Annotated in this window: 41 protein-coding genes (2 of these 41 cut by a window edge); 21 read left to right on the forward strand and 20 right to left on the reverse strand. The window is 72.2% G+C overall.

Annotated elements, in window-relative coordinates; all coding sequences use genetic code 11:
• Positions 1–742, forward strand: partial view of a ComEC/Rec2 family competence protein gene (locus tag ACGFYU_RS03865; RefSeq protein WP_393825619.1) — the 3' portion only. It extends 299 nt beyond the left edge of the window; only the last 742 of its 1,041 coding nucleotides appear in the window; its start codon lies beyond the left edge, outside the window; the stop codon is at positions 740–742.
• Between the two features lie 55 nt (positions 743–797).
• The gene (locus ACGFYU_RS03870; RefSeq protein ID WP_393825620.1) at positions 798–2,876 is read left to right on the forward strand and encodes an FUSC family protein; all 2,079 of its coding nucleotides are present in this window, start codon (positions 798–800) and stop codon (positions 2,874–2,876) included.
• On the opposite strand, the gene ACGFYU_RS03875 is transcribed toward ACGFYU_RS03870, so the two are convergent.
• On the reverse strand, positions 2,873–3,835 hold the full coding sequence (locus ACGFYU_RS03875; RefSeq protein WP_393825621.1) for an FAD binding domain-containing protein: 963 nt from the start codon (positions 3,833–3,835) through the stop codon (positions 2,873–2,875). The genes ACGFYU_RS03870 and ACGFYU_RS03875 overlap by 4 nt on opposite strands.
• Positions 3,832–6,408: a molybdopterin-dependent oxidoreductase gene (locus ACGFYU_RS03880; RefSeq protein WP_393825622.1), complete on the reverse strand. Its 2,577-nt coding sequence runs from the start codon at positions 6,406–6,408 to the stop codon at positions 3,832–3,834. The genes ACGFYU_RS03875 and ACGFYU_RS03880 overlap by 4 nt, the downstream gene beginning before the upstream one ends.
• Positions 6,409–6,615: 207 nt before the next feature.
• Here ACGFYU_RS03880 and ACGFYU_RS03885 point away from each other — a divergent pair, with 207 nt between their 5' ends.
• Both ACGFYU_RS03885 and ACGFYU_RS03890 read left to right on the forward strand, forming a co-directional pair.
• Positions 6,616–10,521, forward strand: a complete 3,906-nt coding sequence (locus ACGFYU_RS03885; RefSeq protein ID WP_393825623.1) for a Pls/PosA family non-ribosomal peptide synthetase — start codon at positions 6,616–6,618, stop codon at positions 10,519–10,521.
• A 22-nt stretch (positions 10,522–10,543) separates the two neighbouring features.
• The gene (locus tag ACGFYU_RS03890; RefSeq protein WP_393825624.1) at positions 10,544–11,869 is read left to right on the forward strand and encodes a M1 family metallopeptidase; all 1,326 of its coding nucleotides are present in this window, start codon (positions 10,544–10,546) and stop codon (positions 11,867–11,869) included.
• Between the two features lie 48 nt (positions 11,870–11,917).
• On the opposite strand, the gene ACGFYU_RS03895 is transcribed toward ACGFYU_RS03890, so the two are convergent.
• The 3 genes from ACGFYU_RS03895 to katG (ACGFYU_RS03905) form a co-directional block, all read right to left on the reverse strand.
• On the reverse strand, positions 11,918–13,102 hold the full coding sequence (locus ACGFYU_RS03895) for a cytochrome P450 (RefSeq protein WP_393825625.1): 1,185 nt from the start codon (positions 13,100–13,102) through the stop codon (positions 11,918–11,920).
• Complete coding sequence (locus tag ACGFYU_RS03900; protein ID WP_393825626.1) at positions 13,092–13,799, reverse strand: tRNA-dependent cyclodipeptide synthase; 708 nt, start codon at positions 13,797–13,799, stop codon at positions 13,092–13,094. Before ACGFYU_RS03900 ends, ACGFYU_RS03895 begins: the two co-directional genes overlap by 11 nt.
• A 205-nt stretch (positions 13,800–14,004) precedes the next feature.
• Complete coding sequence (gene katG, locus ACGFYU_RS03905) at positions 14,005–16,230, reverse strand: catalase/peroxidase HPI (protein WP_393825627.1); 2,226 nt, start codon at positions 16,228–16,230, stop codon at positions 14,005–14,007.
• 197 nt (positions 16,231–16,427) lie between these two features.
• Between katG (ACGFYU_RS03905) and ACGFYU_RS03910 the strand changes: the two genes are divergently transcribed.
• From ACGFYU_RS03910 to ACGFYU_RS03935, 6 genes are all read left to right on the forward strand, one after another.
• Positions 16,428–16,838, forward strand: coding sequence for a Fur family transcriptional regulator (locus ACGFYU_RS03910; RefSeq protein ID WP_393825628.1), 411 nt, complete (start codon positions 16,428–16,430; stop codon positions 16,836–16,838).
• 407 nt (positions 16,839–17,245) lie between these two features.
• Positions 17,246–18,727: a globin domain-containing protein gene (locus tag ACGFYU_RS03915; protein WP_393825629.1), complete on the forward strand. Its 1,482-nt coding sequence runs from the start codon at positions 17,246–17,248 to the stop codon at positions 18,725–18,727.
• A complete protein-coding gene (locus ACGFYU_RS03920) occupies positions 18,724–19,539 on the forward strand; it encodes a pyridoxamine 5'-phosphate oxidase family protein (protein ID WP_393825630.1) in 816 nt (271 codons plus the stop codon). The genes ACGFYU_RS03915 and ACGFYU_RS03920 overlap by 4 nt, the downstream gene beginning before the upstream one ends.
• A 166-nt stretch (positions 19,540–19,705) precedes the next feature.
• Positions 19,706–21,703 (forward strand): DNA helicase RecQ, encoded by a 1,998-nt coding sequence (gene recQ / locus ACGFYU_RS03925; protein WP_393825631.1) that lies wholly within the window; start codon positions 19,706–19,708, stop codon positions 21,701–21,703.
• Positions 21,704–21,841: 138 nt separating this feature from the next.
• Positions 21,842–22,783, forward strand: coding sequence for an NAD-dependent epimerase/dehydratase family protein (locus ACGFYU_RS03930; protein ID WP_393825632.1), 942 nt, complete (start codon positions 21,842–21,844; stop codon positions 22,781–22,783).
• A 71-nt stretch (positions 22,784–22,854) separates the two neighbouring features.
• A complete protein-coding gene (locus ACGFYU_RS03935; RefSeq protein WP_393825977.1) occupies positions 22,855–26,139 on the forward strand; it encodes an aminotransferase class I/II-fold pyridoxal phosphate-dependent enzyme in 3,285 nt (1,094 codons plus the stop codon).
• 10 nt (positions 26,140–26,149) lie between these two features.
• Here ACGFYU_RS03935 and ACGFYU_RS03940 read toward each other — a convergent pair whose 3' ends face one another.
• From ACGFYU_RS03940 to ACGFYU_RS03955, 4 genes are all read right to left on the reverse strand, one after another.
• Positions 26,150–26,728, reverse strand: a complete 579-nt coding sequence (locus tag ACGFYU_RS03940) for an ImmA/IrrE family metallo-endopeptidase (protein ID WP_393825633.1) — start codon at positions 26,726–26,728, stop codon at positions 26,150–26,152.
• A complete protein-coding gene (locus ACGFYU_RS03945; RefSeq protein ID WP_393825634.1) occupies positions 26,725–27,177 on the reverse strand; it encodes a helix-turn-helix domain-containing protein in 453 nt (150 codons plus the stop codon). Before ACGFYU_RS03945 ends, ACGFYU_RS03940 begins: the two co-directional genes overlap by 4 nt.
• Before the next feature lie 297 nt (positions 27,178–27,474).
• Positions 27,475–28,632 carry an MAB_1171c family putative transporter gene (locus ACGFYU_RS03950; protein ID WP_393825635.1) on the reverse strand — a complete coding sequence of 386 codons (1,158 nt, stop codon included), beginning with the start codon at positions 28,630–28,632 and terminating at the stop codon, positions 27,475–27,477.
• A 1-nt stretch (position 28,633) separates the two neighbouring features.
• Complete coding sequence (locus ACGFYU_RS03955; RefSeq protein WP_393825636.1) at positions 28,634–29,359, reverse strand: TetR-like C-terminal domain-containing protein; 726 nt, start codon at positions 29,357–29,359, stop codon at positions 28,634–28,636.
• A gap of 281 nt (positions 29,360–29,640) precedes the next feature.
• Here ACGFYU_RS03955 and ACGFYU_RS03960 point away from each other — a divergent pair, with 281 nt between their 5' ends.
• The 4 genes from ACGFYU_RS03960 (at position 29,641) to ACGFYU_RS03975 (ending at position 32,670) form a co-directional block, all read left to right on the forward strand.
• Positions 29,641–30,222 (forward strand): hypothetical protein, encoded by a 582-nt coding sequence (locus ACGFYU_RS03960; protein WP_393825637.1) that lies wholly within the window; start codon positions 29,641–29,643, stop codon positions 30,220–30,222.
• A 120-nt stretch (positions 30,223–30,342) separates the two neighbouring features.
• Positions 30,343–30,816, forward strand: coding sequence for a hypothetical protein (locus ACGFYU_RS03965; RefSeq protein WP_393825638.1), 474 nt, complete (start codon positions 30,343–30,345; stop codon positions 30,814–30,816).
• A gap of 116 nt (positions 30,817–30,932) precedes the next feature.
• Complete coding sequence (locus tag ACGFYU_RS03970) at positions 30,933–31,529, forward strand: hypothetical protein (protein ID WP_393825639.1); 597 nt, start codon at positions 30,933–30,935, stop codon at positions 31,527–31,529.
• A gap of 127 nt (positions 31,530–31,656) precedes the next feature.
• Positions 31,657–32,670, forward strand: coding sequence for a serine/threonine-protein kinase (locus ACGFYU_RS03975; RefSeq protein ID WP_393825640.1), 1,014 nt, complete (start codon positions 31,657–31,659; stop codon positions 32,668–32,670).
• A gap of 13 nt (positions 32,671–32,683) precedes the next feature.
• Here ACGFYU_RS03975 and ACGFYU_RS03980 read toward each other — a convergent pair whose 3' ends face one another.
• From ACGFYU_RS03980 to ACGFYU_RS04000, 5 genes are all read right to left on the reverse strand, one after another.
• Positions 32,684–32,914, reverse strand: coding sequence for a response regulator transcription factor (locus ACGFYU_RS03980; RefSeq protein WP_393825641.1), 231 nt, complete (start codon positions 32,912–32,914; stop codon positions 32,684–32,686).
• A 169-nt stretch (positions 32,915–33,083) separates the two neighbouring features.
• Positions 33,084–34,721, reverse strand: a complete 1,638-nt coding sequence (locus tag ACGFYU_RS03985) for a SpoIIE family protein phosphatase (RefSeq protein ID WP_393825642.1) — start codon at positions 34,719–34,721, stop codon at positions 33,084–33,086.
• Complete coding sequence (locus ACGFYU_RS03990; RefSeq protein WP_393825643.1) at positions 34,693–35,484, reverse strand: 4'-phosphopantetheinyl transferase family protein; 792 nt, start codon at positions 35,482–35,484, stop codon at positions 34,693–34,695. The genes ACGFYU_RS03985 and ACGFYU_RS03990 overlap by 29 nt, the downstream gene beginning before the upstream one ends.
• Before the next feature lie 11 nt (positions 35,485–35,495).
• Positions 35,496–40,310 carry an aminotransferase class I/II-fold pyridoxal phosphate-dependent enzyme gene (locus ACGFYU_RS03995; RefSeq protein ID WP_393825644.1) on the reverse strand — a complete coding sequence of 1,605 codons (4,815 nt, stop codon included), beginning with the start codon at positions 40,308–40,310 and terminating at the stop codon, positions 35,496–35,498.
• A 74-nt stretch (positions 40,311–40,384) separates the two neighbouring features.
• The gene (locus ACGFYU_RS04000; protein ID WP_393825645.1) at positions 40,385–42,679 is read right to left on the reverse strand and encodes an MMPL family transporter; all 2,295 of its coding nucleotides are present in this window, start codon (positions 42,677–42,679) and stop codon (positions 40,385–40,387) included.
• 707 nt (positions 42,680–43,386) lie between these two features.
• Between ACGFYU_RS04000 and ACGFYU_RS04005 the strand changes: the two genes are divergently transcribed.
• The 6 genes from ACGFYU_RS04005 (at position 43,387) to ACGFYU_RS04030 (ending at position 48,708) form a co-directional block, all read left to right on the forward strand.
• Complete coding sequence (locus tag ACGFYU_RS04005) at positions 43,387–44,616, forward strand: ATP-binding protein (RefSeq protein WP_393825646.1); 1,230 nt, start codon at positions 43,387–43,389, stop codon at positions 44,614–44,616.
• Positions 44,613–45,014, forward strand: coding sequence for a roadblock/LC7 domain-containing protein (locus tag ACGFYU_RS04010; protein WP_393825647.1), 402 nt, complete (start codon positions 44,613–44,615; stop codon positions 45,012–45,014). Before ACGFYU_RS04005 ends, ACGFYU_RS04010 begins: the two co-directional genes overlap by 4 nt.
• On the forward strand, positions 45,011–45,388 hold the full coding sequence (locus tag ACGFYU_RS04015) for a DUF742 domain-containing protein (RefSeq protein WP_393825648.1): 378 nt from the start codon (positions 45,011–45,013) through the stop codon (positions 45,386–45,388). The genes ACGFYU_RS04010 and ACGFYU_RS04015 overlap by 4 nt, the downstream gene beginning before the upstream one ends.
• Complete coding sequence (locus tag ACGFYU_RS04020; protein ID WP_393825649.1) at positions 45,363–45,956, forward strand: ATP/GTP-binding protein; 594 nt, start codon at positions 45,363–45,365, stop codon at positions 45,954–45,956. The genes ACGFYU_RS04015 and ACGFYU_RS04020 overlap by 26 nt, the downstream gene beginning before the upstream one ends.
• Before the next feature lie 8 nt (positions 45,957–45,964).
• On the forward strand, positions 45,965–47,314 hold the full coding sequence (locus ACGFYU_RS04025; protein WP_393825650.1) for a cytochrome P450: 1,350 nt from the start codon (positions 45,965–45,967) through the stop codon (positions 47,312–47,314).
• A 281-nt stretch (positions 47,315–47,595) separates the two neighbouring features.
• Complete coding sequence (locus ACGFYU_RS04030; RefSeq protein ID WP_393825651.1) at positions 47,596–48,708, forward strand: tryptophan dimethylallyltransferase family protein; 1,113 nt, start codon at positions 47,596–47,598, stop codon at positions 48,706–48,708.
• Positions 48,709–48,723: 15 nt separating this feature from the next.
• On the opposite strand, the gene ACGFYU_RS04035 is transcribed toward ACGFYU_RS04030, so the two are convergent.
• Together ACGFYU_RS04035 and katG (ACGFYU_RS04040) are read right to left on the reverse strand one after the other, a co-directional pair.
• Positions 48,724–50,010: a flavin-containing monooxygenase gene (locus ACGFYU_RS04035; RefSeq protein WP_393825978.1), complete on the reverse strand. Its 1,287-nt coding sequence runs from the start codon at positions 50,008–50,010 to the stop codon at positions 48,724–48,726.
• A gap of 171 nt (positions 50,011–50,181) precedes the next feature.
• A complete protein-coding gene (katG, locus tag ACGFYU_RS04040; RefSeq protein ID WP_393825652.1) occupies positions 50,182–52,371 on the reverse strand; it encodes a catalase/peroxidase HPI in 2,190 nt (729 codons plus the stop codon).
• A 198-nt stretch (positions 52,372–52,569) separates the two neighbouring features.
• Between katG (ACGFYU_RS04040) and ACGFYU_RS04045 the strand changes: the two genes are divergently transcribed.
• Positions 52,570–53,019 carry a Fur family transcriptional regulator gene (locus ACGFYU_RS04045; protein WP_393825653.1) on the forward strand — a complete coding sequence of 150 codons (450 nt, stop codon included), beginning with the start codon at positions 52,570–52,572 and terminating at the stop codon, positions 53,017–53,019.
• On the opposite strand, the gene ACGFYU_RS04050 is transcribed toward ACGFYU_RS04045, so the two are convergent.
• The 4 genes from ACGFYU_RS04050 to ACGFYU_RS04065 all read right to left on the reverse strand — a co-directional run.
• Entirely contained in the window at positions 52,980–54,542 is a 1,563-nt protein-coding gene (locus ACGFYU_RS04050; RefSeq protein WP_393825654.1) for a mucoidy inhibitor MuiA family protein, read from the reverse strand. The two genes, ACGFYU_RS04045 and ACGFYU_RS04050, sit on opposite strands and share 40 nt — an antisense overlap.
• A 7-nt stretch (positions 54,543–54,549) precedes the next feature.
• Positions 54,550–56,586, reverse strand: a complete 2,037-nt coding sequence (locus ACGFYU_RS04055) for a DUF4139 domain-containing protein (RefSeq protein ID WP_393825979.1) — start codon at positions 56,584–56,586, stop codon at positions 54,550–54,552.
• 70 nt (positions 56,587–56,656) lie between these two features.
• Positions 56,657–57,310 carry a DUF4389 domain-containing protein gene (locus tag ACGFYU_RS04060; RefSeq protein WP_393825655.1) on the reverse strand — a complete coding sequence of 218 codons (654 nt, stop codon included), beginning with the start codon at positions 57,308–57,310 and terminating at the stop codon, positions 56,657–56,659.
• Positions 57,311–57,407: 97 nt separating this feature from the next.
• On the reverse strand, positions 57,408–57,671 hold the 3' end of the coding sequence (locus ACGFYU_RS04065; RefSeq protein ID WP_393825656.1) for a DUF72 domain-containing protein. Its footprint extends 534 nt past the window's final position; only the last 264 of its 798 coding nucleotides appear in the window; the start codon falls outside the window, past its right edge — the gene reads right to left on this strand; it ends in the stop codon at positions 57,408–57,410.

Consider the following 57,671-nt stretch of genomic DNA (forward strand, 5'->3'; position numbering starts at 1 on the left):
CGTGGAGGGGGAGAAGGTCACCACCGCCCTGCTGACCCAGCACATCCCCTGGAACAAGGCCTTCGAGGGCCGCAGCATCGAAGTGGGGCACGAACTGACCTGGTTCGACGACGGATCCACGATGGACGTGCTCGCGCCGGACCGCCGTCTGCTGGAGGGGCTGATCCCCACCTGGAAGGCGAAGTGCGAGCAGGCCGGGCTGATCCCCGGAGTGGACCCCATGGAGCGGGAACTCGCGCCCGGCATCGAACACTTCGGCGCGATCGACATCGACGGGCTGGCCGCCACCCCGTTCAAACGGGACGGCTCCCCGACGAACCCGACCAGCATCGGCCTCCTCTTCGAGTTCGAGGGGACCCGGATCGTCTTCACCGGCGACGCGGACGATCCGCGCCTGGTGGCGTCGATCCGGCCGCGCGCCGAGGACGAAGGCGGGCGGCTGAGGATCGCCGCCCTGAAGGTCGCCCACCACGGCAGCTCCAAGAACATCTCGAACGACCTCCTCGGACTCCTCGACTGCGGCCGCTACCTGATCTCCACCAACGGAAAGATCCACGGCCACCCGGACGACGTAGCCATCGCCCGGATCCTCAAGAACGGCGGAGCCGACAAGGACCTCGTCTTCAACTACCGGGAGCGCGCGGAGCAGTGGGACCTCGGCGGACTGAAGCAGGAGTTCGGCTACCGCGTGCTGAAGCCCGAGTCGGCCGCCGAGGACGGCTTTGTCACCGTGGAGTTCTGACCGCCGGCCCCGGCGCCGGATTCCCGCGGCCTACATCGCCACGGGGCGCCGCGCGGTGCGGGTGACGCTGGTCGCCGCCGGCGGGTTCTACCTGTTCCTCTACGGATTCGGCTCGGCCACCGGCGCGACGTACGCGCTGTTCTCCTCCGTGGCCCTGGCCGGACTCTCGCGGATCCCCGGCACGGGACCGCAGCGGGCCGCGCTGGTGCTGCGGCTGCTGCCGGTGTGCTGGCTGCTGGTCGTCATCGGCACCTACCTGTCCGTCCGGACCTGGAGCGCGGTGGCGGGCATGCTGGTCGTCGGCTTCGCCCTGGCCTTCGCCGCCGTGGGCGGGCCCCGACCGGCGGGCGCCGGACCGGGGCTGCAACTGCTGTACATCCTGCCGTCCTTCCCGCCGTACGATCCGGGCTCCCTCGGCGAGCGCCTGACCGGCACGACCGTCGGGCTCGCGCTGCTCGTCCTGGCCGAGCGGTACCTCTTCCCCGAACCGCCCACCACCCCCTACCGGGAACTCGCCGCGCGCGCCGCGCAGACCGCCGCGCGCTGCGCCCGGGAGCTGGCCGGGCCGCCGTACGCACCCTCGCCGGACACGCTCCGGGAGGCGCGCGAGGCGGCGACGAACCTGCGCTTCCTGAAGGTGCCCGAGGCGGACCGCCCGGCCGGTCCGGGCCTGCGCGACCGGGCGCTGGCGCACACGGGCCTGGCCGCCCGCACTCTGCTGAACCGCCTGTCGCAGGTGCCCGGCGCCGCATCCGGGGGCGCCGGTCCGGACGTGCCGCGCGGCGTGGAACGGCTCTCGGAGCGGACGGCCGAACGGCTGCGGCAGCTGACCGGCCCGCTTCCCGGTCCCGGGGAGGAGTACGAGGACCTCGTCGCGGCCCGCGCCCGGCTGGCCGGGGCGGACCCGGAGCAGGCGGCTCCGGCGGTGCTGCGGTGGCAGGCGGCGGCCCTGGAGGTGGCGGACGCCGCTCTGGCGATGGCGACCGCCGCCGACGTGGCCGTACGGGGGCGGGCCGCGGGGACGGGCGTGGCGCCGGGACGGTTCTGGTACGCGCGGATGCGGGCGCCGCGACTGTGGTGGCACCGGATCCAGGGGCACGCGGGACAGAGGTCGGTGCTCTTCCAGAACGCGGTGCGGATCGGACTCGCGCTGACGGCGGTCCGGTTGGTCGCCGGGCTGGACACCCTGCCGCACGGGTTCTGGGCGATGCTGGCGACCCTGAGCCTGACGCGGACGACCGTCGGCGCGACCTGGAGCACGATCCGGGTGGCGCTGGCCGGCACGTTCGTCGGCGCGCTGGTGACCGCGGGGCTGCTGACCCTGGGTGGCTCCGACACCGTGGTGTACGCCGTCGTGCTGCCGGTGTGGATGCTCGTCTCCTTCACGGTCGGGCCGGTACGGGGGGTCGGGTGGGCCCAGGGGCTGTTCACGGTGCTGGTGGCGCTGGTGTTCGCGCAGCTGGCGCCGGCGGACTGGCGGCTGGCCGGGCTCCGGATGCTGGACGTGCTGATCGGCAGTGCGATCGGCGCCGTGTTCGGGCTCCTGGCCTGGCCCCGGGGCGCACACGACGAGCTGGGCCGCGCCACGGCGGGGCTGCTGCGCAGGGCGGCGGAGATCGTGGTCGCGACGAGCGCCTCGGTGGCGGCGGGCGGGGTACGGGACGAGGCCGTCGGCGCGGTGGGCCACCGGTCGCTGCGGCACGCGCTGATCCTCGCGGAGTCGGCGTACGCGCAGTTCCAGAGCGAGCCGACCCGCTTCGGGGACGACGGCCGGCCACGGCCCGGCACCGACTGGCAGGCGGCTCTGATGACCGGTCACCACACGCTGTGGGGCGCGGACCGGCTGCTCGCGCCGCCCGCACCCGGGCGGGTCGTCGTACCGCCCCTGGGCCGGGAGGCGGCCGCCCTGATGACGCGCCTCGGGGACCGGGTGGCCGGGCGCCTGCTCCTGGTGTCGGCGCGCCTCGACCTGGTGGGGGACACCCCGGCGGCCCCCCTGCCGCCGCGCGATCCGGCGTCCGACGGGTTCACCGCGGAGCCGCCCGGAGCCTCGCGCGGGTACTACGCGACCGTGTCCTGGCTGCACTCGCTGATGACCGACCTGGAGCGGATCACGGCCGCGGACACCCGCTAGCGCCCGCCGGGCCGGCCGACGGCCTGTTCCAGCACTTCGAGGACGGTGTGGTGGAACAGGGTGGTCTTGTAGCCGGTCTGCGGCAGGGGGCGGCAGCGGTCCAGGACGGTCGCGGCCGCCTCGGCGAGGAGCTCGGGGGTGGCCTCGCGGCCGATCAGGACGGCCTCCACCTCCGTCAGCCGCACCGGGACGCGCGCCACCCCGCCCGCGGCCACGGCGGCGTGGGTGACGGTGGCGCCGTCGAGCGCGAGCCGGGCGGTGGCCTCCACCAGGGGCCATTCGGCGTGAGCCCTGCTGGTGGCCCGGTGGCAGGCCGCGCGTTCGCCGGGCAGGGGAGCGGGCAGCCGGACCGAGGTGAGGATGCGGTCGGGCGGCAGCAGGTGGTCGGCGTGGTGGAGTCGGTCGCCGTCGCCGTACAAGGCGGCGACGCTGCGCGGCGATTCGCCGTGGATCTCGGCCTCGGCGTCGTAGGTCAGCAGGGCCATGGCGAGGGTGGACGGGTGCGGGGTGATGCACGGGCCGTTCCCGCTGACCACGCCGAAGTGGTGGTCGCCCGCGCGCGCCGGGCAGTCGGTGCCGCCCTTCTGGAGGCAGCCGATGTGCGGATTGCGGTAGTACCAACAGCGGTTGCGCTGCAGCAGGTTGCCGCCCAGGGTGCCGGCCGCGCGGATCTGCGGGGTGGCCGCGGCCCGGGCCGACACCGCCAGGGCCGGCCAGCCGTCCCGTACCTGCGGGTCGGAGGCCAGCGTGGCGAGGGAGGTCAGCGCGCCGATCCGCAGTCCGCCGCCCGGCAGCGGGCTGCAGCCGCGCAGGTGGCCGACGCCCCCCAGGTCGGTGAACGGTCCCGGGGAGATGCCGCTGCGCTGCCGGGCTGTGGTGTCGGTGCCACCGGCGCGCAGTTCCCCGCCACGGGCCAGGACGGCGGCCGACAGGTCGGTGAGGGCGGGCTCGGTGCTCAACGGCGCAGTCCTTCCAGGAGCCGGTCGGGGCGGATGGGCATGTCGTACGGGCGCCAGCCGGTGGCATCGTGCACCGCGTTGGCGAGAGCGGCCGCAGTGGGCAGGGTGGCGACCTCACCGAGGCCGACACCGCCGCCGGGGACGTGCTCGAAGCCCTCCTGGTGGAAGTGGACGGTGATCTCGGGGGTGTCGCCGATCCCGGGGATGCGGTAGTCCTCCAGGTTCTCGGTCAGCACCCGGCCGGTCGCCGGGTCGGTGCGCCGTTCCTCGTACAGGGCGTAGCCGATGCCCTGGACCACCGCGCCCTCGCACTGGCTGCGGGCCAGCCGGTCCTCGTGGATGCGGCCCGCGGAGATGCCGCTCCACACGCGCAGCGGGCGGACCCGGCCGAGCCGGGTGTCCACCTCGACCTCGGCGACCTGCACCGAGCCGGTGAAGCCGCGGCCGATCGCCACTCCACCCAGGGCGAAGGGGAGCGCGAAGCCCCGGTGGTCGCGGGGGCGCCGGCCGGTCACCCGTACGCCGTCCGCCGTGTCCAGCCGGGCGACCACGTCCCCGTCGGCGTCGGTGGCGCCGAGCGCGGCGCGCAGCCGGTCGGCGGCGTCCACGGCGGCGGGCACGACGGAGGGCGTGGTGCGGCTGCCGCCGGACGTGGGGCCGTGGACGGTAGTGCTCCGGCCGACCTCGGCGAGCACCCGCCCCTCCGGCACGCCGAGGGCTTCGGCGACGGCCCGGCGCAGCACGGTCCGCGATCCCGTACCCATGTCCTGCACCGCGCAGCGGGCGACGACGACGCCGTCCTCGACGGAGAGTTCGACCTCGGTGACGGGATCGAGGAAGTACAGCCAGTTGCCCGCCGCGACGCCGACGCCGCGGCGCAGCCGCCCGGTGCCGCCCCGGGGCCCGGACCAGACCGGCAGGGAGGCCGCCCAGTCGTACAGGGCGTGCCGCTTGGGGTTGCCGTCCCAGCGGCGGCGCAGGGCGATCGGGTCCTGGCCGAGCCGGTGGGCCATCTCGTCGACTGCCTGCTCCAGGGCCCAGCACATCGTGGGTCCGCCCGGGCCGCGGAAGGGTGCGCCCGGAGGCCGGTGGGTGACCGTGTCGAAATCGCGGAGCCGGCGCGGGGCCTTGCCGTACATGAACCGGGCCAGCGACGCCACGGAACCGCCCACCGAGACCCCGCCGTCGCTGTCCGCGTCGATGGCGAGCGCACTCAGCTCGCCGGCCGCGTCCGCGGCCATCGCCAGCCGGATCCGGGTGCCGGGGCGGTATCCGCCGTCTGTGAGCTCCTCGTCGCGGGCCAGCACCACCCGCACCGGCGCGCCGTGCAGCCGGGCCAGCTCCACGGCGGCGACCACGTCGGAGGTCAGCCCCATCTTGCAGCCGAAGCCGCCACCCACGTGGACGGCCCTCGCCACCACCCGATCGACGGGCACGCCGAAGCGCTCGGCGGCTTGCTCGGCCACGTTCCTCACCGACTGCGTGGACACGTCCAGGTGGAGGGTGCCGTCGACCCACTGGGCAAGACAGGCGTGCGGTTCGAGCGGGGTGTGGGTCTGGCCCGAGGTGGTGAACACGCCCTCGACCACCCGCTCGGGGCTGCGGACCCGGGCCTCGGTGATCCGGCGCACGGCCGTCGCGGGGCGCTTGCTCATGGCGGTCGGGCCCCTCAGGTTGCCGCGCCAGCGGGCGGGCAGCAGCTGGGGGGTCTCGCCGGAACCGGGCGCCCGCTTGCGGGAGGCTTTGTCCTCGTACACCAAGGGTCCCTGCCCGGCGCGGGCCTGCGCCGGGTCCAGGGCCGCCGGCAGCACCTCGTAGTCCACCCTGACCCGCTGCGCGGCGGCCCGTGCGGCGGCCAGGTCCGGCCCCGCGACCGCGGCCACCGGCTGCCCCACGTACCGCACCACGCCGTCGGGGGGAAGCAGCGGCACCAGCGGGACGTTCCCGGCCTCCAGGGAGCGTACGTGCGCGTGTGCGTGCGGCGACCGGATGAGGATCCCCTCCAGCAGCCCCTCGGGCCGCAGGTCCGTCGTGTACCGGGCCGAGCCGTCGACCTTCTCCGGGGCCTCGGTGCGGGGGACCGCCGGTGCGTCCGTACCGGTCGGGGCCTCGTCGTAGTCGCCCGCGCAGGCCGCGGCCACCGCGCTGAAGATCCGCTCGTAGGCGCCGCAGCGGCACAGGTGGCCCGACAGCGCCTCCGCGATCTGCTCCCGCCCCGGCGCCGTGCGGCCGTGCGCGGCCCGCCACCGCTCGTGGAAGGCCGCCGCCTCGACCACGAACCCCGGTGTGCAATAGCCGCACTGGAGGGCGTCCTCGCCGGCGAAGGCACGCGCCACCGGGTGGCCGGCCAGGCCCTCGACCGTCGTCACCCGCCGGCCGGCCAGCCCGACCGCGGGCGTCAGGCAGGACACCCGGGGTTCGCCGTCGACCTGGATGGTGCAGGCCCCGCACACCCCGCCCGCGCAGACCAGCTTGGTGCCGGTCAGACCCAGCCGGTCGCGCACCACCTCCGCGGCGGCCGGGTCGTCGTCCACGTCCACCGTGCGCTGTGCGCCATTGACCTCGAACTCCACGAGACGTACTCCTCAACCGTGGGGCGGCGACCGCCGGGCCTCGCGCGCTCGCCTTCTCGGTCCTTGATATCCCGCTCCCGGGGTCGGCGCAGTTCGACGCGCGGCCCCCTACCGCTGTTTACCGGCCACGCGCAAGGCTTCAACGGGAAAATCCTTGATGACCGATTAGGCTGGTGGGTTGTTTCCGGGAGCGACACGCGAGGGCCGATGGCAGCCACACCTGAGCACGGCGAACTCACTCTGCTCGACGACGGGGAGGGGCACGAGGAGTCCGGCAAGTCCGCCCGGTTCTCCGCCGGGCCCGCCGCCCCGGCGCGCACCCTCGTCGACATCTTCGAGGCCTCCGTACGGGCGTACCCCGACGAACCGGCCCTGGACGACGGCACCGAACAGCTGACCTACCGGGCGCTGGCCGCCGAGGTCGAGCGCCGGCGGCGCGCTCTCGCGGCCGCCGGGGTGGGGCTCGGCGACCGGGTGGGCGTACGCGTGCCGTCCGGGACCAACGAGCTGTACGCGTCCGTCCTCGCCGTCCTCGCCGCGGGCGCCGCCTACGTGCCGGTCGACGCCGAGGACCCGGACGAGCGGGCCGAGCTGGTCTTCGGCGAGGCCGGGGTGCGGGCGGTGCTCGGCGCCGGACGGCGCATCGACGTCAGCGCCCCCGCCGACGCGGGAGGGTCCGCCGCCCGGCCGGGCCCCGGGCACGACGCCTGGATCATCTTCACCTCCGGCTCCACCGGCAAGCCCAAGGGCGTCGCCGTCAGCCACCGCAGCGCCGCCGCCTTCGTGGACGCCGAGGCCGCGCTCTTCCTCACCGAGGAGCCCATCGGCCCCGGCGACCGGGTCATGGCCGGACTGTCCGTCGCCTTCGACGCCTCCTGCGAGGAGATGTGGCTGGCCTGGCGCTACGGCGCCTGCCTGGTGCCCGTGCCCCGCTCCCAGGTGCGCAGCGGCGCCGACCTCGGTCCCTGGCTGGTGGACCAGGAGATCACCGTGGTCTCCACCGTGCCGACCCTGGCCGCGCTGTGGGAGCCCGAGGCACTCAACGAGGTCCGGCTGCTGATCTTCGGCGGCGAGGCCTGCCCGGCCGAGCTGACCCAGCGCCTGGTCACCGAGGGCCGCCAGGTCTGGAACACCTACGGACCCACCGAGGCCACCGTCGTCGCCTGCGCCTCCCTGCTCACCGGGGAGGAACCGATCCGCATCGGCCTCCCGCTGAACGGCTGGGAGCTGGCCGTGGTCGACGAGTCCGGCGAGCCGGTGCCGATGGGCGGCAGCGGCCAGCTCGTGATCGGCGGCGTCGGCCTGGCCCGCTACCTCGACCCCGAGAAGGACGCCGAGAAGTACGCCCCGCTGGACTCCGTCGGCTGGGAGCGCGCCTACCGCAGCGGCGACCTCGTCCGCGCCGAACCGGAGGGGCTGGTCTTCCTCGGCCGCGGCGACGAGCAGATCAAACTCGGCGGGCGCCGCATCGAGCTGGGCGAGGTGGACGCCGCCCTCCAGGCCCTGCCCGGCGTCGCCGGCGCGGCCGCCGCCGTCCGCACCGCCCGCAGCGGCAACCAGCTGCTCGTCGGCTACCTGGTCACCCAGGAGGGCTGGGACCACGCGGCCGCCGTCGAGCGGCTGCGCGCCGAACTGCCCGCCGCCCTCGTACCGCTGCTCGCGCCCGTCGCCGAACTGCCCACCCGCACCTCCGGCAAGGTGGACCGGGACGCGCTGCCCTGGCCCCTGCCCGATCTGGAGACCACCGGCCCCGCCGAGCAGCTGTACGGCACCGAGGCCTGGCTCGCCGAGCAGTGGAGCGAGACCCTCGGCGTGGCCGTCACCGGCGCCGCCGACGACTTCTTCGCGATCGGCGGCAACAGCCTCGCCGCGGCCCGGCTCACCACCCGGCTGCGCACCCGCTATCCGAGCGCGGCCGTACTCGACATCTACCAGCAGCCCACCCTGCGCAAGCTGGCCCGGCGGCTGGAGAAGTCCGCACAGGACGACGGCGCCGCACGGACCGTCGCCCCGGTTCCCTTCCGGACCAAGGCGATCCAGACGCTCCTGCTGCTCCCGCTGTTCACCCTGGTCGGCCTGCGCTGGACGGTGGCCCTGCTGGCCCTGGGCAACGTCCTCCACCACTTCGGTCCCTACCCGTGGGCGCCGACCGCCTCGTGGTGGCTCGTCGCCGCCGGCGCTGCGCTGCTTTTCAGCCCGCCCGGCCGCCTCGCCATCGCGGCCGGCGGCGCCCGCCTGCTGCTGCGCGGGGTGAAGGCCGGCCGACACCCGCGCGGCGGCAGCGTGCACCTGAGGCTGTGGACCGCCGAGCGGCTGGCCGAGTACGTCGGCGCGACCTCGCTCACCGGCTCCTGGCTGGAACGCTACGCCCGGGCGCTCGGCGCCAAGGTCGGCCCCGAGGTGGACCTCCACGCCCTGCCTCCGGTCACCGGCATGCTCAAGCTCGGCCGCGGCTGCGCCGTCGAGTCCGAGGTGGACCTCTCGGGACACTGGCTGGACGGGGACCGGCTCGTGATCGGCCCGGTCAAGGTCGGCGCGGGCGCCGTGGTCGGCACCCGCAGCATGCTCTTCCCCGGCGCCCGGGTCGGCAAGCGGGCCGAGGTGGCCCCCGGATCCGCCGTGGCCGGACAGATCCCCACCGGGCAGCGCTGGGCCGGCGCCCCCGCCGTCAAACTCGGCAGGGCCAAGCGCAACTGGCCCGGGCAGCGCCCGCCGCGCGGGCTGTGGTGGCGCGCCATGTACGGGGCGACCGGCTTCTGCCTGACGGCCCTGCCCGTGCTCGCGACCGTGCCCGCCCTGCTCGTGGTGAGCCGGTTCGTGCCCGCCGACGCCGGATTCGGCCGGGCGCTGGGCGGGGCGCTGCTCGCCGTGGTGCCGGGAGCGCTCGCCTTCGGGTTCGCGTACGCGCTGCTGCTGCTGGTCACCGTACGCCTGCTCAGCCTGGCCCTGCGGACGGGAGTCCACCCGACGCACAGCCGGGTCGGCTGGCAGGCCTGGACGGTCACCCAGCTGATGGACCTCTCCCGGGAGACGCTCTTCCCGCTGTACGCGGGGCTGATCACACCGGTGTGGCTGCGGCTGCTCGGCATGAAGATCGGCCGGGGCGCGGAGGTGTCCACCGTGCTCGCGCTGCCCAGCCTCACCACCGTCGGCGAGGGCGCCTTCCTCGCCGACGATACCCTGACCGCCCCCTACGAACTGGGCGGCGGCTGGATAAGGATCGGCCCCTCCGAGATCGGCCGCCGCGCCTTCCTCGGGAACTCCGGAATGACCGCGCCGGGCCGCGCCGTGCCCGACGACGGGCTGGTCGGCGTCCTGTCCGCAACCCCGAAGAAGGCCAAGAAGGGCAGCTCCTATCTGGGCCTGCCGCCGGTCAAGCTGCCGCGGTCCGCCGCGAACGCCGATCGGAGCCGCACCTACGACCCGCCCGCGCACCTGCTGTGGGCGCGCGGACTGGTGGAGCTGTGCCGGCTCGTCCCGGTGTTCTGCTCGGCCGCCCTGGCCGTACTGACGGTGGCGGCGCTCTGCGCGCTGAGCACGGCGAGCGGTCTGGGGATCGGGGGAGCCGCGCTGCTGTCCGGAGCCGCCCTGCTCGCCGCCGGTACGGCCGCGTGCGTGGTCGCGGTCGCCGCGAAGTGGCTGCTGGTGGGCCGGCACCGGACGGGGGAGCACCCGCTGTGGAGCGGCTTCGTGTGGCGCAACGAGCTGGCCGACACCTTCGTCGAGGTCCTGGCCGTGCCGTGGCTGGTCGGCTCGGTGCCCGGGACACCGCTGCTGTCCCTGTGGCTGCGCGGGCTCGGTGCCCGGATCGGCCGGGGCGTGTGGTGCGAGAGCTACTGGCTGCCCGAGACGGACCTGGTGGTGCTGGGCGACGCGGTCAGCGTGAACCGCGGCTGTGTGTTGCAGACGCACCTCTTCCACGACCGGATCTTGAGGACGGATACTGTGGTCCTCCGTGAGGGCGCCACCCTGGGCCCGGGCGGAATCGTCCTGCCCGGGAGCACCGTCGGGGCCCGCAGCACACTGGGTCCGGCCTCCCTCGTGATGGCCGGGGAATCCGTCCCCGCCGACTCCCGCTGGCTGGGCAATCCGATCGAGGCGTGGCGGTCCTGACGGGGCCAGAACGGAAGCGGCAGTGAACGGCCAGAAGACAGCGGCGGCATCGGACCCGTACTTTCCGGCCAACGGCGACGCCCGTTACCGCGTGCACCGGTACGAACTCGCTCTGGAATACCGTCCCGGGCCCAACCGGCTGGCCGGGACGGCCCGGCTCAGCGCCATCGCCGGGCGGGCACCGCTCGCCGAGTTCCAGCTGAACCTGGCCGAGTTCAAAATAGGCCGGGTCCTGGTGAACGGCCGGGCCCCGCACTACGCCCACCGGGGCGGCAGGCTCCGCGTCCGCCCGGCCAAGCCGCTGCCCGCCGGGTCCGCCTTCACCGTGGAGGTGCACTGGGCGGGCAACCCCAGGCCCGTGCGCAGCCCCTGGGGCGGCCTCGGCTGGGAGGAGCTGACCGACGGCGCGCTGGTGGCCAGCCAGCCGGTCGGCGCGCCCTCCTGGTACCCGTGCAACGACCGGCCCGCCGACAAGGCCTCGTACCAGATCTCCGTCAACACGCCGTCCGCCTACACGGTCGTGGCCGGCGGCCGGCTGCTCACCCGTACGACCAAGGCCTCCACGACCACCTGGGTGTACGAGCAGCCCGCGCCGACCTCCAGCTACCTGGTCGGCCTGTCCATCGGCCTGTACGAGACGGTGCTGCTCGGCGAACCCGGGCTCGGCGGTGTTCCGCAGAGCGCCCATGTGCCGGCGCACGTGCTGCCGCGGTTCTCGCGCGACTTCGCCCGGCAGCCCGCCATGATGCGGCTGTTCGAGGAGCTGTTCGGGCCGTATCCCTTCGGCGAGTACGCGGTGGTCGTCGCCGACGAGGAGCTGGACGTCCCGGTGGAGGCCCAGGGGCTCTCCCTGTTCGGCACCAACCACGTGGACGGCGCGCGCGGTTCGGAGCGACTCATCGCCCACGAGCTCGCCCACCAGTGGTTCGGCAACAGCGTGACCATCGCCGACTGGCGGCACATCTGGCTGAACGAGGGCTTCGCCAAGTACGCCGAATGGCTGTGGTCGGAGCGCTCCGGCGGCCGCACCGCGCACGAGCTGGCGGGCGCCGCCCACCGGCTGCTGGCCTCGCAGCCGCAGGACCTCCGGCTGGGCGACCCGGGCCGCAAGCTGATGTTCGACGACCGCCTCTACCAGCGCGGAGGGCTCGCCGTGCACGCGATCCGACGCGCCCTGGGCGACGCCGCGTTCTTCGCGATGCTGCGGGACTGGGCCACGGTGCACCGGCACGGCGTGGTCACCACCACCGGGTTCATCAGCCACGCGGCCCGCTACGCGGCCGAGCCGCTGGACGACCTGTTCTCGGCCTGGCTCCACCAGCCGGCCCTCCCGCCACTGCCGGCGTAGCGGGGTTGCGCCCCCGGCCGGACGCCCCGGCCGGGGACAGCGGTGCTGCTACCAGAGCACGGGCAGGCGCTCCGGCAGGCGCTTCATGAAGCGGGTGCGCCAGACGAGCTGATCGATCGGCACGGCGAGCTGGAGGTTGGGCATCTTCTCCAGGAGCACCTCGATGGCGATCTCGGTGTGCCTCTTGCCGAGGGCGGTGGCCGGGCAGTAGTGCGCTCCGCCGCCGAAGGACAGGTGCGTACCGGCGTTGGGCCGGTCGATGTCCACGACGTGCGGGTCCGGGAACACGGCCGGGTCGGTGTTGGCGGCCTCGACCAGGACGAGCAGGAGCTCGCCCTTCTTCACCTCGACGTCCCCGAGGGTGACGTCCTCGAGGGCGAGCCGGGGCAGCCCGTCGGCGATCGACAGGTTGATGCGCAGGAGTTCGTCCACGGCGGCCGGGATCTTCTCCGGCTCCTCGCGCAGCCGCTCCCACACCTCGGGGTGCTGGATGAGCGAGACGATCGCCATCGTCAGGAAGCCCATGGTGGAGATGACCCCGGCACCGAACAGCGTGACGCCGACCGTCGCCAGCATCTCGTCCGTCAGGTGCGCGTAGTCGGGATCCTCGCGCAGGGCGGCGAGTTCGGCGATGAGCCCGGTGGTGGCGGGGTCGTCGAGGCGCTCCACCATGTAGGCGATGTCCCGGTCCCAGTTGAGCTTGGCGCCGGTGATGGGGCACGCCGAGTTCATGAACGCGATGTCGAGACTGGCGGCCAGGCGCGGGGCGTCGGCCTCGGGGATGCCGAGGATCCGGCAGTGCAGGTTCTCCGCGTACGGGTTGGTGAACTGGCCGCGCAGGTCGACCGGCGCCCCGTGGGCCAGGAGGCCTTCGACGAGGGCGGAGGCGTGGTCGCGCATCCAGTCGGTGAGCCCGTCGGTCTTGGGGTTGATCGCCTTGAGGACGGCCTTGCGCAGTCCGGCGCCCGTGATGTTGCCCATGTTGTTGACGACCTCCGGCGGGATCGTCAGCGCGTACTGGCGGGGCACACCGGGCGCAGAGGTGTCCTTCAGGCTGAACCTCGGGTCTTCGAGGACCTGCTTGCACAGCTCATAGGAGGAGACGAGCCAGGCCTCGTCGCCGGCGATCGTCCGCACCCGCTTGACCGGTTCGCCGCGCAGCGCCTCGACCTCGGCGGGGAGCTGGTCACCGCGCGCGGAGAACGGGAAGTCGAGAAGGGTCTCAGTGGACATCGGATGCTCCTTCGGCGGGGGTGATGACGGCGTGGCCCTGGTTGCGCGAGGCGCGCAGGCCCGAGCCGCGCGAGTACAGCAGTTCCGCCATCGGCAGGAGCTGGTGGTAGCAGTTGAGGGAGGACGGCACCCCGAGGATGGCGGGGGTGTCGAGGAAGAGAGGCGCTTCCGCGCAGACGTACTCCAGGCACACCTCGCGTTGCCGGGTGGTGGCCGCCTTCCCGTTCAGGACCTTCGAGGAGAGGAACGCGTCGACCAGGGAGTTGCACGTCGTCCGGAAATCCGGGTCGCTGTCGAGCAGGTTGTTCAGGTGCGAGTGGAGCGCGCGGTAGGCCGGGATGTCGGTGAGGGACGACATCGGGCGGGCGCGCAGGCGCGCTCCGGAGGGGTCGGCTTCGGCCGCGGCGTTGTTGACCTTGGCGCGGACACCGCGCAGGTTCTTCACCGCCTTGCGGCGTGCTTCGTCCTCGCCGTAGCCGAGGGCCTCGTACATCTCGGCCACGTGCATGTCGGTGTAAATGAGGTCGACCTGCTGGAAGTTGCGCATGCCCCACTGGGCGAGGTCCATGACCCGTTGGGCCGAGAAGTAGCTGTTCCCCGGGGAGATGCCGATGACGGCGTGATCGCCATCAGTGTGGATCACTTCGCAGTGCGGGGTGTACGGCCGGACCGTGAAGACTTCGGTTGCTGTCGTCAACAGGGTGTCGAGTCCTTCGCGCCGCGAGTCCCAAGGGGCCCTGTGCCCAAGGTGTGGCGGCGACGTGAAGGAAGCTACACGAACGGTGTGCAACGTTCCATGTCTACTGGGTGACAACTCACCTGCTGGACATCACGGTTGTGTGGAAGGCGTCCGGATGGTCCGGGTCGGCCGGGTGTGCACCCGGCCGACCCGGACGTCATGGTCAGACGAGGTCGAACCGGTCGAGGTTCATGACCTTGTCCCAGGCCACGACGAAGTCCTTGACGAACTTCTCCTTCGCGTCGTCGCTCGCGTAGACCTCCGCGAGCGCGCGCAACTCCGAGTTCGACCCGAAGACGAGGTCGGCCCGGGTGCCGGTCCACTTGACCCGGCCCGTGGCGGCGTCGCGGGCCTCGAAGGTGGTCGCGTCAGCGGACGTCGGCGTCCACGCCGTGCCCAGGTCGAGCAGGTTGACGAAGAAGTCGTTCGTCAGGGACCCGGGCGTCGTGGTGAGCACGCCGTGCGGGGACCTCTGGTGGTTGGCGCCGAGGACGCGGAGGCCACCGACGAGGACCGTCAGCTCGGGGGCGCTCAGGGTCAGCAGGTTCGCCCGGTCGAGCAGCAGGTACTCGGCCGGCAGCCGGTTGCCCTTCCCGAGGTAGTTGCGGAACCCGTCGGCGGTCGGCTCGAGCGCGGCGAACGACTCCACGTCCGTCTGCTCCTGCGAGGCGTCCGCGCGGCCCGGCGTGAAGGGGACCTCGACCGTGAAGCCGGCGTCCTTGGCGGCCTGTTCGACGGCGGCCGCGCCGGCGAGCACGATCAGGTCGGCGAGCGAGATCCGCTTGCCCCCGGCCTGCGCGGCGTTGAAGGCCTCCTGGATTCCGGTCAGGGTGCGCAGTACGGTCGCCAGCTCGTCGGGGTCGTTGACCTCCCACCCGCTCTGCGGCTGGAGGCGGACGCGGGCCCCGTTGGCACCGCCGCGCTTGTCGCTGCCGCGGAAGGACGAGGCCGACGCCCACGCGGCGGAGACCAGTTGGGACACCGACAGGTCCGAGTCGAGGACCTGCCCCTTGAGCGCGGTGACGTCGGCGGCGTCGACGAGTCCGTGCGTGACCGGAGGCAGCGGGTCCTGCCACGGCAGCGTCTCGCTCGGGACCTCGGGGCCGAGGTAGCGCACGATCGGGCCCATGTCGCGGTGGGTCAGCTTGAACCACGCGCGCGCGAAGGCGTCCGCGAACGCGGCGGGCTCCTCGAGGAAGCGACGGGAGATCTGCTCGTAGGCAGGGTCGAACCGGAGCGAGAGGTCGGTCGTCAGCATCGTCGGGGCGTGGCTCTTCGACGGGTCGTGCGCGTCGGGCACGGTACCGGCCCCGGCGCCCTCCTTCGGCCGCCACTGGTGCGCTCCCGCGGGGCTCTTGAAGAGCTCCCACTCGTGGCCGAAGAGGATCTCGAAGAAGCTGTTGTCCCAGGCGATCGGGGTGTTCGTCCAGGTGCCTTCGAGGCCGCTGGTGATCGTGTCGCCACCCTTGCCGGAACCGAAGGTGCTGCTCCAGCCGAGGCCCTGCGCCTCGAGCGGGGCCGCCTCGGGGTCGGCGCCGACGCTGTCGGCCGGGCCCGCGCCGTGGGTCTTGCCGAAGGTGTGGCCGCCCGCGATCAGGGCGACCGTCTCCTCGTCGTTCATCGCCATCCGCCGGAACGTCTCGCGGATGTCGCGCGCCGCGGCGAGCGGGTCCGGATTGCCGTTGGGGCCCTCGGGGTTGACGTAGATGAGGCCCATCTGGACCGCGCCGAGGGGGTCTTCCAACTCCCGGTCGCCGGTGTAGCGCTCGTCGTCGAGCCAGGTGGTCTCGGGACCCCAGTACACGTCCTCGTCGGGCTCCCAGACGTCCGGACGGCCGCCGCCGAAGCCGAAGGTCTCGAACCCCATGGACTCCAGGGCGACGTTGCCGGCGAGGATCATGAGGTCGGCCCACGAGAGGCTCTGGCCGTACTTCTTCTTGACCGGCCACAGCAGGCGGCGCGCCTTGTCGAGGTTCGCGTTGTCCGGCCAGCTGTTGAGCGGGGCGAAGCGCTGCTGGCCGGCCCCGGCGCCGCCGCGCCCGTCGCTGATCCGGTAGGTGCCCGCGCTGTGCCAGGCCATCCGGATGATGAAGGGGCCGTAGTGGCCGAAGTCGGCGGGCCACCAGTCCTGTGAGGTGGTCAGCACCTCCTCGATGTCCCGCTTCACCGACGGCAGGTCGAGGGTGTTGAACGCGGCGGCGTAGTCGAACTCCTCACCGAGGGGGTTGGCCACGGCGGGGTTCTTGGCGAGGATCTTCAGGTTCAGGCGCTCGGGCCACCACTGGCGGTTTCCACCACCCTGGGTCGGGTGCGCGGCGCGCCCGTGATCGACGGGGCAGCCACCTCCACCCTCGGCCTTGGCGTCGATTGCGTCGTGGTTCTCAGACATGGGAATCCTTCCGGACCAAACGGATCACGGTGTTCAGGAACGGCATGCGTGGAACGCGCGGGGCCCAGGCCCCCAGTCATTGGTCCGCTCTGGAGTTTTCCTGTCCCTTGGCTAACTGCGAAACTGATCCTACGATGGACGGAATCCAAGTCAAGAAGGACACCAAGCCCTTATCCCGTCGGAAATGGTGAGCCGATATGAGTGACCTGCTGGAGCGACTGCGCGGGCGTGGCTGGCGGATGACGTCGCAGCGGCGGGTCGTCGCGGAGGTCCTCGACGGCGACCACACCCACCTCACGGCGGACGAGGTGCACGCCCGCGCGGTACGGCTGTTGCCCGAGATATCCCGGGCGACGGTGTACAACGCGCTGGGCGAACTGGTCTCGCTGGGCGAGGTCGTGGAGGTGTCCACCGACGGCCGGGCGAAGCGCTACGACCCCAACGCGCACCGGCCGCACCAGCACCTCCTGTGCTCAGGCTGCGGCCTCATCCGCGACGTCCACCCCACCGGCGACCCGCTGGCCGACCTCCCGGAGGCGGGACGCTTCGGCTTCACGGTCTCCGACGTCGAGGTCACCTACCGCGGCCTGTGTCCGGCCTGCGCCTGAAAGTCCCTGGGGGCGAGGACGTGGCGAGGCGCTCAAGGCCCTGAAGCGGTGATGTGAAGACCTCGTGCACATTGCGTGAGGGAGATCGGGGCGCTCCGCAGGTTTTTCGTCAGGGAATTCGTATGACTGTGCGGGAAATCGCTTGTCGCATCCTTCGAACTCGTCGGTAACTCGTGACGAAACCCGAGCTCCTGGCCCTTGCGGGGCCCTGACCAGCCACAACTCGGCTTCGTGTAAGGACCGCACACCGCGTTAGGGGATTCGCACACGACGGGTATGGTCGAGCGCGTTCGCACGCCGGTGGGTGGGTGTGAATCACCGGGAATTCCGCTGGGGGAGGGAAAACGGGGCACACACGGCCCCGCGTGCGACGACCGACCGGAAGACGTTCGAGGCGAGGCAAACCGATGGATGCTCCGACCACCACGTCGGCTGATGGCGACAGATCCGGGGGCGGCGGCAGCCGGGACGCGGGCTGGTTCGGTCGAAGCCCGAAGGCGACGACCCCGGACCCGGCTCCGGCCGGGACCGGGCGGCATCCCCAGGACACGCAGGGGGAGGGGACGGGCCGCATACCCAGTCGGCCCGTCACCCCTATACGCCCGGTGCGCAGCGGCACCGAACGGGCCCGCCGGGCACCCGGGGCACCCGCACCGGTCCCCCATGCCCGCACGGCCCCGGCCGACCGACCGGCCCATCCCGCCCCCGCCCGCGAGGAGGCCGCGGAGCCCCGGGAGGAGCGGACCGCGCCGGTGCCCGAGGACACCTCCGACGGCGCGCTCCTGCGCCGCACGATGGCGGAGATCGAGCCGATCGCCGACAAGGTCACCTCGCACTTCTACGCGCTGCTCTTCCTCCGCCACCCCGACCTGCGGGCCCTGTTCCCCGCGGCGATGGACACCCAGCGCGACCGCCTCTTCAAGGCGCTGCTCACCGCCGCGACCCATGTGGAGGACACGGCGCTCCTGACCGAGTACCTGATGAACCTCGGCCGCGGGCACCGGAAGTACGGCACCCGGCCCGAGCACTACCCCGCCGTCGGCGAGTGCCTCATCGGCGCCCTCTCCCGCTACGCCCCGCAGACCTGGGGTCCGAAGACCGAGGCCGCCTGGGTGGGCGCGTACACCGTCATCTCCCAGATCATGATCGACGCGGCGGCCAAGGACGAGCTGCGCGCGCCCGCCTGGTGGCAGGCCGAGGTGGTCGCCCACGAGATGCGGACACCGGACATCGCCGTGGTGACCCTGCGGCCCGACGCGCCCTACCCCTTCCTCGCCGGGCAGTACGCCGCCGTCGAGACCCCGTGGTGGCCCCGTGTCTGGCGGAACTACTCCTTCGCCTCCGCGCCCCGCTCCGACGGGCTGCTCTCCTTCCACGTCAAGGCCGTTCCGGCGGGCTGGGTCTCGGGCGCCCTCGTGCACCGCGCCCGCCCGGGGGACGTGATCCGCCTCGGCGGCCCCACCGGATCCATGACGGTGGACCACACCACCGACAACGGGCTGCTCTGCCTCGGCGGCGGCACCGGCATCGCGCCCATCAAGGCCCTGGTCGAGGACGTGGCCCGGCACGGCCGCCGCCGATCCGTCCAGGTCTTCTACGGGGCCCGCCGCGACCACGACCTGTACGACATCGACACGATGCTGCGCATGCAGCAGTCGCACCCCTGGCTCAACGTCCGCCCGGTCGTCGACGACGGCCCCGGCGACAACCTGTGCGGCCGGCTGCCGGAGGCCGTGTGCGAATACGGTCCGTGGCACACGTACGACGCGTACCTCTCCGGCCCGCCCGGCATGATCCGCCAGGGCGTCGACACCCTGCTGGGCATCGGCATGCCCACCCACCGCATACGGCACGACTCCATCGAGGAACTGGTCGGGGCAAGGAATTGAGCACATCCGAACGGACCGGGCAGCAGTCGGCGGCGCCGGAGCGCACCACCCGCCCTGGCAGCGACGGCGAACACATGGTCCAGCAGCGCATGGGCACGACCGAGCGCGCCGACAAGTTCTACGCCGAGCAGGTGCTCGACCGGCTCAACACCCGGATGCGGGAGTTCGTGGCCCGCCAGGAGATGTTCTTCCTGGCGACCGCCGACCGGCACGGCGAGTGCGACAACACCTTCCGCGCCGGCCCGCCAGGCTTCCTCCACGTCCTGGACGAGCTGACCCTCGCCTACCCCGAGTACCGGGGCAACGGCGTGCAGGCCAGCCTCGGCAACATCGAGGAGAACCCGCACGTGGGCATCCTCATGATGGACTTCCTCCGGGACCGCATCGGGCTCCACGTCAACGGCAGGGCACGCGTCGTCGCCGATGAGGAGATGCGCCGCGCCCGCCCGGGCCTCGCCGTCGATCCGGTGCCCGGGCGCCGCGCCCGGGTGTGGGTGGAGGTCTCCGTCGAAGAGGCGTACATCCACTGCGCCAAGCACATCCCCCACCTGCAGAAGGTGCCGCTGCACGGCGCCGGCCGCGCGTGGGGGACGGACGACTTCCGGCGCAAGGGCGGCGATTTCTTCGCGGCCGCCGCCGAGGCGCCGGACCGAGGGGTGTTCCTGCCGCCGCCCCGCGCGGACGCGGCGACCTGGCAGGCGGAGGCCGAGCGGGTCCTGGAGCGGGCCGAGCACCGCTCGGGCGAGTCCGGGGACCCGGGGTACACCGGCTGGTTCAGGGTGCGGCGATCGCGTGTCCCGCGGCGCGGCTGACGGGTTCGTCCCGTATCAGAAGTTGATCATGTGGTCGGCGAGTCCGTGTACGGCCTCCTTGACCGCCTCGCCCGGCGTCGGGTGCGCCACGGCCGGGCTCGTGAGGTTGTCCACAGGTTCCGGTGAGCGGGCCCGGCGTGTCGGCGGGTGCCGTTACGCTACGTGAATGGCCCTTCCGGATGCTTCCCCCGAGATCTCCGATGCTCTGCAGGTGCTCCACCGCGTCTTCGGTTACAGCTCCTTCCGCGGTGAGCAGCAGGAGATCATCGAGCAGGTCGTCGGCGGCGGTGACGCGCTCGTGCTCATGCCGACCGGCGGCGGCAAGTCGCTCTGCTACCAGATCCCGGCGCTCGTCAGAGAAGGCACGGGCGTGGTGATCTCGCCGCTCATCGCGCTGATGCAGGACCAGGTGGACGCGCTCACCGCCCTCGGGGTCCGGGCCGGATTCCTCAATTCCACCCAGGACCCGCACGAGCGGCAGGTGGTCGAGCAGACCTTCCTCGCCGGCGAGCTGGACCTGCTCTACCTGGCTCCCGAGCGGCTGCGCACGGAGAGCACGCAGCGGCTGCTCGACCGGGGCACGGTGGCGCTCTTCGCGATCGACGAGGCGCACTGCGTCGCCCAGTGGGGCCACGACTTCCGGCCCGACTACCTCGCCCTGTCCATGCTGCACGAGCGCTGGCCGAAGGTGCCGCGCATCGCGCTGACCGCGACGGCCACCGAGGCCACCCACACCGAGATCGCGGCGCGCCTCGGCCTGGAGGAGGCCCGGCACTTCGTCGCCAGCTTCGACCGGCCGAACATCCAGTACCGCATCGTCGCGAAGAACAACCCGCTCAAGCAGTTGCTGGAGCTGATCCGGACCGAGCACGACGGGGACGCCGGAGTCGTCTACTGCCTCTCGCGGTCCTCGGTGGAGAAGACGGCGGCCTTCCTGGTCGAGCAGGGCATCGACGCCGTGCCCTACCACGCCGGAATGGACGCCCGGGCCCGAGCGGCGAACCAGTCGCGCTTCCTGCGCGAGGACGGGGTCGTGGTGGTGGCCACGATCGCCTTCGGCATGGGCATCGACAAGCCGGACGTCCGCTTCGTGGCCCACCTCGACCTGCCGAAGTCGGTCGAGGGCTACTACCAGGAGACCGGCCGCGCCGGCCGCGACGGCGAGCCGGCCACGGCCTGGCTGGCGTACGGCCTCCAGGACGTGGTCCAGCAGCGCAAGATGATCGACGGCTCCGAGGGCAACGAGGCGCACCGCCGGTCCCTGGCCATGCACCTGGACGCCATGCTCGCGCTGTGCGAGACGGTCGACTGCCGCCGGGAGCGGCTGCTGGAGTATTTCGGGCAGCTGGGCGGGCCCTGCGGCAACTGCGACACCTGTCTGACGCCGGCCGAGTCCTGGGACGGGACGGTCGCGGCGCAGAAGCTGCTGTCCGCGGTGTGGCGGCTGGCGAGGGAACGGCGCCAGAAGTTCGGCGCCGGCCAGATCATCGACATCCTCCAGGGCAAGAAGACCGCCAAGGTCATCCAGTTCGACCACGACGCGCTCTCGGTCTTCGGCATCGGGGCGGATCTGAGCACCGCCGAGTGGCGAGGGGTCGTCCGCCGGCTGCTGGCGCAGGGGCTGCTGGCGGTCGAGGGCGACTACGGGACGCTCGTGCTGACGGACGACAGCGGAGAGGTGCTGGGAGGCCGCCGCACCGTCATGATGCGGAAGGAGACGGCGCCGGCCGCCTCGTCCCGCAAGGAGCCCCGATCCCGGTCGGGGCGGGCCTCCCGGGTCCCGGTCGACCTGCCGGCTGCCGCCGTACCGGTCTTCGAGGCGCTGCGCGCCTGGCGCGCGGCGACCGCGCGGGAGCAGGGGGTGCCGGCGTACGTCGTCTTCCACGACGCGACGCTGCGGGAGATCGCGACGAGCCTGCCCACCACGGCCGAGGAGCTGGCCACCGTCGGCGGCGTCGGCGAGGCCAAGCTCACCAAGTACGCCGAGGGGGTCCTCGACACCCTGGCGGAGTCCGGCGCCGCCGAAGCCGCCCCGTCGGCCCCCGCCGCGCCCGCCCCGGCTCCGGCGGCGTCGGTGCCGGCGGCCCGGCCCGCGGAGCCGTACACGGACGAGCCGCCCTTCGACCTGGACGAGATGGACCCGCCCTGGGACGACTGGGAGTAGCCGGTGCCGTACGGCAGGGTGTGCCCGCCAATGCGCCGGAACGTCCCCCTCCGCAGATGGGGCAGGTGTCCGGCGGGCATGCCAAACGCGGCCGAGCAGCATGGTTTACGAGAGACCCGCTCGCGCTAGTGTGCGCGTGTGAGCCTTCATATCGTTATAGGTTTCGGACCCGCCGGCGCTGCCACCGCTCGACTGTTGGTCGAACAGGGGCATTCGGTAAGGGTGGTCACCAGGTCGGGCAGAAGTCCGGAACCCGGCATCGAACACCTCGCGTTGGACGCGACCGACAGCGAGCGGCTGACCGAAGCCGCCCGGGGCGCGGCCGCGATCCACAGCTGCGCCGCGCCGCCCTACCACCGCTGGGCCGATGAATGGCCGCCGCTGGCCGCCTCGCTCTGCGCCGCGGCCGAGGCCACCGGGGCCGTCCTGGTGATGCTGGGGAACCTCTACGCCTACGGCCCGGTGGCCGGTCCGCTGACCGAGGAGCTGCCGCTCGCCGCGACCGGCGCCAAGGGGCGGGTGCGCGCAGCGGTGTGGGAGCAGGCGCGGGCCCTGCATGAGCAGGGCCGTATCAAGGCGGTCGAGGTGCGGGCCTCGGACTTCTTCGGACCCGGTGTGACCGAGGGCGGCCACCTGGCCGGGCGGGTCGTCCCGCCGCTGCTGCGCGGCAAGCCGGTCTCCACGCTGGGGGACCCGGACGCCCCGCACAGCTGGACCTACCTGCCCGACGTGGCCAGGGCCCTGGTGGAGGTCGCGGGCGAGGAGCGGGCCTGGGGGCGTGCCTGGCACGTCCCCACGGAGCCCGCGCTGTCCGTCCGGGAGATGGTCGACCGCCTCGCCGCCCAGGCGGGAACGGGGCCGGTCGCGGTGCGCAGGCTCCCGTCGGCCGTATTGGCCGTGGGCTCGCTCGTCTCCCCGCTCCTGCGCGAACTGAAGGAGATCCGCTACCAGTTCGACCGGCCGTTCGTCGTCGACTCGAGCGCCTACGAGGCCGCGTTCGCGGTCCGGGCCACCCCCGTCGAGGCGCAGATCAAGGCGACCGTGGACTGGTGGCGCGAGCGACTGACAACCACCGGGTGACCGCTGTGACGGGGACGGATCCCACCGTGGACTCAAGCGCAGCGCGGCCGGACGACATCGCCATCGTGGGGATGGCCTGCCGGTTCCCGGGAGCGCGCAATGTGAACCAGTACTGGCGGCTCCTGAATGACCCGCAGGCACAGTTCTCCGGCATCCCGGACTCGCGGTGGCGCGCCGCCACCTTCCTCAGCGACGACCTCCGCGACACCTCGTCGGCGTACACGGACACCATGGCGCTGCTGCCGGACGTGGACCTCTTCGACGCGGCGCATTACGGCATCCCGCCGCGGCGGGCCAGGGCGATGGATCCGCAGCACCGCCTGCTGATCGACCTCGCCCGCGAGGCGATCCAGGACGCGGGGTGGGAAGCCGACGGATTCGACCGCGAGGAGACCTCGGTGATCACGGCGCTCACCGAGAGCGGCTACCGCGAGCTCAGCACCATGCGGATACGCATGCGCCAGCTGACCGGCGGCGAGTTCGGGGCGCGGGCCACCGACCCCGGCTGGCCGGAGACGGTCCGCGCGGTCGACGCGCTGCACGGCACGTCCGTGGCCGGGCTCCTGCTCAACATGGGGCCGAACACGATCAGTTCGGTCTTCGACCTGCACGGCGAGAGCTACGCGCTGGACGCGGCCTGCTCCGGTGGCCTCATGGCCGTGGCCAACGCCGTGTACGCCCTGCGCGTGGGCCGCTCCCGCATCGCCCTCGCCGGCGGCGCCCAGCTGATCCTGGCCCCCGACCTGCTGGTGGGGCTGTGCCGGGTGGGCGCTCTCTCACGCAGCGGCAGATGCCTGCCCTTCGGCAGTCAGGCCGACGGCTTCGTCCTCGGAGAGGGCGGCGGCGTGCTGGTGCTGCGGCCCCTGACCGACGCACGGGCGGCCGGCGACCGCGTCTACGCGGTGATCCGGGGTGTGGGAACGGCCAATGACGGAACCGTGCAGGGCGGCATGCACCCGCAGGCGGCCGGCCAGCTCCGGGCGCTGCGCCGCGCCTACCGGGATGCCGCTCTGCCCCCGGACGCCGTGGGCTACCTGGAGGCGCACGGCACCGGGACCACGGTGGGCGACCCCGTCGAGCTCGCCGTCCTGCGCGAACTGCGCGGTGAGCGGGCCGAACCCGCCTTCCTCGGCGCCGTGAAGGCGGTGGTCGGGCACTCGCTGAACTCGGCGGGCATCGCCGGGCTCATCAAGTCGGTCCTGGCCGTGCAGCGGGGGGTGATACCGCCGCAGCCGGAGTTCGACCTGGCCGATCGGTCCGGGCTCGACGCGGCGCGGCTCACCGTCCCGACGACGCCGACCCGGTGGCCGGAGACCGGCCGACCACGCCGGGCAGGCGTGAGCTCCTTCGGCTTCGGCGGCACCGGCGTCCACATGGTGGTGGAGGAAAGCGGCACGGAACCGGCCGCCCCGCAGGCACCGGCCGGGCAACCGCACCGCCTGGTGCTCAGCGCCCGCGACCGGGACGGGCTGGCCCGCTACGCCCGGGAGCTGGCGCGGACCCTCGCCGAGGAGCAGCCCCCGCTCGCCCGGGTGGCGGACACCCTCGCCCGCCGGGCCCCGCTCACCGAACGCTTCACCCTGGAGGCGCGGGACACGGCCGACGCCGCAGCCCGGCTGACCGAGGCCGCCGCGGCCGTGGCGGCGGGCCGTACCGTGGACCGGGAGCCGGACCAGGAACAGGCGCGACCGGCCGCGGAGCGCGTACCCCCGTGCACCCTGCCGCCGAGTCCGCTCGCCCCGCGCCGGCACTGGGTCGTGGACGACTCGGCGCGAGACCTGCCGGACCCGGCCGGGGCCGTGGAACCGCCCCCCGACGCGGTACGGGCGGCGCCACCCGAAGCGGAGCGCTTCGACGGCGAGTCCGCCGCGTCCATCGTGCTCGAAGCGGTGTCGCGGACCGGTGTCTTCCCGCTCTCGGACGTGGGCGAGCGCATGACACTGGTGGCCGATCTCGGCTTCGACTCCCTGATGTTGCAGGAGCTGGAGGTCGCCATCGGCAAGCGGGTGCCGGACTTCCGGACCGAAGAGCTGTTCTCGCGTGAACTCACCGTCGGCCGCCTGATCGAGCTGGTCGATCCGGACCACGCGGGGGCGCCGGCCCCCGCGGAGGCGACCCCCCTCCCGGAGCCGCGGGCGCAGTGGCAGTCCGGAACGGCGAGCGTCGACGACTTCCCGGAAGTGGCCGAGTTCGAGAAGCGCTTGGGGTCGGTCGTGGGCAGCGGCGTGGAGTACCCGTACTTCCGGGTCCACGAGGGCAACATCCGCGATACGACGGTGATCGGCGGGCGTCCGTACCTGTCCTTCGGAAGCTACAACTACCTGGGGCTCTCCGGGCATCCCGCGATCAACGAGGCGGCGCACCGGGCAGTGGACCGGTACGGCACCTCGGTCTCCGCGAGCCGCGTGCTCTCGGGCGAGCGGGACCTGACCGTCCGCCTGGAGCGGACCCTGGCCGACTTCCTCGGCGTCGAGGACTGCCTGACGCTGGTGAGCGGCCATGCCACGAACGTCACCGCGATAGGGCACCTCCTGGGCCCGGGGGACCTCGTCGTGCACGACGCGCTCGCCCACGACAGCATCCTCCAGGGCTGCGCCCTGTCCGGAGCGGCACGACGGCCGTTCGCCCACAACGACACCGGTCAGCTGGAGTACATGCTGCGGCTCAACCGCTCCCGCTTCCGACGGGTGCTCATCGCCGTCGAGGGCGCCTACAGCATGGACGGCGACCTCGTCGACCTGCCCGCCGTGATCGAATTGAAGGAACGTTACGGCGCCCTGCTGATGGTCGACGAGGCACACAGCATCGGCACCGTCGGCGCTCACGGCCGAGGGGTCGGCGAGTTCTTCGGCGTCGACCGGTCCGACGTGGACCTGTGGATGGGAACCCTCTCCAAGGCCTTCGCCGGCTGCGGGGGTTACCTCGGCGGCTCGGCCAGAATGGTGCGCTGGCTGCGCCACACCCTCCCGGGCTTCGTCTACAGCGTCGGCCTGACCCCGCCCAACGCGGCCGCGGCGCTGGCCGCCACCGAGCTGATCACCGCGGAACCGCACCGGGTTCGCGCACTGCGACGCAACGCCGAGCTCTTCCTGGGCCTGGCGGCCTCGGCCGGTCTGGCGACGGGATCCAGCGCCGGAACCCCGATCGTGCCCTGCATCCTCGGTGACTCGGCGAAGACCCTGCGCGTCGCCGGCAGGCTGTTCGACCGGGGCGTCATCGCCGATCCGATCTTCCACCCCGCGGTGGAGGAGGGGCTGTCGAGGCTGCGCTTCTTCCTCACCAGCGAACACCGCGAGGACGACATCCGGCGCGCCGTCGCGATCCTGGCCGAGGAGGTGGCCGCCGCGGGGCACTGAGCGACCCACCTCAGATCAGGGTGCGTTCGATCCGGCTGAGCATGGCGCTCTTTCCGGGATCGGCGCCCTCTCCCGCTTCGGCGGCCGGGGACCCGTCGTGCCGCTGCTCGGCGTTGCCCATCCGCTGCGCGAGCAGATAGGCGATGATCTCCGCCTCCTGTTCCTGGACGTCGTCGTACGTGGCCCGCAGGAGCATGTCCCGTACGAGGTCGGGGTCGAGGTCGGGGAAGAGGAGGCGGGCGGCCGCCTCGTCCAGCCCGCCGGCCCCGCGATGGCAGCAGATGATGTGGCCCAGCTCGTGCAAGATGATGTGCTCCTGATGCGCGCTGGTCGTGTTGGCGTCGTAGAAGATCAGGTCCTCGTCGCGCGCGGCGACCCACATGCCGCACGGATGCGAGGAGGGCATCTGCATCGGGACCAGGACGATCGGACGGCCGCGCACCTCGCCGAGGTGCCGGCACAGTTCGGCCACGTCGGTCGCCTGCGGGAGGTCGAGCTCGGCGATCCGCTGCGCGCCGGCCTTCCGGAGCTTCTTGAGCTGGCTGCGGCGGTCCTGATCGGCCGAGCGCTCCTTCCTGGCGCCCCTCATTCGGGCTCGGAGGAGTCGGTGACGGGCGGCAGGCCCTGCATCTGCCGGTACTGGTCCATGATGGCCGTGATGGCCTGGAGGTTCTCCTTCTTCATCCCGGCGGCCCGCATCGCCACGGCGCGGACTCCGGACTGCCGCAGCGCCTCGATGGCGGCGAGCTGGCTGAGCACCGACTCGGCGACCTGGTCGTCGAAGAAGTAGGCGACCGAGACGCCGAAGAAGCGCGCGAGGGCGGCGAGGAGGTCGGGGGAGGGATTGGAGCGCTTCCCCGTCCGCAGCTGCGACAGATACACACCCCCGACCTTGAGTTCGGGGTTGGCCCGCTTCAGCTCCTCCGCCACCTCGGCGTTGGTCCAGTGCTTGCCCTTGGGGCGGACGGTCTTGAACAGGTCGTCCAGGCGCACGGCGAGCAGGGGCCGGTCGTCGGCCTCGGTATCGGTCTCAGTCATGGTGAATCTCCCTCCGTCACCTCCTCGGTATAGCCCTTGGCTATACGCCAGTTTCACAGATTAGCGGTCAGTTGACAATTGGCCTGGACTGCGCCAACGTTGGGTCTCGCCGATAGCTGGCAGCTAACTTGGCCGACGGGGGTTGCCGAGTTGGGTGCGGACATCGGACTGGCCCGGCCCTCGGGGGAGAGGCCGGGCCAGTCCGGGCGGGAGCCACCCGTCCGGCCCGAAAGGAAAGCGGGGGAACGGGGGAAGTCCCGCCCGGTTTGACGGGGGATGCAAACCGGGCGGGAACTCTCAACTCGCGGTGCCGAGCTTACTGTAGGCGGCCGCGACTTTGGTGAGCCAGGCCACTTCCGCCGTGAAGTTGTCCGTGTCTCGGTCGTCGAACTCGCCGTCGTCCTTGCTGTCTTGGGGGACGGTGCCGGTCCGCTTGGCGACCAATGCCTGCTTGATCTGCGCCGCTTCCGTGAAGGCCTGCCGCGACTCCTCGCTCGCCTCCTGCCCCGGTCCGCCGGCGCCGTGCGTGGTGCGGTCGATGTAGGGGCGCAGATCCCGCCATCCGTCACGTATTTCGACCACCCGCCGGTGCAGCCGGTAGTCGAGGTCGGACACCGAGGCGGAGGCGCCCGGCGGCTCCAGCGCGATGTCCGGGGAGGACTCGTACAGGTCCCGCCAGAGCGGGTACAGCGCCCGGTAGGACCGGTAGGTGCGGGCCCAGTCCAGCAGCCGGGTGGCCGAAGGGCTCCAGGAGGACATGGTCAGGCTGAGCGAGAGCATGACGATGCCCGCCGCGCTGAAGACGGAAGCCGCGACCTTCCAGGCGCCGATGTCGACACCGCCCGCCGCCGTGAGGATGTTGACCGTACGGGCCAGGCAGTAGAGGAAGAGGACCACCGCGGTGACCGAGAGCAGCCGCAGGGCCTGCCGCAGCGAGGCGTTGTCGGTCATCCGGGCGTAGGGGCCGCACTGGCGGTAGATGGAGACGCAGGGAACCGCCTGGGACACGATGAAGAACAGCAGGTAGGTCAGCAGCAGCGGCTCACTCGTGCCGTCGAAGTCCGAGGTCGGCCGGCCCGGACCGTCCGCGAGGAAGAAGAGGGCCGCCAGCAGCACGTCGAGGGCGATGCCGGTGACCAGCCAGTAGCGCGTCCTGCGCACCGTCTCCTCGTCCGCGGCCGCCCACCGCAGCAGGATGATCTGCGCGCTGACGCAGAAGGCGACCGCCGACAGGTGCATGACGAGGATGGCGAGGTTGCCGACGCCGAGGAAGGTGCCGCCCCCCATGGCGACGGCACCCATCGTGAAGGTGAGGCACTGGAGCACCAGCGTGGCGATCAGCGTGCGGTAGGCGCTGTCCTTCCAGCTGCGGCGTGCCTGGGACAGCCGGTAGACGAGCGCCGCGTACGACGAGAGCGCCGCTATGGCGAAGCAGAGGGTTCTGGTGGCGTTCACGTCAGTCGGTGTTCTCGCCCAGGGGGACCTCGAGCCCGATGCTCTCGGCGGCCACGGCGATGGCGTAGTCGAAGAAGGCCGCCTCGTCCCTGACGCTGTCGTGGGTACGGCTGAAGACCTGGAACACCAGCAGGCCGATCAGATTGCTCCACAGGACGATGCCGCGCTCGATGATGTCCGAGAACGGCGCCTCGGGCACGCCGCCGAAGGCCTCCACGGCCGCCGGCAGGAGCAGCGGCGGGCCGGGCACGGCCCGCCGGGGCGGGGTCAGCTCACCGCCCATGAGGGCCGCCCGCACGATGCCGGCGAGGACCCCGGGCGTGCGCGAGGCGGGCAGGACCGTGTCCTGCGGGGCGTGGTAGCCGGGCACGGGTGAGCCGTAGATCAGCGTGAACTCGGCGGGGTGGTCGAAGGACCACTGCCGCAGCGCGCGCGTCACGGCGAGGAGCCGTGCGCCCGCCCGGGCGCCGGCTTCCCTGGCGGCCTCGTCGGCCCGCTCCATGGCGGCGCCGGAGGCGTTGTAGGCGTCGATGACCAGTGCGGTCAGCAGGTCGTCCCGGTGCGGGAAGGCGGCTTCCACCTCGGTGAGGGCGAGACCGCTGTCGCGCGCCACGGCGTCCAGGGACAGCCCCGCACCCCCCAGCTTCTCCAGCTGCTGTCGAGCGGTGTCCTTGACCAGCGCCGACGGCGTCGTGTGGTCGGCGGTCGAACTCGTTGCTGAATCCATGGGCGGAACCGTACCGGCCGGGCCCCAGGGCCGTGAGCGCAGGCTCCCGGGGACCCCGCCAGGGCGATCCGATCCGGCCAGGTGGTGGCCGTGCGGGCGGCCTTTTATCCGACGTTGAGAGGGGTGTCAAGTCCCGACTTTCCGCAACATGACCGGGTTGTGCCTCCCGGGGCTTACTTGTGTCAGCGGGAAGGACACCCCGGAAACCGGAAAGACCCCACCGCACCATCCCGAATCCCCGGGAAACCTCAATGAATCACCAGAGTTGCTAGGAGAAGATCATGAACCGCAAGATTCGTATCGCCACGCTGGTCGCTTCCGCCTTCATCGGTGGCGGGATCCTCCTTCCGGCCACCGCCGCGACGGCGGCCCCGATGCCCAACCACGTCGTCGCCCTCGTGGAAGACGGCGGCGCCGGCGGCGCCGGAGGCAAGGGCGGTAGCGGCCTGGTCGGCGGCGCCGGTGGTGGCGGCGGCCAGGGTGGCGCCAGCCTCCAGGGCAAGGGCGGCAAGGGCGGCGACGGTGGCGAGGGCGGCTTCGGTGTCGTCAACGGTGGCGGCGGCGGCGGCGGTGGCGGCGGCGGCGAGGGCAAGGAAGGCGGCGACGGCGGCAACGGCGGCAAGGGCGGCATCGGCCTCCTCAATGAGGGTGGTGGCGGCGGCGCCGGCGGTAGCGGCGGTGACGGACGCGACAAGGGCGGCAACGGCGGTAACGGTGGTCGCGGTGGCGACAGCCTGAACAACGGTGGCGCTGGTGGTGCCGCGGGCAACGGCGGCAACGGCAAGATCGGCGGCAACGGCGGCTTCGGTGGCGCCGGAGGCACCGGCCTCGGGATCAAGCTCCCGTTCCCGTTCCCCTTCTAATCACCGGACCCGACCCGACGGGGTGGAGGCCTCCAGGGCCTCCACCTCCACCCCCCCGACCCATTTCTCATCCCACCCCTCTTGATCAAGGCGACTTGATCACGGCAACGGAGAACCCCCATGTCCACGATTTCCTGGCAGCGCCCGCTCATCCTGGCGGCCACCTCTCTGGCCCTCTTCGCCGGTACGGCGTGTGCCGCGCAGGCGTCCGAGACCCACTCCCCGGCCGGCGTCAGCGCCTCGGCCGTCGCCGAACACCCGCCCTGCTTCAAGATCGGCAGGGGTGGAGAGGGCGGCAAGGGCGGCGAGGGCGGCAAGGGCGGACAGCCCGGCAAGCCTGGTGAGCCCGGCAAGCCCGGTCGCTCCGGGTGCTTCCGGTTCGACGACCTGCCCGACAAGGACAAGTCGGAGCTGTCGGTGATCGACAAGGTGCAGATCGTTCTGCTCCTCGAGGCCGACGACTCGGACGAGATGCGAGACAAGATCACCAAGAAGTACGACATCTCGGACCGCCAGCTCGACACCTGGCAGAAGCAGTACAAGGACGGCGACTGGTTCGCCCTGATGGGAGTCGACTTCCCCCTCTTCGACTGAAGAACCAGGGAGGGAAAGCGGGGGTAAAGGGTTCCCCGGCCCCATGGGCCGGGGAACCCGCGTCTTTCGAAACCGTCATCGCCCACTGAACCAATTTCTCGGCCAGGGAGAATCTCATGCGTGCCACCTCTTGGAAGTTCCGTCTCGGTATCGCCATCTCGGCGGCTCTGATCGGTGCCGGTGCCATGGCGCCGGGCGCCAAGGCCGCTCCGGCGAGCCCGGCGGCCCAGGTCGTCGCCGGCCAGCACCAGGACCTCGTTCTCGGTCGGGGTGGCGGCGGGCACGGTGGGGACCGGTTCGGCGTCGGCCAGGTGCTCGGGAAGCTCAAGGCGGGCACCGGCGGTGTCCAGGTGGGCAACGGAAGCGTCCGCGTCGGCGACAAGGTGTGCGCGGGCAGCTGTGACGGAACGGTCAACGGCACCAACGGCGCCAGGGGCGGGGTCTGCGTCGGGCAGTGCAACGGCAGCGCCAACGGCGGCACCGGCGCCAACGGTGGGCTGGGCGAGAACGGCCAGAACGGCGGCAATGGCGGCGTCTGCGTCGGTGTCTGCCGGGGCAGCGTGAACGGCGGCAACGGCGGCAACGGCGGGGCCGCGCTCCCCGGCGGCGACGGTGGTGCCGGCGGCTGGGGCGGCGACGGCGGACTCTGCATCGGCGTCGGTTGCGAGACCAGCGGCCGTGGCGGCAATGGCGGCAGCGGCGGCTGGGGCTGACCCCCCACCCGCCCCCCGGCAACGTCCTCCAGCGCGGCTTCGCTGGAGGACGTCGTGCGTCCGGCCTCGGACGGGCATACGTGCGGATCACTGGATAGACTTTCAAGTACGGAAGGACGGGGTCGGCATGGGCACGGCATCCAACCTGAGCCAGTACACGGGCCGGCCCTCCGGCCTGATCGGTCAGCAGATCGCGGGCTACCGGATCGAGCGCCTGATCGGCCGCGGCGGCATGGCCGTCGTCTACTGCGCGAAGGACCTGCGCCTGGACCGTACGGTCGCCCTCAAGCTGATCGCCCCGGAGCGCGCACGCGACGACACCTTCCGGCGCCGCTTCACCCACGAATCACGGGTGGCCGCGAAGATCGACCACCCGCACATCGTGCCTATCTACGAAGCCGGCGAGACCGAGGGTGTCCTGTACATCGCCATGCGCTACGTCTCCGGCCTGGACCTGCGGGCCATGCTGGACCGCGACGGCCCGCTCCCCGCCCCGACCGCCCTGCGCATCGCCGGCCAGGTGGCATCCGCACTCGACGCGGCCCATGCGCACGAGCTGGTGCACCGGGACGTCAAGCCGGGCAACATCCTGGTCGCCGCGGGCACCGACAGCGAGCACCCCGAGCACATCTATCTCACGGACTTCGGACTGACGAAGAAGGCGCTCTCCCTGAGCGGGATCACGACCGCGGGCGAGATCGTCGGCACGCTCGACTACATGGCGCCGGAACAGATATCCGGCCGTCCGGTGGACGGCAGGTGCGACCTCTACAGCCTCGCCTGTGTCGTCTACGAATGCCTCACCGGCGGGCCGCCCTTCGTACGGGACGAGGACATGGCCCTGCTGTGGGCGCACCAGTACGACCCGGCCCCTCCCCTGACGGAGAGGATGCCGGGTCTCGCGCCCGCCGCGGACGAGGTCATGGCGAAGGCTCTGGCGAAGGTCCCCGAGGACCGCTACGGGTCCTGCCTGGAATTCGTGGCGGCCCTGCGCGCCGCCACCGGGACCGGAGTGGGAGTGGGCCCCGTGGGCGTCGACTCGCACGCCCTTACGGATCCCCGGTCGTCCGGGATCTCGAGGAACCCCGCGCCGCCACCGGAGCCGCCGGCCTGGGCCCTGCCGGTGTTCGGCGGGTCGTAGGGGTGGTGGGGCGTCACAGCCCCAGGGAGATGGCCAGACGGGTCAGCTCGGCCGTGGTGTTGATGCCCAGCTTGGCCCGGATGCGGCGGAGGTAGGCGTCGACCGTGTGCTTGGACAGCCCCATGAGGCGGGCCGTCTGCAGGTAGGTGCACCCTGCCGCGATGTGGCGCAGCGCCTCCTGCTCGCGCGGGGCCAGGGCCGGGGCCGGGGCTTCGACGTGCGACGTGGTGAGGGCGAGGCTCATGGGATTTCCTCCGACGGATCGGTCAGGTCATCTCTGCTCGCACCCTCGGAAGCAGGTGGACATCTACCGGAATGTCGGTTTATGTCCTTATCGAAAACCTTGACCGCGCCACTTCACGACGCTGTCCGTCGACTGTCACAGCCGTGTCACACGCAACGGCCGAAAGTCCTCAGAACCCGACGAGGGACTGCTCGGCCCAGATGGTCTTGCCGATGGGGGCGTGCCGGGTGCCCCAGCGCTGGGCGAGCTGGGCCACCAGCAGCAGGCCCCGCCCTCCCTCGTCGAAGATCCGGGCACGCCGCATGTGCGGGGCGGTATTGCTCGCGTCGGAGACCTCGCAGATCAGGGTGGTGCTCTCGTGGATCAGCCGGAGCTGGACGGGTGGCTCGCCGTAGCGGATGGCATTGGTGACCAGCTCGCTGACCAGCAGCTCGGTCACGAAGGAGGCCTCTTCGAGCCCCCAGGCCGTCAGCTGGTCGGTGGCGTGCCGACGGGCGTCGGCCACGACGGAGGGGTCGGAGGACAGGTCCAGGACGACCACCTTGTCGGAGTGCAGGGCCCTGGTCCGGGCGACGAGCAGGGCCACGTCGTCATCGGGGCGGTGGGTCAGCAGAGCCGCCAGTACGCGGTCGCACACCGTCTCCAGCGAGGAGGCGGGACGTACGAGGGCCGCGAACATGCTGTCCAGGGCCTCGTCCAGGTCGCGCTCGCGGGGCTGGAGCAGGCCATCGGTGTACAGGGCGAGGATGCTGCCCTCGGGCAGCTCGACCTCGACGGTCTCGAAGGGCAGTCCCCCCAGGCCCAGCGGCGGGCCGGCCGGGACGTCGAGGAGGTACACGGAGCCTTCCGGGGAGACCACGGCGGGCGGTGGGTGCCCGGCCCGGGCGACCGTGCAGCGGCGGGTCACCGGGTCGTAGACCACGTACAGGCAGGTGGTGCCGATGCCCCCGGCGGATTCCCCGGAGCCGTCCCGGTCGGCGTCGTCGGCGGACAGGTGGATGATCAGGTCGTCGAGGTGGGTGAGCAGCTCGTCGGGCGGCAGGTCGACGTCGGCCAGGGTGCGCACCGCGGTACGCAGCCGGCCCATGGTGGCGGCCGCACGGATGCCGTGGCCGACGACATCGCCCACGACCAGGGCCACGCGCGCACCGGACAGCGGGATCACGTCGAACCAGTCGCCCCCCAGACCGGCCTCCGTACCGGCGGGCAGATAGCGGGAGGCGATCTCCAACGCCGCCTGCTGGGGCAGGGTGTGCGGAAGCAGGCTGCGCTGCAGCGTCATCGTGGTGGTGTGCTCCCGGGCGGAGCGGGCGCTGTCCGGAGTGGCCCCGCCGGCGGCGTGCTCGGCGGCGACGCTCGGGACGAGCATCTGCTGCGGACCACGCTCCACTCCGGTCCTGTCGTGCGCGGCCAGGCACACGGCGCGCACCCGGCCGTCCGGGTCCCGCAGGGGCGCCAGCGAGGTCGCCCAGCCGTGCTCCGCGCCCGCACCGGTGGGGTGGACGAAGGCGTCCACGGACTGCGGCTCACCGGTCTCCAACACCAGGCGCATCTTCCGCTCGGTCTCGTCACTCACGGGATCCGGGGCGATCTCCGGCAGACGCAGGCCGCGCATCTCGGCCTCCGTGCGGGACAGCGTGCGCTCCATGCCGGCGTTCGCCTGCACCAGCCGCAGGTCGGTGTCGAATACCGCCAGGTGGCAGGGGGACTGGGCGAATGCCCATTCCTTCAGCGATGCCGACTCGGGGGAGACGTTCGTCTCCGTCTCCTCCGGCCGCTCACCAGGAGAGGTGGGAACTCGCTCCATCGCCGCTCATCTCGCCCTCGCTAGTTCTTGCCCGCTGTCCCACGGGAACCTGCACGGCCAGGGGCTCCACTGACAAGCATGATCCGGCGGACCGAGGAGCACCAACGCAGTGCGGAGCCGCCGGGTCCGCCAGGACCAGTGCGAGGACCGCGTCCCCCGCCTGCCACGCCATCGCGCGGCGCCGTCCGTCGAGTACGGGCGGCCGCAGCCCGAGGATCGCGATGCGGCGCGGAGCGGTGCCGAAGACACCGCTCCGGTCGGCCTTGACGGCGGCTTCCTTCAGCGCCCAGGCGCCGGCCATGACTTCGGCCCGGTCCGTGTCCATCAGCGCGAGCTCCTCGGGAGAGAGGGCGTGGTCCGCCACCCGGCGCACCGCGTCGGCCGAGGCGGTCTCGCACAGGTCCACTCCGACCGGCCGCGGAGCGAGGGCCGCGGCGACGTGGCCTGCGGTGTGGCTGATGGAGACGTTCAGGGCGGGCACCGGGCTGCCGCTGACGACGACGTACGGGCTGCCGTCGTCCCGGGGGAGGATCTCCACCTCGTGCGGCGGCGCGGAGACGATCGCGCCGACCAGGTGCTTGGCGAGCAGCCGGCCTGCCGTCCACTCGGCCTGCCGCCAGGCCGGCAGCGCGCGGACCACGCGCTCTTCGGCCGGCGAGAGAACCGGAGCCCGGTGGAGGTCGCGGCGCCGGGCCACGATGAGGGCGGCTCCGCCCCATCGGTGGACGCGGCCCGGCGCGATCGACGGAAACACGGTGTCCATGGCGGCGGGGGTCAGGCCGCGCGGGCCGTGTCGGCGTCCAGCTGCCGCAGCCCGCTCTCCAGCGCGGTCACGGCCTGTCGGATCTGCTCGGGCGTGTGGTCAGCGGTGAGGAAGAAGCGCAGCCGGGTCATCTTCTCGGGCACCGCCGGGTACAGGATCGGGTTGACGCTGATGCCCTGCTGGAACAGGGCCTCCGCGAGCCGCACGGTCCTCCCCGAGTCCCCGAGGATGCACGGGACGATCGGGGTGTCGTGGCTGTCCCCGGTGTCGATCCCCGCCTCGCGTGCGAGGCGCACGAACAGCGAGGCGTTCGCCGCGAGACGTGTCACCCTCTGCGGCTCGGCACGCAGCACGCGCAGGGCCGTCAGGGATGCGGCGGTGTCGGCAGGGGTCATGCCGGCGCTGTAGACGAAGCCCGGAACCGTGTAGCGCAGGTACTCGATCACCGAGCGGCTCCCGGCGACGTAGCCGCCGCAGCTCGCCAGCGCCTTCGACAGGGTGCCCGACCACAGGTCGACGGCCGAGGGCTCGACGCCGTGGTGCTCGCCGATGCCGCACCCCGTCGCGCCGATCGTTCCCAGGCTGTGCGCCTCGTCGATCATCAGCAGCGCGCCGTGCCGGCGCTTGACCTCGACGAGGGCGGGCAGGTCGGCGATGTCGCCGTCCATGCTGTACACGCCCTCGATGACGACGAGCACCCGCCGGTACTGGTGGCGGACCCGCGTGAGGAGTGCGTCGAGGGCGGCCGCGTCGTTGTGGGGGAACGGCCGACGGGTCGCTCCGGAGAGCTTGCATCCCTGCAGGATGCTGTCGTGGGCGAGGGAGTCGTGGACGACCAGGTCCCCACGTCCGACGAGGTGCCCGATCACGGTGACGTTGGTGGCGTGCCCGTTGGCCAGGGCGATCGAGGCCTCGCATCCGAGGTGGTCGGCGAGCTCCGCCTCGAGTTCCAGGTGGAGCGGACGGTTGCCGGACAGCAGCCGGCTGGCGGACACCGACGTGCCGTAGCGGGCGATCGCCTCCTGGGCCGCCTCGTTCACCCGGGGGTGCGTCGCCAGGCCCAGGTAGTTGTAACTGGAGAAGGAGACGAACTCCCGGCCGTCGATGACGGTGGTGTCCGTCATGCCGCGCTCGTGGACGAGGAAGTACGGATTGGGCAGGCCCGCCCCGTCGAGCAGGGCGAGGCGCTCCTGGTGGGCGGTGATCTCCGGGAAGCACTCGATCCGCGTGTGCTCCTCGGGCCGGGGGGTGGTGGCGGCGGAGGCCGTGTCGGACGGGCCCGGGTCCGGGGCCGGGCTCGGCTCGTCCGCCGCGGACGGCTCCACCTGCGGGTCGGCGGGCGAGGGGACCGCCGTCAGGTGGGCGCGGGCCGAGGGCTGGTCCTCGCCGTCATGCTCGGCGCGCTGTCCGGGGACTGCCGTCGGTACGGCCGCCGGTACGGCCTCGGCAGGGCTGTCTGCGATCAGCGCGGCGATCTTGGCGATGGTGGGCCGGTCGGCAACCTTCTCGTCGAACCTCCACTGCGGCCACTGCCGCTTGAGGGAGACGAACAGCTCGGTCAGCATCAGCGAGTCGAGGCCGAGGTCCTCGATCAGCAGCTGGTCGTGGCGCAGGTGATCCTCCGGGAACGCGCTGATCCGGGCCACGTGTGCGAGTACGACTTCGGTGATCTCGTCGATGTTCCCGGTCGGCGCACGCTCCTCGTCGGCCGGTGCGGGAGAAGCGGGCGACTCGACGGAGGCCTCGGTGGGGATCCGGGGGATCTCGGGGTCGGGGACGGCCGGGGAGGCGGGCACCGGTGTGGCGGGCTGCTGCTCGGGGAGCGCCTCCGTGAGGCGGCTGAGCAGCGTCGCCTGCTCCTGGACCAGCTGGAGCAGTTCGTGCATCGGGTTGGGCATCGGCTTGTTCACGGAGTCGTTCATCGGGGTCTCCTGGGTCGGTGCGGGCTGGGACGGGACGGGGGAGGTGACGGGGGAGGCAACGGAAGGGGCGGGGGTGGCGGAGGCGGCAGGGGCGTCCTTCTTCCCGGGGCGCCGGGCGGACGTCCAGTAGGACTGGGTGGCGAGCCCGGCCACCGGCAGGTCCAGCAGACGCCGCTCTCCCTCCGGAACCAGGGCGCGCGGGTCGACAGGAGCGCCCAGGACCGCGAGCCGGGCGAGGGCCAGGGCGAAGGAGCGTCCCTTGTCCGGCGTCGCCCCCGCGACCGGGATGACGTGTACGTCGCCGTGGCCGACGAGGTTGCGGCGGACCGAGGTGAGGAGCGAGTTGCCGCCGGTCACCTGCAGGAAGACGCGGGCGCCCTCGTCGTAGGCGGTGCGGACGGCATCCCCGAACCGGACCGGCGCGGACGCGTGCCGGGCCCACAGCTCGCGCAGTCGCTCGGCGTCGGTGCAGACCTCCGCGTCCACGGACGAGACGAACGGCAGGACCGGACTGCTGATGGTGCGCTCGGCGAGGTCGTCGCGCAGGGGCTCCTCGACGGAGGCCAGCCGCGGCGAGTGGAAGGAGTTGGACACCTCGAGCGTCACGGTGACGACTCCGGCCTCCGCGCAGGACTTCCGCATGGCGGCGAGCCCGTGCGGCGTACCGCTGACCACGACCTGCCGCGGCTGGTTGAAGCAGGCGAGCCACACGTCGTCGATGCCGTTCATGAGCTGACGGCAGGTCTCCGTGTCGGTCTGTACGGCGAGCATCCCGCCCCGGTCGCCGGATTCGGCCTCCCGGAGGGCCGCGCCCCGGTGGGCCAGCAGCCGGACGGCGTCCTCATCGGTGAGCGCTCCGGCGGCCGCGGCGGCGGCGAACTCTCCGACGCTGTGGCCGAAGGTGAGGTCGGGGGCGACGCCGCAGCCGGCGAGCAGACGGGTGGCGGCGATCTGGACGGTGCCGAGCAACGGCTGGCACACGTCGGTGGCGGCGAGCCGCTGCCTGAACTCCTCGGTGTCGCCGTGGGAGCTCGCGGCCTCGCCGTAGAGCAGGTCGGCGAGGTCGAAGCCGGTGTCCCGGCGGGCCACGGCGCCGAGGAGACCGGCGGTCGAGCGGAAACCGGCGAACCGCTCGTGGAGGTCCCGCATCATGCCCGGCCGCTGGCTGCCCTGCCCGGGGAAGAGGAAGGCGATGCGGCGCTGCGCTGCGGGCAGCGGGGCGTCGGCGGCGAAGGCGCCGTCACCGAGGTCGCCGGTGGCGCCGTCCTCCAGCTGCTGACGGGCGTGGCGCAGTCGCTGGGTGAACTCGCCCGTGTCGGCGGCCACGATCGCGAGCCGGGTCGCCAGCACCTCACGGGAACCCAGGGTGTGGGCCAGGGCCCCGATCGTCACGCCGGGTGCCCCGTCCACAGCGTCGAGCACGTCGCCGATCTGCCGGTCCAGCAGTTCGCGGTTGCCGGCGGAGACCATGACGAGCTGCGGTCCCGCGCCTCCCGTGCCGTCGGTGCGTGCCGAGGGGTGGCAGAGGGGCACCTCGGGCGCCTCCTCCAGGACCACGTGGACGTTCGTGCCGCCGAAGCCGAACGAGCTGACGGCGGCCCGGCGCGGCGTGCCCGGGCTCTCCCAGGGCCGTGCGGTGTGGGCGAAGCGCAGACCGGCCGCGGAAATGGGCAGGTCGGGATTGGGCTTGGTCTCCGGCTGCGGCACGATCGTGCGGTGGTGGACGACCAGGGCCGTCTTGATCAGGCCCGCGATGCCCGCCGCGGACAGGGAGTGCCCGATGAGGGCCTTGCCCGAGGAGAGGTAGCACAGGGCGGGGTCGTCGTCGGGGAACTCGGTGCGCAGCCGCCGGAGCGCCTCCAGCTCGGCCCGGTCGCCGACGGCGGTGCCGGTGCCGTGGGCCTCCAGGAAGCCCACGGCGGACGGGGGAAGCCCCGCGTCGTCATAGGCCCGGTGCATGGCGCGCAGCTGGCCTTCGGGGGTGGGGGCCAGCGGTCCCGGGGACGCCCCGTCGTTGGCCGAGCCGACGCCCTTGATCACCGCGTAGACCCGGTCGCCGTCGGCCAGCGCGTCGGCCAGCGGCCGAATGATCACCGCGCCGGCGCCCTCGCCGAGGACGAAGCCGTCGGCCTCCTCGTCGAACGGGCGGCACACCCCGGAGGCGGACAGTGCGCGGAGTTTGGAGAATCCGACCAGGCTGTCGGGGGTGAGGTTGAGGTACACGCCGCCGACGACGGCGATCCGGCAGGTGCCCTGGCGCAGCTGCGCGACGGCCTGGTCGAGGGCGACCAGCGAGCTGGAGCAGGCGGCGTCGACGGCGTAGCTGGGGCCGCCGAGGTCGAACTGCCGGCTGACGGTGCCGGCCGCCATGTTGAGCAGGCTCCCCGGCAGGGTGAAGGCGTGGATGGTGCCGAGCTGCTCCGCCTGCTCCTTGACGGCGTCGAGGCCTTCGCGGTCGTCCGCCGCGCGTGACTCCTCGGCCAGGCCGATGGCCCGGAGGGGGACCGCCATGAGGTCCTTGTAGTCGGACGCCGAGATTCCGAAGAAGACCCCGGTGTTCTCGCGGTCGAAGTCGCCGCGGCCCATGCCCGCGTCCGCGAGGGCCTCGCGGGAGACGTCGAGCATCAGCCGGTGCTGCGGGTCCATCGCCCGGGCGCGGGCGGGCGGCAGTCCGTAGTGCAGGGCGTCGAACTGGTCCACGTCGTCCAGGAAGGCGACCTGGTCGGTGTACGCGGCGTTGCGGGCCGACGGGTTGCCGGGCTCGTGGAAGATCTCGTGGTTCCAGCGCTCCCTCGGGACGGCGGAGAACTGTCGTTCGCCGCGCATCATGAGGTTCCAGTAGGAGTGGATGTCAGAGGCGCCGGGGAAGCGGCAGCCGAGTCCGGTGATGGCGATGTCGGTCATGACGAGGATTCCTTGCGGTAGTGCCCTGGGCGGATTGCACCGGGGCGGTGGGGACGGGGTGCGCGCCCCGGGGGTCAGCGGCGCGCGTGGGCGTAGGGCTGGTTGAGGTTGCGGACGGAGGTACGGGCGGGGATGCGGCCGGGTGGGCAGCGGCCCGGAGGGCGGCACCCGGCGGTGACCGGGGGAGGCCGGGGCGCCGGGGGCGCCGCCTTGGGCCGCAGCAGCCGCGGTGCCCACCAGTTCAGGTCGCCGGCCAGGCGCATAAGGGCCGGTACGAGGACGCCGCGCACGAGCGTGGCGTCGAGGAGGACGCCGACGCCGGCGCCGATCCCGAAGAACTGCAGGAGGGAGACCTGGGAGGTGCCGAAGCTCAGGAGGGTGAACGCGAGCAGGGCGCCGGCGGTCGAGACGATGCCGCCCGTGTGGGCGAGGCCCGTGACGATCGAGTCGGCGTTGTCCTCTCCGGCCTCGTGCGCCTCCTTGATGCGGGCGATGACGAACACCTCGTAGTCCACGGAGAGCCCGAAGACGATGCAGAACAGCAGCACCGGCATGGTCGTGCTGAGCGGTCCGGGCGTGAAGTCCAGCAGGTCGCGCAGATGGCCCGTCTGGAAGATCCACACCATGGCCCCGAGGACGGCCACGAGGCTCAGGGCGTTCAGCGCGATGGCCTTCAGCGGCAGGAGCAGACTGCGCGTGAAGCCGAACAGCAGCGCGAACGTGGTGAGGGTGATGACGATCAGTGCCAGCGGAATGCGGTCTCCCACCGTGTCCTTGGCGTCGACGAGCACCGCGCTCGGTCCTCCGACGAGGACGTCGCTGCCCGCCGGGGCCGGGAGGGCGCGGATGTCGTGCACGAGCTTCTGGGCGGCGCGCGACTGGGGGTCGGCCAGCGGCACCACGGAGAGCAGGCGCGGGCCGTTGTCGGCGGGCTTGGCCACCGGTCCGGCAGGGCGGGGGGCCGCGGCCTTCTTGCCGAGCCGGAAGCTGCCCTGGGGGCCCACGACCTGCGCGACCTGCGGGAGCCCGGACAGCCGGCGGGCGTAGTCCTCCTGCGCCGGCGCGGACGCCCTACCGGTGACGACGACCGTCAGCGCGCTGGAGCCCTTCATGTCGAAGGAGTCGCGCACCAGGTCCCCGGTCTGCCGGCTGGACGCGCTCACCGGCAGCGCCCGGTCGTCGGGGGTGGCGAAACCGGCGTGCGCGAACGGTGCGGCGAGCAGCACCAGCAGGCCGATCACCGGCAGCGCCGCGATCATCGGGCGGCGTACGACGATCCGCGCCAGCCCCTCCCAGAAGCGCGACCCCGAGCCCTGCTGGATCTTTCGGCGCCACGGCACGGCCCAGGCGTTCACCCGGTGGCCGAGCAGCATCAGCACGGCCGGCAGCACGGTCACGGCGCTGACCGCGGCGATGGCGACCACGGCGATGCCCGCGTAGGCGAAGGAGCGCAGGAAGTACGGAGGGAACACCAGCAGCGTGGCGAGCGCGGCGGAAACGGTCGCGGCACTGAAGACGACGGTGTGACCCGCGGTGCGCACGGTCCGTATGGCGGCGTTGCGCGGCAGGTAGCCACTGGCGAGCTCCTCACGGAACCGCGAGACGATCAGCAGCCCGTAGTCGATGCCCAGCCCCAGGCCGAGCGCGGTGGTGAGGTTCAGCGCGAAGACGGAGACGTCGGTGACGGCGCCGAGCAGGCTCAGGACCAGCAGCGTTCCGACGATGGCCAGGATCCCGATCAGCAGGGGCAGCGCGGCGGCCACCACACTGCCGAACACCAGCACCAGCAGGATCAGGGTTCCCGGCAGGACGACGGCCTCGGCCCGCTTCAGGTCGGACTCCGAGAGGTCCTGGAGCTGGGCGTCGACGAGCGCGGTGCCTCCGACGTGCACCTTCAGGGCCTTCGTGGCGGGGGCGGCCGTCGGGCCGGCCAGCCCCTTGTCCAGGTGCTTGGCCCGCTCTCCGAGCTCTTCTCCCTCACCGGCCACGTGCGCGACCAGCATGGCCGCGTGGCCGTCCCGGCTGCGCAGTTCCGCCGCGCGACCCGTCCAGTACGAGCTGACGGCGCTCACGTGCGGCTGGGCGGCGAGGAGCCGGGTCAGGTACCTGCCCGCATCCCGGGCCGCCGGGTCGTCGACGGAACCGCTACGGGCCTTGGCGACGACGACCAGGTTGGGGGACGCGCCCATCCGCTCGGCCGCCACGAGAGCGGCACGGCTGGACTCGGAGCGCGGGTCGTCGTACCCCTGCGTCTTCAGCCGGCCGGTCGCGTCCGCGCCGAACAGGGCGGACAGCACGAGGAACACCAGCGCGGCGAGCAGGACGAGTCGGGGACTTCGGGTGACGAAAACCCCTGCGCGACGGGACATGGATGCCTCGGATCCGGACGGTGGTTCGCTCCTGCTCTTCTGCAGGGCGGTGGATTTCCACCGTCCCCGGAGGAGGGCCGACGCCGTAGACCCGGCTGTTCGTTACTTGACACACCAGCGCCTTCACCCACCGTGACGGGTGGGATGCTCGGAGTGAGGTTCTGAAAGTCCCGTGCCGTGCCCATTGCGGCCGTATGGCACGGAGATAAATTTCCGGCGATCCCGGCTGGTGAGACGATCCGGGAATGAACCGAATCCCGGTTCCGCCGAATGTGGCGCAATTCCGAAGACGCGCGCCGGTGCGTTGCCCGGTTGCCTGAACTCGCCCTTGGTCACGGTCCGTTCTGCGGCCGCCGCGGCACGGGCGTTCGTCCGGTGCCGGTGAACTCCCCGCGCGGCAAGGCCTGCTGGGCCGCCGACACCTGTCGGCCCCCACGGCTGCCGCATGGCCGGAACCAGGCGTTCAGCGGGGTGCCGAAGGGGGGTCGGGTTGGAACAATATGCACCGGAAATGCACACATTGACGAACAGTCACACGTTCGTGCCCGGTGATACGATCATCGCGCTTACGAGTGGCGGATGGGCGCAAGACGACATCTCCGACCATGGGGGACAACCGGGCCTGACCTCCCGGTACGGACAGTCCGCCGGTCCGCCCGCATTGACGGAATGCGGCAGCTGGTCGTCAGTCGCCTGAAGAGAGTCTTATGACGTACTACGTACAGAACCCGGTGCTCTGGGTCCTCCTTGTCGCCGTCCTCGGCGCAGTTGCCGTCATTGTTCGCCAGCGCAAGGCGGCGCGGACTTTACAGCGGGAGATCCAGGCTCTCAGGAGCCATTACTCCGAGTTGGAGAATAGTTACGCGAAGTCCGTCGAGACGGAGAAGGAGCGGGCCCAGGACGCGACGAAATCCGTCCTCAAGTCCGCGATGCGGACGCTTCAGGGCCTCGCCGCGGAACAGCAGCTGATCATCTCCGGGCTGCAGAACAAGTACGGCGAGTCCGTCATGCTCCAGGACCTCCTGGAAATCGACCACACGAATTCGCAGTTCGGGCGGCGTGCCCAGTCCATCGCCGTGCTCTGTGACGGCTGGCTGGGCCGGCAGCGCGAGGTGGCCTCGGTCTACGACGTGGTCCGCAGCGCGCAGGGCAGGATCCGCCACTTCCGGCGGGTGGAGATCCTTTCGCAGGTCGACTTCGGTATCACCAGCCGGGCCGTCGAACCGGTGGCCTTGGCGCTCGCCGAGCTCCTCGACAACGCCACCAGCTATTCCAGCCCGGACACCGTCGTCGAGATCAACATTCGTACCGTGCCCAAGGGCATTTGCATCGTCGTCGACGATGCAGGTGTCGGCATGAACGAGGAGGAGCGGGCCAAGGCCGCGAAGCTCCTGTCGAGCGAGCGGGTCTCCGGCGTTTCGGGACTCGGCAGCCCGCCGCAATTCGGTTTCGCCGTGACCGGCGTGCTCTGTGAGCGCTTCGGCTTCGAGGCCTCCGTGGACTCCGACTCCCCGTACGGAGGCGTCCGCGCGGTACTCCTCCTGCCGCACGAACTGCTCACGGCCATGCCGGAGAGGAAGGTCCCGGCGCCGGCCGCCCCCGTGGCCGCCGCCACCCCCATGGCCCCCATGACCTCCGCGGTCTTCGGGGCCTCCGCAATGGATCCCCGCGGCCCCGAGCCCGCCGCGACCGCGTCCGCGACCGTGGACGGTCTGCCGAGGCGCCGTCGCAAGCGGCCGATGGCCATCGTGCCCGGCAACACGCCGGCCCCCCTGACGTCCACGCCGACGCGCTCCGATGAAGAAGCCGCGGCGATCATGGGGGCCTTCCAGCGTGGCACGCAGTTCGGACGGGCCACGCGCTCGGACGCGGCGGATCAGACGAGCAGCACACGTGACACACGTGATGCGAGCAGTGAAGGGCATGAGGTCTCGTGAACGACAATCTGTCATGGATGCTTGACAGCGCCTTGGAGATTCCCGGGGCGCTGCACGCGGTCCTCATATCCGCCGACGGCCTGCTCATGGCCCGGACGAAGGACTTCGACCGGGACAACGCGGACACCGTCGCCGCCGCGATGAGCGGCGTGCAGTCGCTCAGCCGCTCGCTCGGCTTCTTCGTCGAGGGCGGCCACCAGCAGTGGCGCCAGACGCTGGTCGAGTTCGACGGCGGCTGGGTCTTCCTGATCTCCGCGGGGGAGGGCGCCTACCTCGGCGTCTCGGCCTCACCGGACGTCGACATGCAGGACATCACCTTCCGGATGCAGCAGCTCGTCAGCCAGCTGGGCAAGGTCCTGATGACGCCGCCGCGTGAGAACCTCGGCGCCCGCTCATGACGGGCTTCGAGGATCTGGAGCCCGCGGCGGCCGATTTAGTACGCCCGTACGTCATCACCAAGGGACGCGGCCTGCCCGCCGAGGAGCAGCTGTCCCTCATCACCCTGGTCACCGCGACCGCGGACCACCAGCAGCGCCCGACCCGGCTCTCGCCGGAGGAGCAGGGCCTGCTGGACCTGTGCACCGTCGGCTACCTCTCGGTCGCCGAGATCGCGGGGCACACGCGGCTGCCCATGGGTGTGGTGAAGATCCTCCTCGCCTCCCTCACCGAGGGCGGCTACCTCATCACCCGGCCTCCCGTGCAGCGCGCCCCGCTGGCGGACACACAGATCCTCGAGGAGGTGCTGAATGCACTCCGCACCAAGTTTGGATGAGCAGGCGTACGTGCGCGGCGGGGCGACGAAGACCGCCGTGAAGATCCTCGTCGTCGGCCACTTCGCGGTGGGCAAGACCACCTTCATCGGCGCGATATCGGAGATCCCTCCGCTGTCCACCGAGGAGACGATGACGCGCGCCGGCGAGTCGTTCGACGACCTCGGGGGAGTCCGGGGCAAGACCACCACCACGGTGGCCATGGACTTCGGCCGGCTGACCATCAGCGACCGGGTCGTGCTGTACCTCTTCGGAACGCCCGGGCAGCAGCGCTTCGTCCAGATGTGGGAGGACATGGCACGCGGCGCGCTGGGCGCGCTGGTGCTGGTCGACCCCGAGCGGCTGGCCGACTCCTTCGCCGTGATCGACCTGATCGAGCACTACGGCCTCGATTACGCGATCGCCATCAACCGCTTCGACGGCACACCGGACCGCGAGGTGCGGGCTCTGCGTGAGGCGCTGGACCTGCTCGACGACACCCCGGTCGTCACCTGCGACGCGCGCGACGAGAAGTCGTCCGCCGACGCATTGATCACACTCGTCCGGCATCTGCTGGACCGCGCTCGCTAGGAACAGACATGGACACTCAACCCACCGCCCCCGTGCCCCCACCGGGATGCCCGGCCCACCACGACGGCGGCCGGGTGCCCCTGCACGGGCCGGAGTTCGCCGCCGACCCCCAGGCGTACTACTCCTACCTGCGCCACTTCGGCCCGACCGCGCCCGTCGAGCTCGCCCCGGGCGTGGAGGCCACCCTCGTCACCGACTACACGACGGCGCTCCAGCTGCTCCAGGACTCCGCCTCCTTCCGCAAGGACGCCCGCCGCTGGCGGGACCTCGCCGAAGGCGGGATCAGCCCGGACAGCCCGGTCGTGCCCGTGCTGGCGTACCGGCCCAACTGCATGTTCAGCGACGGGGCCGAGCACCTGCGGCTGCGCCAGGCGGTGACGGACAGCCTGGCCCGCGTCGATGTGCGCCGGCTGAGCCAGAGCACCGAGCGTGTCTCCGACTACCTCATCTCCCAGTTCGGCTCCCGGGGCTCCGCGGACCTGCTCGGCGACTACGCCAAGCAGCTGCCGTTGTTCGTGTTCAACGAACTCTTCGGCTGCCCGGCCGACATCGGCGACCGCGTGCTGTTCGGCATCACCGGCATGTTCGACGGGATCAACGCAGAGAAGGCGATGGGGGTGCTGTTCGGAGCCGTCCGTGAGCTGGTGGCGCTCAAGCGGGCCACACCGGGCGAGGACGTCACCTCGTGGCTGATGCAGCACCAGGCACGCCTGACCGACGAGGAGATGGTCCATCAGCTGGCCCTCCTGCTGGTGGCGGGCAACGAACCGCTGCGGAACCTCATCGGCAACACGCTGCACCGGCTCCTCACCCACGATGAGTACGCCCACAAGGGCGGCCTGATCGACGAGGCCATCGACGACACGCTGTGGGAGAACCCGCCCATGCAGAACCTCGCGCCGCACTATCCCGCGGCCGACATGGACTTCGCGGGGCAGAAGCTGCGGGCGGGCGACCTCGTGCTGGTCAGTTTCGCGGCCGCCAACTCCGGGCCGGCGCTGAGCGCCGCGCGGCAGTCCGGCAGCAACCGGGCCCACCTTGCGTGGAGCGCCGGCCCCCACGCCTGCCCCTCCAAGGAACCCGCTCGGCAGATCACCGTGACCGCCGTCGAGAACCTGCTCAACCGGCTTCCCGACGTCGAACTCGCCGTGCCCGAGGACAGCCTCACCTGGCGCCCCGGCCCCTTCAACCGGGGCCTTGCCACGCTGCCCGCCCGGTTCACCCCGGTCGGGACCGCACACCCGGGCGTCCTGCAGCCACACCCCGGGGCACCCGCGTCCGCCGACCAGCCGGAGGCGGGCGCGAAGCGCGAACGCTCAGGAAAGTGGAGCCAGTTCCTCAACTGGCTCACCCGGTGATCCAGCCAGTTTCGGCCAACTCCCCAGCCACCGCATGAAAGATCATCCTCGGGGGTAGTGAGGAACGCGTTGTTCCGTTGTCCTTACGAGACCAAGGAGGTGTCGTGGACCACATATCCGCCGACGCCGCTTTCATGCAACATCCCACCGAGCTGGGCCCCCTCGATACCCGCCGCACGGGGCGGGTATCTTCTTGGGCGCCCCGGCCCGCGGTGGGAGGGCGGACTGCCGCCCCGAAATCGACGGGCGCGGAAACACTGGGCGGTCATACGGCGAGACAGGTGCTGCGGCTGTGCGAGGCTGCGGGGCTGACCGGGGCCGACTCCGCGGCCTACGCGCGGACGGTGCTCGCGGCGCTCGGTCCCGTCGCCCAGCGGTCGCTCGATCTGCCGCCTCCCGACGACTCCTTCCTCTCCGACGACCACACGCCGGTGGAGTTCTCGCTCGCCCTCGTACCGGACGCGGATCCGACCCTCCGTGTGCTGCTGGAGCCGGGATGCGGTGCCGGCAGCCTGGAGGAGAACGGGCGCACCGGACTGCGGGTCGTCCGCGAGATGGCGCAACGCTGGGGATTCAGCACCCAACGGCTGGACGAGCTGGAGGACCTGTTCTTCCCGCCGAACCCCGAGGGCCCGCTGGCGCTCTGGTGCGCCCTGGAGCTGGTCCCCGGCGGAGTCCCCAGGGTCAAGGTGTACCTGAACCCCGCGGCGTCCGGGCAGGAACGTTCCGCCGCGACGGTGCGGGAGGCGCTCCGCCGGCTCGGCCACCACCAGGCGTTATCGGCACTGCCCGAGGGCGACCGACACCTGTTCTTCGCCTTGGACCTGGGCGACTGGGAGGAACCCCGGGTCAAGGTCTACCTCGCGCACCACGACCTGTCGGCCACGGAGGCGGCCGGCCTGTCCCGGGTGGGCGACGGCTCCGGAGGACCCGCGCAGGCGGAGATCAAGCGGTTCTTCCACGCGGCCGCCGGGCACGACACTGACGTGGCCGACATCGAGGCCGGGGACGGCCAGGAGCAACGGCTAGGACGCCGTCCCGTCCAGTCATGCCACGCCTTCACCGAGACGGCGACCGGCCGGCCGAGCGGCTTCACGCTCTACATCCCGGTCCGCGACTACGCCCCGCACGACGGCGAGGTCCTCGACCGGGCGGTGGCCGTCCTCGGCCGGTACGGCGTGGACCCCGCCCCGCTCGTCCGGTCCCTGGCCGCCGCCACCTCGCGGCGCCCGGAGGACGGTGTGGGGCTCATCGCCTACCTGGGGCTCGCCCACCAGCAGGGCCGCCCGCCGCGGGTGACCGCGTACATCTCCTCGGAGGCGTACGAGGTCAAGCCGCCGGCGGCCGTTCCGTCCCAGCGGCGCGCACCTGTCCGCGTCTCGGGCGCGAGCTGACACGGAAGCCGGGCACTACGCGTCCTGCAGCTCCCGCAGGTACGTGCCGACGTCGACCTGGATGGAAGCACCCGCGGTCCGCCCGTAGCGCTCCTCGATGGAGCTCAGGTATCCGCTGATCTCCTTGCGCATGACGTCTGCCGCCGGCAGGGTCGTGTCCCCGCCGATGATCCGCGCCACCCACCGCGCCTGGGCCTCCACCAGGCGCGTGATGGAGCCGTGGGGCCGGATCAGGCCGGTGAAGTACAGGCCGGCCCGGTCGGGCGGGACCACACGCTTGTACAGCTCGACCGCTTCCTGCTGCGGACCCGCCGGGCATCCGGCGGGCAGGAAGGGGAAGGCCATGCGGAATCCGGTGCAGTAGACGATCGCGTCCGCCTCCACCGAGGTTCCGTCGGTGAAGGACACGCGGCTGCCGTCCAGGGACTCGATGGCGGGCCTCGGTATCACCGCGCCGTGGCGGATCAGGCTGAGGATCTCGTCCGAGATGGTCACGGCCGAGGCGAAGATCGGGTGGTCCGGCTCGGGCAGTCCGTAGTCCGACAGCTTGCCCCGCGCCACGAGCAGCGCCTGCTCGACGAAGCGGCGCTGCTCGGGGAAGGACATCTCGCTCCACCAGGGCGCGTCGGCGATCAGGTCCACGGACGTGCCGAAGAGCTGCTTGGGCACGATGTGCAGCCCCCGCCGGATGGAGAGCACGGTCCGCGTGGCGTGCCGGGAGAGATCCGCGGCGATGTCCACCCCGGACGCCCCCATCCCCACGACGACGACGCGCTGACCGGCGAAGTCGCTGCCGGACTGGTAGTCCATCGAATGCAGAATCGTTCCCGCGAAGGAGTCGGAGCCGGGCGGCAGCGGACTCGGCAGCGCCGCCTCCGTGTTGTGGCCCGAGGCGACGACGACCTGCTCGAAGCGGCGTTCCGTCGTCTTTCCGCCCGCGTCCCTGCTGATGACCGTCCAGCCGCCGCAGCTGTCCTGTCGTACGGAGAGCACCTCGGTGCGCAGCTCGATACGGGGCAGCAGCCCGGCCCACTCGGCGAACGACCGCAGATAGGAGGCGACGTCCCCGTGCCCGGGGTACAGGGGCAGTTCGGACGACATGGGGAAGTCGGCGTAACCGGTGAGCTGTTTGGCGCTGTTCAGATGCAGCGAACGATAGGCCGGGCCACGCTCGCCGGCCCCCGGCTGACGCCAGATCCCTCCGACGTCCGGCGCCTTCTCCAGGCAGACGAAATCGATCCCCCTGGTCGCGAGGGCGTGTGCTGTCGCCAGCCCTGACAATCCCGCACCGATGACGCACACGGTCGCGGCAGTGGAAACGTCGACAGCGCCTGACCCGTCCAAGGATCCCCCTTCAGAGAAACACCAACCGGAAGCCACACGATAGCGATCATCGTTCCGGGCGGCGTCGGCCCTGGCCGGATCCCGCCGTCGTCCCGGCCGGCCGAAGGGCGGCCGACCGGGACAACGGGGTCAGGCCAGGTCGAACCGGTCGAGGTTCATCACCTTGTCCCACGCGGCGACGAAGTCACGCACGAACTTCTCGCCCGCGTCCTTGGACGCGTAGACCTCGCAGAGGGCCCGGAGTTGGGAGTGCGAACCGAAGACGAGGTCGACGGCGGTGGCGGTCCACTTGACCTCCCCCGTGGCACGATCCCGGCCTTCGAACACGTTCTCGTCCGCGGTGGACGCCTTCCACTCCGTACTCATGTCCAGCAGGTTGACGAAGAAGTCGTTGGTCAACGCCTCCGGCCGCTGCGTGAACAGGCCGTGCGGCGCCCGCTTGAACCCGGTGTTCAGGGCTCGCATGCCGCCGGTCAGGACCGTCATCTCGGGTGCGGTCAGGGTCAGCAGACTGGCCCGATCCAGCAGCAGGGTCTCCGGCGACAACTTCTCTCCCGCCCGGAGGTAGTTGCGGAACCCGTCCGCCCTGGGTTCGAGTACGGCGAACGACTGTACGTCGGTCTGCTCCTGCGAGGCGTCCGTACGCCCCGGTGCGAAGGGCACCGTGACCTCGTGCCCGGCGTTCTTCGCGGCCTGCTCCACGGCCGCGCACCCGCCCAGGACGATCGCGTCGGCGAGCGAAAGCGTCGTCCCGCCGACCTGGGAGCTGTTGAAGTCCTGCCGGATCCGGTCGAGGGTCTGCACTGTCTCGGCCACCTCGGGCAGGGCGTTGACCTCCCAGTCCTTCTGCGGCGACAGGCGGATCCGTGCCCCGTTGGCCCCGCCGCGCTTGTCGGTGCCGCGGAAGCTCGCCGCCGATGCCCAGGCGGTGGTGGCCAGTTGGGAGACGGACAGCCCGGAGGCGAGGATCCGGCGCTTGAGGTCGGCGATGTCCCCTTCCATGACCATCGGGTGATCGACCGCGGGTACGGGGTCCTGCCACAGCTGCGGCTCGGCGATCCACGGGCCGAGGTAGCGCGTGAGGGGTCCCATGTCACGGTGCAACAGCTTGTACCAGGCCTTGGCGAAGGCCTCCGCCAGCCTGGCCGGGTTCTCGTGGAAGCCCTTCGAGATCGGCCCGTAGACCGGATCCAGCTTCAGCGAGAGGTCCGTCGTCAGCATCATCGGAGCGTGCCGCTTCGACGGATCATGGGCGTCGGGCACCGTGCCCTGGGCCGAGGGATCCTTCGGGGTCCACTGGTGCGCGCCGGCCGGGCTCGTCGTCAACTCCCAGTCGTACGCGAACAGGTTGTCCAGGTAACCGTTGTCCCACCTCGTCGGCTCGGTGGTCCACGCGCCCTCGAGTCCGCTGGTGAGCGTGTCGACGCCCTTGCCACTGCCGAAACTGTTCACCCAGCCGAGGGCCTGCTGCTCCATGGGGCAGGCCTCGGGCTCCGGACCGATGTACTCGGGATCGACCGCGCCGTGACACTTGCCGAAGGTGTGGCCGCCGACGATGAGGGCGACCGTCTCCTCGTCGTTCATCGCCATGCGAGCGAACGTCTCGCGAATGTCCCGGGCGGCGGCCAGGGGATCCGGATTGCCGTTGGGCCCTTCGGGATTGACGTAGATCAGTCCCATCTGGACAGCGCCGAAGGGGCCGGTGAGTTCCCTGTCACCGGTGTAGCGCTCATCCCCGAGCCAGGTGTCCTCGGGTCCCCAGAAGATTTCCTCGGGTTCCCAGATGTCCTCTCGTCCGAAACCGAATCCGAATGTCTTGAACCCCATCGATTCCATGGCGCAGTTGCCGGCGAATACCAGAAGGTCGGCCCATGAGATTTTCCGTCCGTACTTCTGCTTCACCGGCCACAGCAGACGGCGCGCCTTGTCGAGGCTCGCATTGTCCGGCCAGCTGTTGAGGGGGGCGAAACGCTGGGCGCCGGAGCCGCCGCCGCCCCGGCCGTCGGCGATGCGGTACGTCCCCGCCGCATGCCAGCTCATCCGGATGAAGAGCGGCCCGTAGTGGCCGTAGTCGGCAGGCCACCAGTCCTGTGACGCCGTCATGACCTCGAAGACGTCCCGCTTCAGCGCGTCGACGTCCAGGGTCGCGAACTCTTCCGCGTAGTCGAAGTCCTCACCCATCGGATTGGACTGGGGCGAGTGCTGATGGAGAACCTGGAGGTCCAGCTGATTCGGCCACCAGTCCCGGTTCGTCCTGGGTGGGGTCGGCGTGGGGGACGGGGAGGAGATTGCGGGGTTCTCGCTTTCGCTGCCGGACACGTCCGTCCTTCTTCCTGTCTCGGTGTTTCCCTCTGCTGGCCGTTTGCTCTTGACGCGAACGACGCCGATAATCGAGCGCGTATCGGCGTCCGTATGGTCGCGCACGACAGACCGCACCGCTACGAGAACACGCCCCGCTCCCCGCAGATATGCCGGTAAACTTCTGTTGCCCCGTCGAACCTGAAAAGGTGAGCCGATATGAGTGACCTGCTGGAGCGATTGCGCGGGCGCGGCTGGCGGATGACGTCGCAGCGGCGGGTCGTCGCGGAGGTCCTCGACGGCGATCACACCCACCTCACGGCCGATGAGGTGCACGCCCGCGCGACACGGCGACTGCCCGAGATCTCCCGCGCGACCGTCTACAACACCCTGGGCGAACTGGTCTCGCTGGGCGAGGTCGTGGAGGTGTCCACCGACGGCCGGGCGAAGCGCTACGACCCCAACGCGCACCGGCCGCACCAGCACCTGGTGTGCTCAGGCTGCGGCCTCATCCGCGACGTCCACCCCACCGGCGACCCGCTGGCCGGCCTCCCGGCGCAGGAGCGGTTCGGCTTCACGGTCTCGGGGGTCGAGGTCACCTACCGCGGACTGTGCCCGGCCTGCGCCCCTCAGAGTCCGGCGACCTTGCCGCTCGCCGACAGTTCGTAGACCAGGGTGACCGTGCGCCGGCCGCCGGGTGGGAGGGCGACGTCCCAGCGGGCAATCCCCTCGGCGTCGACCGCCTCGGGCATCGGGGAGCAGGCTTCCTTCCGCAGGCGTACCTCCACCGCCGAGACCTCGGAGACCGGGATCCGCTCCCGTACGACGACCACCCGGTCGCCGCGCTCGCCGGGGGCGGAGAACCGTGACAGGTGCAGCCGGACCGTACGGGTGACCACGGTCCGCTGCATGATCCCGGTGGTATCGCGGGACTCCTCGGTCTGCCGCACCACCCCGTGGTCGTCGCAGCTGCCGAAGGCGAGCTCGGCGGGGGCGCCGGGGGAAGTGAAGTCCAGCGTGCCGCGGCCGCTGAACCCGCTGCCGCGGACCAGGTCCACGGGCCCGGCGAGCAGCGCGTGGCCGGACCGGTTGTCGAACCGCACCACCTGGGTGACCAGCGGCGACACCTCGGGCGAGCAGGCGTACTCGCTGCTCGCGGCCGTCGTGAAGACGGAGAGCGGCACCCGGTGGGCGCGGCCGTTCCCGGGCACCGAGACCGGCGCGGGGGAGCGCAGCACGCGCGCCTCGCCTCCGTCGTCCACCCCCGGCAGGCCGAGCACCGGGGCCGGGCCGAGGGCCCCGATCTCCTCCTCGCGCAGCTCGACGTCGACCGTGCGGCGCTCCGCCGCGGAGCGGTCCTTGAGCGTCAGCCGGTCCTCCTCCAGCCGCGGCGGTTCGCCGGCGAGCGCGGAACGGGCGGTCGACAGCGTCAGCCGTACGTCAGACCAGTCCTCACCGGTGCGCTGCCAGACCACCGCGTCGGTCTCCAGCGTCAGGGCGTCCCCGTCGAGTACGGCCCGGTAGGCGGGCCGCCACAGCGCGCAGGGGGTGAGGTGGCTCAGGCGCAGCTCGACCGGGCCGGCGGCCGCGGTCTCCACGGTCAACTCGATGTGGCCGACCAGCTCGGCGGGCTCCTCCTCGGAGAGCCGCATGGCGCGCTGCGCTTCCCCGAGTTCGGCGGCGAGAGCGGCCAGCCGGGCCTCCACGGTGCGGAGTTGCTCGGCGTACGCGTCGCGCTCCTCGTCCACCCGGTCCAGTTCGCGGGCCCAGCGGGGCCGTTCGGTCTCCCCGGAGCCGGCGCCCTCGCCGATCTCCCGCAGCAGATCGGCGGCGAGCCGGCCGAGCAGGCCGAGGCGGGCGTGCAGCCGGTCGCGGCGCCGCTCCAGGGCCACCCGCTCCTCTTCCAGGGCGTGGACGCGATGGCGCAACGCGGAGTCGTCGTCGGCGGACGGCACCGGTCCGCGCGGCGTCCAGCTGCGTACGATCCGCACGTCGAGCACGGTCGCCGGGTGGTCGGCGGTCAGCTCGGCGTGCAGGGTCCGGTCGACGGCCAGCGCGCTGACCGGTCCCAGACGCAGCCGCTGGACCCCGGCCTCCAGGTCGAGCACGGCGGCGCGCTCGACGTGGGCGCGGTCCTCGAGGCACGTGACGGCGGTGACGGGGAGGGCGATCGGCTTCGGGGCCGTGGACATGCGTGTGTCAGCTCCTGCGGTTGCCGCCGACCAGGGCCTTGCCGGTCGGGATGCGGATCTCGTAGCCGCCGTCGAGGGCGGCGGTGGCGCCTGCGGCCAGGTCCAGCCGCCAGACGCGGGTGCCCGGGGCGTGGTGCTCGGGCCCCGCGCCCGCCTCGGGCTTCGTCCAGTCGGCCCGCTCCTCGATCCGTACGTCCGGTTCGGAGGTGACCGGGACCCGCTCGCGGACTTCGACGGTGACGGGCCGCGCGAGCCCGTTGGCCAGCTGCACGTGGACGCGGTGGTCGAGGACGGTCGTGTTGCCCCGCAGGCCCGACGTCGACTCGTGCAGGTTCGTGCGGCGGGTGACCCGGATGCCCTCGGCCGGCCCCAGCCCCACCCGGCGGACACCGCCGGGGGCGAGCGTGGGCAGGTCCGCGGTCAACAGGAAGTCGTCGTCGACGACCACCTCCACCGGGCCGGCCAGCAGTGCCTGGTCGCCTGTGTTGGAGAGCACCAACGTCGCGTACACGGTCTGCTCCACGGACGGCACGCAGAGGTACTCGGTGCGCAGGCCGACCGGGACCTCGGCGACGGTGACGGTGTGCCAGGTGCCGTCCGACGGAACGTCGGCGCGGGCGGCGGCATCGAAGCGGTGGTCGAAGGAACCCGCCGACCGGCGAGGCCGGACGGCCTGTCCGGGCAGCGGCATCGCGGCCACCGCCTCGGCGCGGCGGCGGTGCTCGGCCGCCACCGGGTCGACGGGAGAGCCGGGGAACAGCCGCCCCCTGCGCTCACCCGGCTCGTCGGGGCCGCACAGGACGAGGGCGGCGTAGTCGAGCTCGGCGCCGCTCGGCTGCGGCGGACCGGGCGGAGGCGTGGGCGTAGGCGGAGACGGAGACGGAGACGGAGGCGGGGCGGCCGCGCCGGGAGCAGCAGGTGCCATGGGGGCCGGGGCCCCCGCGAACCCGCCGCGGGCACGAGGCCTGCCGGCCGGCGGCGAGGGCGTCGGTGCCGCGCCGTAGGCCTGTGGTGCGGGTACGGGTGCGGGCGCCGGTGGCGGCGGTGGAACGGGAGCGGCCGCGGAGCCGGGGCCGGCAGCCGCGGCCGGGCGGGGGCCGGCCGCCTCGTACCCGGCGAACAGGCCGGCCAGCCCCGCCGGAGGCTCGCGCCAGCCGGACGGCGCGGGGGCGGGCTGACGCCGTCCGATCCGGATCGACCGGAGCTTCGGCAGATCGGTCCGGCGCCGCAGATCGGCGGTGGCCAGGGCGATGCGCACGCCGGTCCAGTCCTCGCCGGTGCGCTGGGCGACCGAGGCGCGCAGCAGCAGACGGCCGCTGCCGTCGCCCTGACGGTGCGTGAGGCGATAGGTCGGCACCCAGACGGCGCCCGGCACCCCGTACTCCAGCTCCAGCTCCACCTCCACCTCCGCCCCGGCCTCCGCGTCACCGGCGCCGTCGAGCGTCAGGACCGCGCACACCGTGGTCTCCACGTGCGCCGACGGTGCGTCGGTCGAGGCGCGGGCGAGCCGGTCGGCGGCGACGGCGAGCTCGTGCTCGGCGTCGCGCAGCGCCTCCTCCAGCTCGACGAGACGGTGGTGAAGTGCCGTCAGCCGCTCCTCGACGAAATCCGCGAGCTCCAGCCACGCGTCGACCGGGGTGCGACGGTGCGGGTCCTCGGGGAGCGGTGCGGGCGGTACCGGCTGGAGGGCCCTGACCTCCTCGATCCGGCTCAGCTGCCGGTCCCGGCGTCCGTGCGCGGCCGCGTACGCGTCGCCCAGCCGCTCGACCTCCCGCCGCAACGCGTCGGTCGTGCCGGTACCGCTGCCGTTGCCCAGCGGCTCGGCCTCGACCTCGACCCGGGCCTCGGACACGCGGATCCCGGGGGCGCCCAGGACACGGGCCCGCAGCGAGCCCGGGTCCAGCGAGCGGGGCAGTCCCGTCACCCGCACCCGGCCGTCGGGCGGCACACTGCCCCGGGCCAGGCGCCGGCAGAGCGCGCCCTGTGCGTACACGACGACCGAATCGAGGGTCGAACCCCACCTGTGTGCCGTCTCCACCGCCATGTGCCCCGCCCCCGTCGCGTCCACGCTGAGCGAAGCCTACGCCCGAGCGGCCCGGCTGCGGCTCGCGCGGTCACAAGGCGGTGGTGCGCTCCTCGCCGCCCATGTCGAGGCGGAAGGGCGGGTACTCGTCCGTCATGAGCGCGGCGTACGCGGTCACGCGGAGCACCCACCGGTTCAGCCCGACCACCAGGTCGAACAGATCGCGCGGGTACTTCGCCGTGAAGGCCAGGGTGACGACCGCGATGAGCGCGAGGAGACCGATCAGCCCGACGCCGCACCAACGGGCGTGCCCGGCACCGGTGAAGATGCCGATCACGAGGTAGTGCGGGATGGCCAGCAGCCACCACTTCACCAGCACCAGGCCCCGGGACAGGCGTTCCGGGTAGGCGACGTCGAGCCGGGCCGGGTATCCGGGTTCGGGGCCGAGGCTGAACGGCGGGTACCGGTCGGTGCCGAGCACGCCGTGCGCGTAGTACGAGACCCGCCAGGACCAGCGGAGCACCCCGAGGTTGAAGTCGAACAGGGCTCGCGGGTAGCGCTCGGTGAAGAGGATGGCGAAGAACGCGATCAGGCTGACCAGGAGGAAGGCGATCCACAGGAAGAAGAGCACGATGTAGTGCGGGATCGCCAGGATCCACTTGATCAGCCACAGCCAGCGCGAGAGGGGTGCGTCCAGCTCGGCCGTCACCGTGACCGGTCCGTAGGAGTCGGCAGCTGTCGTCATGTGAACCACGCCTTCGATGCGTGCGGGCTTGCCCTTCTCCATCATTCGCACGCGGGTCGGCGCCGCGCCTGCGGAGGAGTCCCCATGCCGCGCCACGTCACCGGTCGGGTGCTCCTCGTGACCACGGGGGCGGGAGCGTGGGCGTACGGCTCACCGTCCTGCCCAGCGCGGTCGCCGTCCGGGCGAAGCGCACGGCGTCGACGACGGCCGCACCGCCGAGGTCGTTGTTGAAGTACACGTACACGTCGGCCGTGTCCGGCCAGGCGTCGGCGATGCGCACGGCCCAGGACCTCAGGGCCTGGCGGCCGTAGCGCGGCGGCGGCTCGGCGACGCCGCCGTGGAACCGGACGTACCCCCACGA

It is taken from the genome of Streptomyces sp. NPDC048337 (assembly GCF_043201175.1).
Taxonomy (GTDB): Bacteria; Actinomycetota; Actinomycetes; order Streptomycetales; family Streptomycetaceae; genus Streptomyces.

What these genes read in the sequence shown, in the direction of transcription:
- ACGFYU_RS04015 (WP_393825648.1), top strand. Translation starts at nt 45,011, where the DNA reads ATGACGGGCTTCGAGGATCTGGAGCCCGCGGCGGCCGATTTAGTACGC.
- ACGFYU_RS04020 (WP_393825649.1), top strand. Translation starts at nt 45,363, where the DNA reads ATGCACTCCGCACCAAGTTTGGATGAGCAGGCGTACGTGCGCGGCGGG.
- ACGFYU_RS03935 (WP_393825977.1), top strand. Translation starts at nt 22,855, where the DNA reads ATGGCCTGCCGGTTCCCGGGAGCGCGCAATGTGAACCAGTACTGGCGG.
- ACGFYU_RS03915 (WP_393825629.1), top strand. Translation starts at nt 17,246, where the DNA reads ATGGATGCTCCGACCACCACGTCGGCTGATGGCGACAGATCCGGGGGC.
- ACGFYU_RS04045 (WP_393825653.1), top strand. Translation starts at nt 52,570, where the DNA reads ATGAGTGACCTGCTGGAGCGATTGCGCGGGCGCGGCTGGCGGATGACG.
- ACGFYU_RS03960 (WP_393825637.1), top strand. Translation starts at nt 29,641, where the DNA reads ATGAACCGCAAGATTCGTATCGCCACGCTGGTCGCTTCCGCCTTCATC.
- ACGFYU_RS03945 (WP_393825634.1), bottom strand. Translation starts at nt 27,177, where the DNA reads ATGACTGAGACCGATACCGAGGCCGACGACCGGCCCCTGCTCGCCGTG.
- ACGFYU_RS04000 (WP_393825645.1), bottom strand. Translation starts at nt 42,679, where the DNA reads ATGTCCCGTCGCGCAGGGGTTTTCGTCACCCGAAGTCCCCGACTCGTC.
- ACGFYU_RS03990 (WP_393825643.1), bottom strand. Translation starts at nt 35,484, where the DNA reads ATGGACACCGTGTTTCCGTCGATCGCGCCGGGCCGCGTCCACCGATGG.
- ACGFYU_RS03970 (WP_393825639.1), top strand. Translation starts at nt 30,933, where the DNA reads ATGCGTGCCACCTCTTGGAAGTTCCGTCTCGGTATCGCCATCTCGGCG.
- ACGFYU_RS03885 (WP_393825623.1), top strand. Translation starts at nt 6,616, where the DNA reads ATGGCAGCCACACCTGAGCACGGCGAACTCACTCTGCTCGACGACGGG.
- ACGFYU_RS03985 (WP_393825642.1), bottom strand. Translation starts at nt 34,721, where the DNA reads ATGGAGCGAGTTCCCACCTCTCCTGGTGAGCGGCCGGAGGAGACGGAG.
- katG (WP_393825627.1), bottom strand. Translation starts at nt 16,230, where the DNA reads ATGTCTGAGAACCACGACGCAATCGACGCCAAGGCCGAGGGTGGAGGT.
- ACGFYU_RS03940 (WP_393825633.1), bottom strand. Translation starts at nt 26,728, where the DNA reads ATGAGGGGCGCCAGGAAGGAGCGCTCGGCCGATCAGGACCGCCGCAGC.
- ACGFYU_RS03965 (WP_393825638.1), top strand. Translation starts at nt 30,343, where the DNA reads ATGTCCACGATTTCCTGGCAGCGCCCGCTCATCCTGGCGGCCACCTCT.
- ACGFYU_RS04055 (WP_393825979.1), bottom strand. Translation starts at nt 56,586, where the DNA reads ATGGCGGTGGAGACGGCACACAGGTGGGGTTCGACCCTCGATTCGGTC.
- ACGFYU_RS03895 (WP_393825625.1), bottom strand. Translation starts at nt 13,102, where the DNA reads ATGTCCACTGAGACCCTTCTCGACTTCCCGTTCTCCGCGCGCGGTGAC.
- ACGFYU_RS04060 (WP_393825655.1), bottom strand. Translation starts at nt 57,310, where the DNA reads ATGACGACAGCTGCCGACTCCTACGGACCGGTCACGGTGACGGCCGAG.
- ACGFYU_RS03995 (WP_393825644.1), bottom strand. Translation starts at nt 40,310, where the DNA reads ATGACCGACATCGCCATCACCGGACTCGGCTGCCGCTTCCCCGGCGCC.
- recQ (WP_393825631.1), top strand. Translation starts at nt 19,706, where the DNA reads ATGGCCCTTCCGGATGCTTCCCCCGAGATCTCCGATGCTCTGCAGGTG.
- ACGFYU_RS04005 (WP_393825646.1), top strand. Translation starts at nt 43,387, where the DNA reads ATGACGTACTACGTACAGAACCCGGTGCTCTGGGTCCTCCTTGTCGCC.
- ACGFYU_RS04025 (WP_393825650.1), top strand. Translation starts at nt 45,965, where the DNA reads ATGGACACTCAACCCACCGCCCCCGTGCCCCCACCGGGATGCCCGGCC.
- ACGFYU_RS03975 (WP_393825640.1), top strand. Translation starts at nt 31,657, where the DNA reads ATGGGCACGGCATCCAACCTGAGCCAGTACACGGGCCGGCCCTCCGGC.
- ACGFYU_RS03910 (WP_393825628.1), top strand. Translation starts at nt 16,428, where the DNA reads ATGAGTGACCTGCTGGAGCGACTGCGCGGGCGTGGCTGGCGGATGACG.
- ACGFYU_RS04050 (WP_393825654.1), bottom strand. Translation starts at nt 54,542, where the DNA reads ATGTCCACGGCCCCGAAGCCGATCGCCCTCCCCGTCACCGCCGTCACG.
- ACGFYU_RS03980 (WP_393825641.1), bottom strand. Translation starts at nt 32,914, where the DNA reads ATGAGCCTCGCCCTCACCACGTCGCACGTCGAAGCCCCGGCCCCGGCC.
- ACGFYU_RS03955 (WP_393825636.1), bottom strand. Translation starts at nt 29,359, where the DNA reads ATGGATTCAGCAACGAGTTCGACCGCCGACCACACGACGCCGTCGGCG.